This window comes from Bradyrhizobium sp. BRP23, from assembly GCF_020194135.1.
In the GTDB taxonomy this organism is placed as follows: Bacteria; Pseudomonadota; Alphaproteobacteria; order Rhizobiales; family Xanthobacteraceae; genus Bradyrhizobium; species Bradyrhizobium yuanmingense.
The window spans coordinates 1-56,627 of the sequence record NZ_JADYVW010000024.1; the positions used below are offsets into that span (position 1 = coordinate 1).

Genomic DNA, 56,627 nt, shown 5'->3' on the forward strand with positions numbered 1-56,627 from the left:
CTCCCCAACCCTCCCCCGCAAGCGGGAGAGGGAGCGCACCGCCTTCTGCGGCAAGATAACGGCCCCTACCTCCGCGCCGCCGGTGACGCCGGCGGCGTGGCCATCGCGGCGGCCGGCTCGGGCGGTGTCAGATGGCGGGGGACGATGATGGTCTGGCCCGGCGTCAGCTGCGCGTTCTCGGGCAGCGAGTTGCTCTGCGCGAGCGTCCACAGCGGCACGCGGTTTGCTGCTGCGATGCTCTCCATGGTGTCGCCGCGGCGCACCGGCACCCGCACGCCGCTGTCCCACAATTCGACCAGCGTGTCCGCCGGCACGAGATAGCGCAGCGGCACGGCATCGGCCTGCGTTTGCGGCGGAATGCGCGGCAGCTGCGTCACCATCTCGACGATCTGACGATGGATATCGTCGGACTTCTCGATGTTGATGTGGGTGACGCGCGCGTTCCGCTTGAGGTCATAGCTGGCGTAATGGCCGCGAAAGCCGGGAACAGCCACGACGTCGCCGCCGCCGAGCACGCTGTCGGACAGGAAGATGTTGATGAAGCGCTCGACGTTGAGGGGGACATCGCCGGTCGCTTGCGCGGGATCGATGGCGATGACGAGGCTGATCGGGATGTTCTCCTTGGCCGCCATCTCGGAGATGACGATCGAGCACAGCCCGCCCATGGAATGGCCCATCAGCACGATCGGCGCCGGCGATTCCTTATAGCTGGAGATGGCGCGATCGCCGATCCACCGGCAGATGGTGAATTCGTAGACGTTGGCCGAGAAGCCGGCCTTCGTTAGCTTCTCTTCGAGCCGATCCATGCCGGTCGAGAAGATCGGGCCCATGGCGCCGCGGAACAGGTAGATTTTTGGCGGCGGCAACGGCTCGAACGGCGGAGGCGGCGGCGGCGCGGCGGGGGCGGTCGCGTTGGTCTTGGACTTGGGGGGAGTAGCAGCGGCCATGCCACTGCTCAAGGCGAGCAGCACCACTGCTGCCAGCGCGAGGAGTCGCCTCGAATGAATCATCAGTCCAGCAGTCCCACCACGGGAGGCAGGGGCCTCCCCTGACCGGCTTAGTGACCATCGATTGGGTGGATTTTGGGGCACGGAACCGACCATCTCTCGTCCGGCGCCCTCTCCGGCTGCCGCGCCGCTGGACGTGGCTGCGACCGTCGGCCTCAGGCGGGCCTCTCCCGGGCTAAAGCGGCAGCAGCCGATTGAGCAATTCGAGCAGGGTGCGTTGCTCCGCCTCGGTGAGCGGGGCCAGCATCTTCCGGTTATAGAGCCCCGTCAGGCTTGCCCCGTCCTGAATGAGCTTGGCGCCCTTCGGCGTAAGCATCAACTCGACGGCGCGGCGGTCGGATTTCGAGCGGTTACGCTTGATGAAGCCGGACGATTCCAGCTCGTTCAGGATCTTGATCAGGTTCGGCAGGCGCAGGCGGAGCAGGCTGGCAAGGCTGCTGGGGGGAACGCCCGGATTGTCGCGAATGACGACGAAGATCGCGTAGGTCGCCGGCGTCAGGCCCAGTGCGGCGAACTCCTCGTAGAAGCCTTCGAAGAACTTCAGCTGCGCGAGCCGCAGCATGAAGCCGGGCGTGCGCTGCAGCGCGCGCAAGTCCAGTGACGTCTCCGACGGTTGAGGGGGCTTCGCTCCGGGTCTGACTGCTTTCGGGCTCATGATCCTGGATCCGGCGGCCACAAGTCGGCCGAATTGACACTCTCAAAAATAGCTATAAAATATAACTATTATAGAGCGGCACCAAGACCGCCCATGGGAGGGACACAATGAACAGCAAATTCCTGCATAAACTGTGCATGGTGGCCGCGGTGCTGACCGCCGCACCGGCCTTGGCCCAGGACGTCGTGAAGATCGGCATCCTGAACGATCAATCGGGGCCGTTCGCGAGCTATCAGGGCATCGGCTCGGTCGTCGCCGCCAAGATGGCCGTCGAGGACTATGGCGGAAAGGCCGCCGGCAAGCCGGTGGAAGTCGTTGCGGCGGACCATCAGAACAAGACGGACATCGGCATCGGCATCGCCCGGCGCTGGTACGAGAACGAGAGCGTCGATGCGATCTTCGACATTCCGAACTCGTCGATTGCGCTCGCCGTGGCCGGCATGAGCGCCGAGAAGAACAAGGTCTTCGTCGGCTCGGGCGCCGGCACGGTACTGCTGACCGGCGAGAAGTGCACGCCAAACACCGTGCACTGGACCTACGACACCTATTCCTACGGGCGCGGCCTCGGCAAGGCCATCGTGCAGCAGGGCGGCAAGAAATGGTTCTTCATCACCGCGGATTACGCGTTCGGCCATGATCTGGAAAAGCAGGCCGCGGAAGCCGTGAAAGCGTCCGGCGGTGAGGTGCTCGGCAGCGTGCGGCATCCGTTGGGCACGGCTGATTACGCCTCATTCCTGCTCCAGGCCCAGGCGTCGGGCGCGAGCGTCATCGCATTCGCCAATGCAGGGGACGATACCATCACCTCGATGAAGCAGGCCGCCGAGTTCGGGCTGACGAAGGATCACAAACTGGTCGGATTGATCCTCGGCATGAACGGCCTTCCCGCGCTTGGGCTCAAGTTTGCGCAGGGCGCGCAGATCATGAATCCGTTCTACTGGGATCTGACCGACGGCACGCGTGCTTTCGCGAAGCGCTTCGCCGAACGCATTCCCTCGAAGGCCTATCCGAACGACATGCAGGCCGGCGTCTATGCCTCGGTCATCCACTACCTCAAGGCGGTCGACAAGGCCGGCGGCGCCAAAGACGGCAAGGCCGTGGTCGCGACGATGAAGCAGATGCCGACCGACGATCAGTTGTTCGGCAAGGGCTACATCCGCAAGGACGGCCGCAAGATCCATCCGCTCTACCTGTTGCAGGTCAAGGCTCCCGAGGAATCGAATTCGTCCTGGGATCTGCTGAAGGTCGTTGCCACGATCAAGGGCGAGGACGCGTTCCGGTCCGAGAGTGACGGTCAGTGCCCGCTCGCAAAGCAATAGCGGTTCGGAGCTGACCATGAGCGGCATTGCATCCAGTCCGGTCGATCCGTTCGCGCCCGGCTTTCTGACGGATCCCTATCCCGCCTATGAGGCGCTGCGCGCAATCGGGCCGGTGTTCGAGGTGGAGCGCTACGACGTGTGGGCCATGGCCCGCTATGCCGAGGTCGAAGCGGCCCTGAAGGACTGGAAAACGTTCATCAGTGGCGAGGGCGTCGGGCTGAGCGGGATGAACCCGGCGCTGCCAAAGCCGCTGACCCTGCAGATCGATCCGCCCGACCACGACAAGGGCCGCCGCGTGCTCGGCCGCACGCTGTCTCCGGGCGTCGCAAGGAAGCTGCGCGAGACGTTCCAGCGCGAAGCAGAGAGGAAGGTCTCGGAGCTGATCGACAAAGGCACGTTCGATGCCGTGACCGATCTTGCGGAAGCCTATCCGATGAAGGTGTTTCCGGACGCGATCGGCATCCGCCCCGATGGGCGCGAGAAGCTGCTCGCCTGGAGCACGTTCGTATTCAACAGCTTCGGCCCGGAGAACGAGATCCTCGCGGCGTCGCGGAAGGATGGTCTCGCGGCGCAGAGCTGGATCATGGAATGTTGTGCGCGCGATGCGCTACGGCCCGACAGCCTCGGCATGATGATCTACCAGGCGGCCGATGAGGGCGAGATCACCGAGCACGAGGCGACGCATCTGGTGCGGCCGTTCCTCACGGCCGGGATCGACACCACCGTCAATAGCATCGGCAATACCCTGCTCGCGCTCGCCACCCATCCGGACGAATATCGCAAGCTGCACGAGAAACCAGAGCTGGCACGCAACGCCTTCGAGGAAGGTCTGCGCTACGATTCACCGGTGCAGACGTTCTTTCGTACCACCTCGCGCGATGCCGAGATCGGCGGCGGCATGATCCCGGCGCACCGCAAGGTGCTGCTGTTCATGGCCTCCGCCAATCGCGATCCCGCGCGCTGGGACAAGCCGGCCCGTTTCGACGTGGAGCGGGTTGCGACCGGCCATGTCGGCTTCGGCGCAGGCATACACGCCTGCGTCGGCCAGATGATCGCGCGTCTGGAGGGCGAACTGATCTTCGGCGAGCTCGCAAGGCGCGTGAAGACGATCGAGCTCACGGCGGAGCCGAAGCGCAGGCTCAACAATTCCCTGCGCGGGCTGGAGAGCATGCCGGTTCGCGTGACGCCAGCTTAGGCGGGCATCACGCTGCAGGATGCGCGACGGCTCAGTTCCGCGCCGGCGCCGTCGCCGCCGCCGCGCGCGCGGGCCGCGGTGCGCCGGGCTCGGCGACGGGAGCAGCCGGGGCGCGCGAGCGCATAATCGCAGCATTGATCTCGGCAATGACACGGCGCTGGATCGCCTCGTTCTTGTCGATCGAGACGTGGCCGACGCCACTGCCGCGGATGTCGACATTATCGAGCTTGCCGCGGAACCCGGCCGCGGCCCGCACCGGCTCGCCGGGGCCATCGCCGATATAGATGTTGATGTAGCGTTCCGCGCCGGTTGAGAGCTTGGTCTTGAACACGGAGTCGAGGCCGATCGCGAGCTTCACGGGCACGCCGAGCTGGTTGAGCTTGGCGATCATGTCGGGCAGCGCGGTCGCACCCGAGGAATGGCCGACCAGGATGATGGTCTTGAGCCGACCGGCCTTGTAGGCAGCCGCCGCTTCATCGGCGAGCGAGGACCAGGACACGAAATTGGCGACGGTCACCGGAACGCCCTGCGCCTGGAGCCGGGCGCCGATGGTGTCGAGGCCGAGCGAGAAGATGTTGAGCACGCCGCGGAGCAGATAGACATGCGTGGTCGCCGCCGCGGCCTGGCTCGGCGCGGCCTTGGCGGTGGTCGGGCTGATGGCAACAGCTGACAGCAGGAGCAGGCCCATCGCCCAAACACGGAGGGCGGACAATTGGCTGGCGCCGGCGGTGTGACGGCCGTTCGGTCTCATCGATCTTTTCCCTGGAGACAATACGCTTCGCGATTGGCCGGAATCGTAGCCACGGCGCGCTCGCAGACGCAACAAAGAGGCGCGTGAGCGCCAATCTTAGCAGCAAGCCGTGACCATCGCGCAACACTTGCCCGGAACATGCCACTAAAGCGCCTGTTTTGAGACCATTTTTCTCCGGGGAATTGCGGAGGGACAATGGCGTTCCTATTTCAGGGCTCCGCCGACCTGTCCTCCTGGATGGTCCGGCCCCCTCCCCAGCCTTTGCTCCTCAGCCTCGCGGCCATCATGTCTTCCATCATCTCCGTCGCCAATATGTCGAAGACCTATGGGTCCGGCTTCAAGGCGCTCAAGAACGTCAATCTCGACATCAAGCGCGGCGAGATTTTTGCGCTGCTCGGCCCCAACGGCGCCGGCAAGACCACGCTGATCTCGATCATTTGCGGCATCGCCAATCCGAGCGAAGGCCGCGTCCTGGTCGGCGGCGAGGACATCCAGACCTCCTACCGCAAGGCGCGCTCGCTGATCGGCCTCGTGCCGCAGGAATTGCACACCGACGCCTTCGAGAGCGTGTGGGCGACCGTGAGCTTCTCCCGCGGCCTGTTCGGCAAGCCGAAGAACCCCGATCACATCGAGAAGGTGCTGAAGGCCCTCTCGCTGTGGGACAAGAAGGACAACAAGATCATCACGCTCTCCGGCGGCATGAAGCGCCGCGTGATGATCGCCAAGGCATTGTCGCACGAGCCGCAGATCCTGTTCCTGGACGAGCCGACCGCCGGCGTCGACGTCGAGCTGCGCAAGGGCATGTGGGAGGTGGTACGCGGGCTTCAGCAATCCGGCGTCACCATCATCCTCACCACGCATTACATCGAGGAAGCCGAGGAGATGGCCGACCGCATCGGCGTCATCAACAAGGGCGAGATCGTGCTGGTCGAGGACAAGACCACCTTGATGCAGAAGCTGGGCAAGAAGCGGCTGACGCTGCATCTGCAGACAAAGGTGACGGCGTTGCCGGAAAGCCTCAGCCAATACGAGCTCGAGCTCTGCGACGGCGGCGCGACGCTGGTCTACGATTACGACACCCAGGGCGAGCGCACCGGCATCACCAGCCTGCTCGGCGATTTGCGCGCCGCCGGCATCCGCTTCAACGACCTCGACACGACGCAATCGTCGCTCGAGGACATCTTCGTCGACCTCGTGAGGACGTCATGAACCACCGCGCCATTCGCGCCATCTACCTGTTCGAAATGGCGCGCACCTGGCGGACACTGCTGCAAAGCATCGTCTCGCCGGTGGTCTCGACCTCGCTCTATTTCGTGGTGTTCGGCGCTGCGATCGGCTCGCGCATCAGCGAGGTCGAGGGCGTCAGCTACGGCACCTTCATCGTGCCGGGCCTGATCATGCTTTCGGTGCTGACGCAGAGCATCGCCAACGCCTCGTTCGGCATCTACTTCCCGAAATTCACCGGCACGATCTACGAAATCCTGTCGGCGCCGATCTCCTATTTCGAGATCGTGCTCGGCTATGTCGGCGCCGCCGCCACCAAGTCGATCATCCTGGGCCTGATCATCCTGGCGACAGCCGGCTTGTTCGTGCCGCTCCACATCCAGCATCCGGTCTGGATGTTGACCTTCCTGGTGCTGACGGCGGTGACGTTCAGCCTGTTCGGCTTCATCATCGGCATCTGGGCCGACGGGTTCGAGAAGCTGCAGATGATTCCGATGCTGGTGGTGACGCCGCTCACCTTCCTCGGCGGCAGCTTCTATTCCATCGACATGCTGCCGCCGACCTGGCGCACGGTCGCGCTGCTCAACCCGGTCGTCTATCTGATCTCCGGCTTCCGCTGGAGCTTTTACGAGATCGCCGACGTCAGCGTGTCCGTCAGCATCGGCATGACGTTGGCCTTCCTGGTGATCTGCCTGGTCGTGATCTGGTGGATTTTCCGAACCGGATACCGGCTCAAGAACTGACCACGCGGCGCTCGCGAAAATGTCAGCGCCGCCGGCCGGCGCGGCACAAAGCGGCCTTGCTTACGCCTGCCATCACGTTAACGATGGACAGGCTGGCCGCTGGAACCAACGCCGGGCTGCAGGCATAATGCACGCCGGGGGACGGAGAGCCGCGGCGCTAAGCATGAACAGGCCGGAGGCCAGAAGTCAGATGCGTTCGTTTTTTATTGCTTTCACGTCCCTGATGCTTATGAGCGCGGGCACGGCGCAAGCCAAGGTCGAGATCACCGTCGACAAGGACAATCAGCAGATGACCGTCGCCGTCGACGGGGTCGCGCGCTACCGCTGGCCGGTGTCGACCGGCCTCCCCTCGCGCGAGACGCCGAACGGCGCCTTCCGGGCCTTCCGCATGGAAGAGGATCACTACTCCAAGGAATTCGACGACGCGCCGATGCCGCACGCGATCTTCTTCACCAAGGTCGGGCACGCCATCCACGGCACGGACTCGGTCGGCCGGCTCGGCTCGCCGGCATCCCATGGCTGCGTGCGCCTGTCGCGCCAGAATGCCTCGACGCTCTATGCGCTGGTGCAGCAGCAGGGCGTGCTCAACACCACGGTGACGCTAACCGGCTCGGCCCAGGTGGCGCTGGCGCGCAATCCGCGCGGCCGCAACAACACTGCGGTGGCCCGCGCCCCGCAGCCGGCCGAAGACCAATACGCCACCACCGGCGCCCCCGTGGACCTGACCCCGCCGGCGCAGCCCGCGCGGCGCTACATGCCGCAGGACGACAATTACATCTACCCGGCCGACGGCAGCGACACCGGCGCGCGCTATCCGGCGCCGCGCTCGGCCACCCGCCCGCTCTACGACGCGCAGGTCTATCAGCAGCAGCCGCGGCCTTATTACGACCAGGGCTACGGCCAGCAGGGCTATTACTATCAGCCGCAGCCGCGGCAGGTTTATCAGCCGCGCGGCTACTACTATCAGAACTGACCCGGCGACCATCAACCGCCCTTGACCGTCGAGGCACCATGCCATCACGTGCCACGACAATCCCGGTGCTGCTCTCGCTGCTCACTGCCGGACAAGCCATGGGATCTGATTTGGCCTTCGACCTCGAGGCGCATCGCGGCGGGCGGGCGCTGCTGCCGGAAAACACCCTGCCCGCCTTCGCCCATTCGCTGACGATGGGCGTGGACACGCTGGAGCTCGACGTCGGCGTCACCGCCGACGGCGAAGTGATCGTCGCGCATGAGCGCGGGCTCAATCCCGATCTCGCACGGCGGCCCGATGGCGCCTACATCGCTCCGCCCGGCACGCCGTTCGTGAAATTGCGGCTCGACGAGATCAGGACCTATGACGTCGGCCAGATTCGGCCGGACAGTGCCTATGCGAAACAATTTCCGGGCCAGCGTGCCGTCCCGGGGACTCGCATTCCCACCTTGCGCGAGCTGTTCGCGCTGGTGCGCAAGTCCGGCAACAGGCAAGTGCGCTTCAACATCGAGACCAAGATCGATCCGAACCGTCCCGATGAAACGCTTGATCCGCAAGAATTCGTCGCGAAGCTGCTCGGGGTGATCGAGACCGAGGGAGTCTCCGATCGCGTCATGATCCAGTCGTTCGACTGGCGAACCTTGCGTCGCGTCCAGCAGCAGGCGCCGAACATCCCGACCGCGTACCTGACGATCCAGCGCAGCCTGGCTCCGACGGTAGCGCTCGACAAGGCGACAAACTGGACGGCGGGGTTCAACCCGGCCGATCACGCCGGCTCGCTGCCGCGCACGATCAAGGCTGCGGGCGGCGCGATCTGGTCGCCCTATTTCGGCGACGTGACCGCGCCTCTGGTCTCCGAGGCCCACGCGCTCGGACTGCGCGTCGTGGTGTGGACGGTGAACAGGCGCGAGGACATGACGCGCATGATCGAGCTCGGCGTCGACGGCATCATCTCGGACAGGCCGGATCTATTACGAGAGGTGGCCGGCGCTAAGGGAATTGCGCTGCCGGTGGGGACGCCCGTGGCGCCGTAGTTGCGATGCCTCGTAGCCCGGATGGAGCGCAGCGAAATCCGGGACAGTACCACGCCGGGAGCGCCCCCGGATTGCGCTTCGCTCCATCCGGGCTACGAAGAGAGCCCTACTCGCCGTCCTTCCAACGCCGATACAGCGCGCCCAGGATGTTCGAATAGTCATCGGTCCAGACCCGCACCCTGTCGTCGGCTTCGGTCTGTTCCCATTGCTTGGAGGACGCGAGCCTGCCGATGTCGGCCTCCTCGCGCGCGGAGATGACGACGTCGGTGGAGAAGATGTAGTCACCATCGCGCCCGGAATCCTCGTTGAAGACCCAGCTCTTGAGATCATTGGCGTCCGCGATACCGACGACGACGGTTTCGAGGTCCAGATGCCGGTTGGAGACGTGCATCACCACGGCACCGTGCGGCGCGAGCTTGTCCTTGTAGATCTTCATCGCCTCTTCGGTCGCAAGATGGATCGGGATCGCGTCGGACGAATAGGCGTCGACGATGACGAGATCATAGGCGCCGTCGGGCTCCTTGGCGAAGGTGAGGCGCGCATCGCCGATGACGGGCTTCATGTCGGGCATGCAGCTCGAGATGTAGCGGAAATTCCTCGGGTCGCGTGCCGCGTCGACCATGGACTGATCGATCTCGAAAAAGGTCCAGTCCTCCCCCCGCTCGGCGGCGCAGGCGAGCGTGCCGGAGCCGACGCCGATCGCGGCGACCTTCAGCGGCGCGCCCTTGCGCTCGCGGATCGCGCTGACGGCCTGACCGATGCCGCCGTCCTTGTGATAATAGGTGATCGGCTCGGGCCGGCCGGCAACAGGCGTGCCGTCATTGTTGCGGAAACGCTCGGCGCCATGAATGGTGGTGCCGTGCATCAGCACGTGGAAATAACCGCCCGGCGTCACCACGATCTTGTGCACGCCGAAGAAGCTGCGCACGGTCGTGACGCGGCCCTCGTCCGCGGGATAGACGCGGATCAACGCCAGCGCCAGCACGACGGTGGCAAAGATCTTCCAGCGCCCGGCATTGAGGATCAGCGCGAGCAGCGCGGCGAGCACGCCGACGGCGCCGGCGACCCAGACACGATGATCCTCGAACCAGGTCGAGAGGCCACCGGTCGTATATGACGGCGCGATGAGCGCCACCGCGAGCGCGGCGAGCGCCAGCCAGTACCATTTGACGATTGCGGCCAGCCGCTCATTCCCGGACGGACGGCACAGCGCGGCAAGCGCGATCAGGATCGGATATTCGGCGATCCACGAGAAGGTGAAGGGCGCAACGAGCCCCGCGAACAAGCCGCCGACCATGCCACCGAACGACAACGCGACATAGAAGCCGGTGAGATATTTGGCGGCAGGCCGCGTCCGCGCCAGCTCGCCGTGGCAGGCCATGGCGATGACGAAGAAGCAGAGTTGATGTCCGCCGAGGGTCAGCAGCAGGTTCTGCTCGCCGCCGAAAGCCAGCAGGACGACGACGCCCGCAATCGCGACCGGCTGGAGCATCAGCATCCATTTGTGCGGCAGCAGCGGCCGCGACTGGAACACGACGACCCAGGTCAAGAGGTAAAGCGACAGCGGCAGCACCCACAAAAGCGGCGCCGCCGCGACGTCGGTCGAGATGTGCGCGGTGACGGCGATGAGCAGGCCCGATGGCACGGCGGCGAGGAAGATCCAGCGCAGCCGCGTCACGAGGCCGGGCGCGGGTGCATTCACGTCCTCGGCCCGCGTGTCGGTCACCGCCAACTTCGGCGAACGCAACAACAGCACGCCGCAGGCGCCGATGAGGAGGATCAGCAGGCCATAGCCACCGGTCCAGAACCGGTTCTGCATCTGCAGCGTGAACATCGGCTCCAGCAGGAACGGATAGGACAACAGCGCGAGGAAGCTGCCGACATTGGAGGAGGCGTAGAGGAAATAGGGATCGTGCCCGGCCGGATGGCCGGTGCGGACGAACCAGGCCTGCAGCAGCGGATTGTTCGCGGCGAGCGCAAAGAACGGCAGCCCGATCGAGACCGCGAACAGGGCGAGCAGCCAGACTGCGTAGCCCGAAGCCGGCGGCTCGCCATAGGCGGAGGCGATGCCGAGCGGCAGCGTGGCGAAGGCGGCGAACAGCAGCACCAGATGTACCGCGACGGGGACGATCCGGTTCCGCGCCTGCATCAGCAGATGCGCATAGGCATAGCCGGCCAGCAGCAGCGACTGGAAGAACACCATGGCCACCGACCACACCGCCGGCGAGCCGCCGAGCCGCGGCAGCACCATCTTGGTGAACAGCGGCTGAACCGAGAACAGCAGCAGCGCGCTGACGAAGATCGCAGCGGTGTAGACCGTCAGCAGCAGCCGGTTGCGCGACGACGACGGCTGCTCCGTGGCGGCGGGTTGCACGATCGAATCCATGAATGCTCCGGCTCAAACCCCGGCGGGCGCCGGATCGCGCGCAATGGAGCACAAGGCGCCTGGACGGGCAATAAAGTGTGGCGTGATGTTGCAGCAAGGAATGCTTGATATAAGAGGGTCGTTCCGGGCGATGCAAAGCATCGAACCCGGAACCTCGAGATTCCGGGTTCTCGCTTCGCGAGCCCCGGAATGACAGTAGACCGGGCCTCGCATTCTTCATGACAGATACCGACGTCATCATCATCGGCGCGGGCCATAACGGCCTCACCTGCGCGACCTATCTGGCGATGGCGGGCCTGCGCGTGCGCGTGGTCGAACGGCGCAAGGTGGTCGGCGGTGCCGCGGTGACGGAGGAGTTTCACCCCGGCTTTCGCAATTCTGTCGCCGCCTATACCGTCAGCCTGCTCAATCCGCAGGTGATCCGTGACCTCAAGCTCGCCGAGCAGGGCCTGCGCATCGTCGAGCGGCGTGCGCAGAATTTTCTGCCCGCGCCGGACGGCAGCTATCTCCTCACCGGCGAGGGGCGAACGAAAGCCTCGGTGGCGCGGCTCAGCGCGCATGATGCGGAAGCGCTCGACGGCTTCGCGCGCGAGCTGGAAGGCATTGCCGACGTGCTCAGGCGGTTCGTGCTGCGCGCGCCGCCGAACCTGCTCGACAGCTTTGGCACCAACGCGGTCCGCGAGGCCGTGAACGCTTTGCAGAGCGCCAACATTCTGCGCGGCCTGACGCTGGAACAAAGCCGCAGCCTGCTCGATCTGTTCACGCGCTCGGCCGGCGAGATGCTGGACGAACGTTTCGAGCACGATCTAGTCAAGGCGCTGTTCGGCTTCGACGCCATCGTCGGCAACTATGCCAGCCCCTACGCCGCCGGCTCGGCCTATGTGATGCTGCATCATGCGTTCGGGGAGGTGAACGGCAAGAAGGGCGTGTGGGGCCACGCCATCGGCGGCATGGGCGCGATCACGCAGGCGATGGCGCGCGCGGCACGCGACCGTGGCGTCGTGATCGACACGGATGCCGGTGTGCGCGAGGTCATCGTCGAGCGCGACCGCGCCGTCGGAATCGTGCTGGAGAACGGCTCTGCGATCCGCGCGAAATATGTCGCGGCCAATGTCAATCCAAAGCTGCTCTACACGCGCCTGATCGCGGCCGATGCTCTGCCTGCGGACTTCCTCGCCCGCATGCGGCATTGGAAGAACGGCTCCGGCACCTTCCGGATGAATGTGGCGCTGGACCGCCTGCCCTCCTTCACGGCGCTCTCAGGCGAGGGCGATCACCTCACCTCCGGCATCATCCTGGCGCCGAGCCTCGGCTATATGGACCGTGCCTGGCTCGACGCGCGCGCCCAGGGCTGGAGCCGCGAGCCCGTGGTGGAGATGCTGATCCCCTCGACGCTCGACGACACGCTGGCCCCGGCCGGCAAGCATGTCGCGAGCCTGTTCTGTCAGCATGCCGCACCAGGGCTTCCCGATGGCAAGTCGTGGGACGACCATCGCGACGAGGTCGCCGATCTCATGATCGCGACGGTGGATAAATACGCCCCGGGCTTCGCGGCGAGCGTGCTCGGCCGTCAGATCCTGTCTCCGCTCGATCTCGAGCGGCAATTCGGGCTGCTCGGCGGCGACATCTTCCACGGCGCGCTGACGCTGAACCAGTTGTTCTCGGCGCGGCCGATGCTGGGCCACGCCGATTATCGCGGGCCGCTGAGAGGCCTCTACCATTGCGGATCTGGCGCCCATCCCGGCGGCGGCGTCACCGGCGCCCCCGGCCATAACGCCGCGCAGGCGATCCTGCGGGATCACCGCGCCCTGTTCGGGAGCCGTGGATAGGGCTGTGGATTGGCAGTGGACAGGCTGTCGAAAGGCCTGTGAGCGGCCAGAGGAGGCCTGGGCGATACGGCCAGGAGCGATCCTGGGGAAAGCCGGTGGGAAATCGGCGAGGCGATCAGGGGAAAAGTGGTGGATAAAGTCCGGACAAGCAGGCGGATAAGCTGTGAAGTCGGGCGGCAAAAACGACCTCGCCCGCCAGGGGAAACCCCTAGCAGGCGGTGATCAGGAACAGCCTTTGAAGAAAATAGCCCCCGCTGGAAAATGGCGGCGGAAATTACTTCAAGGAGGTGCTAATCGAAGTGAACTTCTCGTTCATGGTGGTGCCCAGGCCGTTCACCACGGTAATGATCGCCAGGGCGATACCCGCGGCGATCAGGCCGTATTCGATCGCGGTTGCACCGGACTCATCCGACCAGAACTTCTGAATCATGCGCTTCAAGACTCGCCTCCGTTTCAATTCAAAGCTGCGTGGACTTGCTTGTACATCCGAAAATATACGGGCCACACCCTGCAGGCGCGTTAATATGGGAACCTCAACTTGTCCGAAAACTGGGCAGCAAAAGTTCCAAAAATTGAACGCGACGGAACCCTGAATGCAGCCTTCCCCGACCCATCGCGCCAGCTTTTCGATTGGCAGCGAAGCCGACGCCAAGCGCGTCGTCGACGTGCTCACCGAGGTCTTTTTCGACGGCGATGCGGCGGTCGCCGCGTTCGAACGGCCTGACGGACGCTGGGACGTCACGTTGCATTTCGCCGCAGCGCCCGATCAGGCATGGCTGCGCGAACTCGTTGCAACTTCAGCAGGAAATGAGATCGCGGCGACGCTCGTCTTCGACACTGTCGAAGCCAAGGACTGGGTCAAAGCCAGCCTTGAAGATCTCGTCCCGGTGCCGGCCGGCCGCTTCGTCGTGCACGGCAGCCACGATCGCGACCGTGTGGCGCCGAACAAGCTTGCCATCGAGATCGAGGCGGCGCTCGCCTTCGGCACCGGTCACCATGGCACGACGCGCGGCTGTTTACTTCTGCTTGACCATGTCCTGAAGAGCTCCCGCCCAAGGAGCCTGCTCGATCTCGGCACCGGCACGGGCGTGCTGGCGATCGCGGCGGCGAAGGCGCTGCATCGCGCGGTGCTCGCTTCCGACATTGATCCGCCATCGGTCCGGGTGGCCGCCGAGAACGCCACGCTGAACGAAGTTGGCAACCATGTGCGGGTGATCCGCGCGACCGGCTTTGCCGCGCCAGATTTTGCGCGTGCAGGCCCGTTCGACCTGGTGCTCGCCAATATCCTTGCCAATCCGTTGCGGCAATTGGCGAGCCCGATGACGCGGCACCTTGCGCCTGGTGCCCGCGTCATCCTCTCCGGCCTCTTGACGCACCAGGCGCCCGCCGTGATCGCCGCCTACCGCGCCCGCGGCCTCGTGCCGGTGAAACATCTGCGCATCGAGGGGTGGAGCGGTCTGCTGCTGAGGAAGGTGGGATGAACTAACCGCGTCGCGACGGCGGTGCGCTCCCTCGCCGCGCTACTCGGCCGGCTTCACGTCGCGGCGTGACGCGCGCTTGCCCCGCAAGGCGCGCTTGGCGCGGCGCTCGGCGAAACGGTCGATCATCTGGCTGATGAGGCCGCGCGGCTTCTTTGTTACTGCCGCTGTCGGAGCGCGGCGCGCCGGCGGCGAAATCTTCTCAAAGGTGAACGCTGGCATTGTGTGTCCCCTCGCCGTTGAGATGAACCACCCGCTCGAATTTCCCTGTTATCCGGACGAAGCGCAACTGCCGCATCCTTTACTCCACTCGATTCGAATGGAACTATTTCAAGCACAGTCCATGCCAGATGCGACGCAAATGCGTCTACATTGCGGACTGATCTCCATGATCCTAAAGTGATCCACCATGTTCGAAGCGCACTTCCAGACATTCGAGGAGCCGGAGGCCGGCGTCGCGTTGGCGGCACGGCTGGCCGCACTTCGCGAAGAACTTGCCCGTCGCAAGTTGACCGGCTTCGTCGTGCCACGTGCCGACCAGCAGCAGAACGAATATGTGCCGCCATCGGAAGAGCGGCTCGCCTGGCTGACCGGCTTTACCGGCTCGGCGGGACTAGCAGTGGTTCTGCCGCAGGAGGCTGCGCTGTTCGTCGACGGCCGCTACACGCTGCAGGCGGCCAAGCAGGTCGATGCCAAGGCATGGGTAGTGGAATCGCTGATCGACCCGCCGCCGGAGAGCTGGGTGGCGGCGCATCTGAAAGCCGGCGACCGCCTCGGATTTGATCCGTGGCTGCACACTTTTTCGGCAGCAGAACGGCTGTCCGCCGCCTGCGCCAAGGCCGGGGCCGAGCTGGTTGCGGTCGACAGCAATCCGATCGACGCGATCTGGCAGGACCGGCCGCAGCCGCCGCTCGCCCCCGTCGCGGTGCACAGCCTTCAGCACGCCGGTATCACTGAAGCGGAGAAGCTGACCCAGATCAGGGCCGAGATCGCCAAGCTCGGCACCGATGCCTTGGTGCTGTCGGACAGCCACGCAGTGGCCTGGACCTTCAACATCCGCGGCGCCGACGTCGCCCATACGCCGCTGCCACTGTCCTACGCGCTGGTGCCGAAGGACGGCCGTCCCACCATCTTCATCGACCACCGCAAGCTCTCCAACCTCACACGCGACCATCTCGAGCAGTCCGCTGACGTGCGCGAACCGGACGCCATGGCGCCGACGCTGATGGCGCTGGCCAAGAGCGGTGCGGCCATTGCGCTCGACAATGCCACAGCGGCCGACGCACTCAGCCGCCTGATCAGCGGGGCCGGCGGCAAGCCGGTGCGCGGCAGCGATCCGGTTGCACTGCTCAAGGCGGTCAAGAACGCGACCGAGATCAAGGGCACCAAGACGGCTCATTTGCGCGACGCCGTGGCGCTGGCGCGCTTCCTCGCATGGATCGATCGCGAGGCGCCAAGCGGCAAGCTCACCGAGATCGACGCGGTCGAGGCGCTGGAAACCTTCCGCCGCGACACCGGCGCGCTCAGGGACGTCTCGTTCCCGACCATCTCCGGCACCGGCCCGAACGGCGCCATCGTGCATTACCGCGTCACCCGCAAGAGCAACCGGCGGATCGCGCCCGGCGATCTCCTGCTGATCGATTCCGGCGCGCAATATGAAGACGGCACCACCGACGTCACGCGCACCATGGCGGTCGGCGAGCCGACGGATGAGATGCGCGACCGCTTCACCCGCGTGCTGCGCGGCCACATCGCGATCGCGCGCGCCGTCTTTCCGGACGGCACCACGGGCGCGCAACTCGACACGCTGGCGCGGCAACATCTCTGGGCCGTCGGGCTCGATTTCGAGCACGGCACCGGCCACGGCGTCGGCAGCTATCTCTCGGTGCACGAAGGACCGGCGCGAATTTCGAAGCTCGGCACCACGCCGCTGAAGCGCGGCATGATCCTGTCGAACGAGCCCGGCTATTACAAGACCGATGGCTTCGGCATCCGCATCGAGAATCTCGAGCTGGTCGTCGCCGCCGACATCAAGGGTGCCGAGAAGCCGATGAACGCGTTCGAGACGCTGACCCTGGCGCCGATCGACCGCCGTCTGATCGATGTCGCGATGCTGAGCCGCGACGAGCTCGATTGGCTGAACGCGTACCATGCGCGCGTCAGGGACGACGTGCGGCCGGCGCTGGACGAGGCGACGAAGACCTGGCTCGATCAGGCCACGGCGGAGCTGAAGCTCTAACTCCGTCATAAGACTGCCTGCGTAGGGTGGGCAAAGCATCCGCTGCCGCTCGAAGAGCGGAGGCGGATGCGTGCCCACCATCCATCTCCGGGTGACGGCAGCAATGGTGGGCACGCCGCGCAAAGAGCGCGTCTTTGCCCACCCTACAGGCCCAGCGCCTTGACGCCTCGCGCATAGCCGTATGCCGAAATGAGCGTATTCGCTCGCAACGCGATGCGGCTAGTGTCCGGCGATGCACGGCATCATCAGCAAGCCGCCCGAAGCGGCCGGCAACCTCGCGACCTCGCGTCTGGTGTTGCTGCTGCTGGTGGTGATGACCGGGGTCGCACCGATCTCGCTCTACATCCTGGTTCCGGCGCTGCCGGTGCTGGCGACGGATTTCGGCAGCGACATCTCGATCGCGCAGATGACGGTGTCGCTCTACATGGTCGGCATCGCGCTGTCGCAGCTGATCATGGGGCCGCTGTCGGACCGGTTCGGGCGGCGTCCGGTGCTGCTCGGAGGACTTGCACTGATGGTGGCGGCCAGCGTCGCCTGCATTTTCGCCGAGACCCTGCCGCAATTGATCGCCGCACGCTTCTTCCAGGCGCTCGGCGGCGCATCCGGCATGGTGATCAGCCGGGCCATCATCCGCGACATCTACGAGCGCGACCGCGTCGCCTCGATGATCAGCCTCGTGGTCGCGGCGCTGATGATCGGGCAGATGGTCTCGCCGCTCACCGGCGGCCTGATCGAGACCGCGTTGGGATGGCGCGCGATCTTTTATGCCATCACCATCGCCGCCATCGTCGTTGCCGTCGGGATCGCCTTGGCGCTGCCTGAGACCCGCCGCAGCCGCGCCGCCGGCAGCGGCTTCCGCGGCGATATCGGCATGCTCATCCGCAACCGCGCCTTCGTCGGCTATGTGATGTGCCAAGTGCTGGCGTCCCAGATCATCTTCACCTTCGCCGGTGGCGGGCCCTACATCGTGGTGACGCAGATGGGCCGCAGCAGCGCCGAATACGGCGCCTGGTTCGCGACGACGGGCTTTGCGTTTCTGGTCGGCAACCTGCTCTGCGTGCGCTTTGCGCCGCGCCACTCACTGGAGAAGCTGATCTGGTTCGGGCTCGCCCTGCAGCTCTGCGGCAGCCTTGCGAACCTGCTCTGGAGCTTCGTCGGTTGGAACGAGGCGCCCGCCTGGCTGTTCGGCACCCATATGATCGTGATGGCCGGCAATGCCTTCGTGATGGCGAATTCCGCCGCCGGCGCCATCAGCATCCGTCCCGAAGCGGCCGGCACCGCCTCGGGCGCGATGGGCTTCCTGCAGCAAGGCATTGGCGCGCTGATGTCGCAGTTCGGCGCCTATCTCGGCGGCCACTCCGCAACGACGCTGCCGCTGACCTCCGCGGTCCTCGCGATCTCGATCCTTTGCGCCTGCGTGATGATGTTCGTCGTGCCCCGCCGCGAGGCGGTAGCGAGCGAGGCGCTGATCGGGCAGGCCGAGGAGGATGAGACGGGGATGATGTGAGGGGCGCCGAGTAGAGTCCCTCTGCGGAACGACTCTGGATTGCTTCGCGGAGCCTGTCATCGGGCCGCGCTTTGCGCGGACCCGGTGGCTCGCAATGACGACGCGGAGAGAGCAGTGCCAAAAATGAGAGGCGGGGCTGGGCCCCGCCTCTCTCAATTCAAGTCTGTGTTTCGGCTTACGCCTGGCTCGCGATCGCCTTGCCGAGCGCGGCCTGCGCCGCTGCAAGCCGCGCGATCGGCACGCGGTAGGGCGAGCAGGAGACGTAGTCGAGACCGATATGGTGGCAGAAGGCGACGGAGGCGGGATCGCCGCCGTGCTCGCCGCAGATGCCGACCTTGAGCGAAGTGCGGGTCTTGCGGCCGCGGGCGACGCCGATCTTGACCAGCTCGCCGACGCCTTCCTGATCGAGCGAGATGAAGGGATCGACCGTGAGGATGCCCTTCGCCACATAGGGACCGAGGAAGCTCGCCGCGTCGTCGCGGCTGATGCCGTAGGTCGTCTGCGTCAGGTCGTTGGTGCCGAACGAGAAGAACTCGGCCGACTGCGCGATCTCGCCCGCGAGCAGGCAGGCGCGCGGCAGCTCGATCATGGTGCCGACCTGATAGGCCAGCTTGGTGTTGGTCTCGCGCATCACGGCCTGTGCGGTGGCATCGATCCGTGCCTTGACCAGGTCGAGCTCGGCCTTGGTCGCGATCAGCGGCACCATCACCTCGAGGCCGACGGCCTTGCCGGTGCGCTTCTGCGCCTCGACCGCCGCCTCGAAGATCGCGCGGGCCTGCATCTCGGCGATCTCGGGATAGGCGATGGCGATGCGGCAGCCGCGGAAGCCGAGCATCGGGTTGAACTCCGAGAGCTCCCGGGCGCGGTCGGCGAGGCGCCGCGGGTCGGTGTTCATGGCGCGCGCCACTTCCTCGACCTCGGCATGGGTGTGCGGCAGGAATTCATGAAGGGGAGGATCCAGAAGCCGGATCGTGACGGGCAGGCCCTTCATGATCTCGAACAGCTCGACGAAGTCGGCGCGCTGCATCGGCAGCAGTTTTGCCAGCGCGGCGCGGCGCGACTGCTCGTCCTCGGAGAGGATCATCTCGCGCACCGTGCGGATGCGCGTCTCCTCGAAGAACATGTGCTCGGTGCGGCAGAGGCCGATCCCTTCCGCGCCGAACTTGATCGCCGTGCGCGCGTCGTCAGGCGTGTCGCCGTTGACCCGGACGCCGATCTTGCGGACCTGGTCGGCCCAGTTCATCAGCGTGCCGAACTCGCCGGACAGCTCCGGCTCGATCATCGGCATGCGGCCGGCGAGCACCTGGCCGAGCGAGCCGTCGATGGTGATGACATCACCGGTCTTGAAGGTGCGCGAGCCGATGCTCATGGTGCCGCGGCCGTAATCGACGCGGATGGTGCCGCAGCCGGAGACGCAGGGCTTGCCCATGCCGCGCGCGACCACCGCCGCGTGCGAGGTCATGCCGCCGCGCGTGGTCAGGATGCCTTCGGCGGCGTGCATGCCGTGGATGTCTTCCGGGCTGGTCTCGATGCGGACCAAAATCACCTTGCGTCCGTCGCCCTGAAGCTTGGCCGCCTCGTCCGAGGAGAACACGATCTCGCCGGAGGCCGCACCCGGCGAAGCCGGCAGGCCGGTTGCGATCACGTCGCGCTTGGCGTTGGGATCGATGGTCGGATGCAGGAGCTGGTCGAGCGAGGCCGGATCGATCCGCGTCACCGCTTCCTTCTTCGAGATCAGGCCCTCATTGGCGAGCTCGACCGCGATACGCAGCGCCGCCTTGGCGGTGCGCTTGCCGCCGCGGGTTTGGAGCATCCAGAGCTTACCCTGCTCGACGGTGAACTCCATGTCCTGCATGTCGCGGTAGTGCTTCTCGAGCAGCGTGTAGATCCGCGTCAGCTCCTTGAAGGCTTCCGGCATCGCCGCTTCCATCGACGCCTTGTCGGAGCCCGACTCCTTCCGCGCCTCCTCGGTGATGTCCTGCGGCGTGCGGATGCCCGCGACCACGTCCTCGCCTTGTGCGTTGATCAGGAACTCGCCGTAGAGCTTGCTCTCGCCGGTCGAGGGGTTGCGGGTGAAGGCAACGCCCGTGGCCGATGTCTCGCCCATGTTGCCGAACACCATGGCCTGCACGTTGACCGCGGTGCCCCAGGATTCCGGAATGTCGTGCAGCTTGCGGTAGGTCACCGCGCGCGCGTTCATCCAGGATGAGAACACCGCGCCGATCGCGCCCCAGAGCTGGTCGTGCGGATCCTGCGGGAATTCCTTGCCGGTCTCGCGCGCGACCGCGTCCTTGTACTTGCCGACCAGTTCGACCCAATCCTCAGCCGACAGATCGGTGTCGAGCGTGTAGCCCTGGCTGTCCTTGAAGGTGTCGAGGATCTCCTCGAAGTGATGATGCTCGAAGCCGAGCACCACGTCGGAATACATCGTGATGAAGCGGCGATAGCTGTCATAGGCGAAACGGCGGTCGCCCGACAGCTCGGCCAGCGCTTCCACGGTCTGGTCGTTGAGGCCGAGATTGAGCACGGTGTCCATCATGCCCGGCATCGAGGCGCGCGCGCCGGAGCGCACCGAGACGAGCAGCGGGTTCCTGGTGTCGCCGAACACCTTGCCGGTCAACTTGCCGACATAGTCGAGCGCCTTCTCAACCTGCGGCTTCAGTTCCTTCGGGTAGGTCTTGTCGTGCTCGTAGAAATAGGTGCAGACCGAGGTCGGGATGGTGAAGCCCGGAGGCACCGGCAGGCCGAGATTGGCCATCTCAGCGAGGTTGGCGCCCTTGCCGCCGAGCAGGTCGCGCATTTCCGTCCGGCCCTCGGCCTTGCCGTCACCGAACGTGTAGACCCATTTGCCGGCCTTCGCCGCTGCCGGCGCCGCCTTGGCAGGCACAACCTTCTTCGGCGCAGGCTTCGCGGCAACCTTCGGCGAAGCCGCCTTGGTCATTGCCTTTGCCACCGGCTTTGCAGTGGGTTTGGCGACCGGCTTCGGCGCGCTCTTGGCCAGCGCCTTGCGGGCCGCCGGCGCGGCCTTCGCCTTGGCGGAGGGCTTTGATTTCGCTGCAGTTTTAGAAGGCTTCGAGGCGGCTTTGGCCATAGCTTGCACACAACCTGCGAGAGGAATGGGAAATCGCGGGCCTTACACCACTTTGGGCGGGCCCGCGCAAGACGGACAGTTCCGAAAAGTGAACGCCTAGAAGCGGAGCCACTTCAGGAGCCCGAGCCCGATCGCGCCGTTGACGATGAGGAAGATCGCGACGATGAGGTTGAGAAGCCGCGGCATGATCAGGATGAGCACGCCCGCAATCAACGACAGGATCGGCGAAATGTGGGCGACGGTGATGTGCATGAACTATCTTTCTGTGAGGTGAGGCGAATCGCGCGCGGATCATAACCGGATGGGTTCCGGGAGTAGAGATGCGCAAGGGCTGCTGCGAGTTCCGGCCTCACGAAAACTGCCCGAAATTGCCGCGAATGCGGCATGCCTTTTGCCGGAACATTGGCTTGAGGCACGCATTGGCAACCGGTCGCGCCGCTCGCGCGCCCGCAGAATCACGTCGAAGGAGTTGTCCATGCGGAACAGGATTTTTGCTCTCGCAGCGCTCGCGGCCGCAACCGGCGCGCCCCTTGCGGCGCAGGCGCAAAGCGATGTCACGATTGGACGCGCGCCCGCCATGGTCGACGGCGCGCCGACGATTGCCGTCGAACAACGGCCAGCCTTCCGCGAATATGTCGTTGAACAACGTGTGCCGCCCTTCCGCATTCCGGATCGCGTGGTGGTCGGCACCACCTTACCCGAGGCAGGCGTCACTTATTATGACGTGCCGCAACGTTTCGGCGCCACGACCTATCGCTACACCGTCGTGAACGGCGAAACCGTGCTGGTCGAGCCGCGCTCGCGCCGCATCGTCGAGGTGCTGGACTAAAAACGCAGCCGCTCCATTCGATGTCCGGCGCGTCACATCAGGCTGGCGCGAGCAGTGTTAAATCGGACATCAGGCCCCGCCCGGTCCTCCCCCCGCCGGGCGGGGCTTCTTTGGGCAAGGCACATCAGCAGCCGTGATTCCGGGACACGCCGGAGGCGTGGGCTATGGTGCGCAATTGCGCACCTGAGAATCCATACTCACGATCGTGGTTATGGATTCCGGGCTCGCGCTACGCGCGCCCCGGAATGACAGCGGTGTTTGCCGCAAACCGCGCCTCAATCCTGGATCTTCGAGAAGTCCGCTACCGCGCGCGTGGCGCTGCGGATCTCGTTGAGGAGCTTCAGGCGGTTCTCGCGTACCTTGGGATCGTCGTCATTGACGCGCACCTTGTCGAAGAAGGCATCGACCGGCGGACGCAGCTTTGCCATCGCACTCATCGCGGCGGCGAAGTCTTCCTTGGCCACCGCAGCGCTGGCTTCCGCCTTCACCTCACCGATCGCCTTGGCCAGCGCCTTCTCCTCAGCGAGGCTGTAGAGCGCAGCATCCGGCGCGCCGTCGAAGCTGCGCTTGTCCTTCTTCTCCTCGATGCTGAGGATGTTGCTGGCGCGCTTGGTGCCGGCGAGCAGGTTCTTGCCGTCGTCAGAGTCGAGGAATTTTCCGAGCGCCTCGACGCGGCGGACGATCATCAGGAGATCGTCCTGGCCGCCGAGCGCGAACACGGCATCGACGAGATCGTGGCGCGCGCCCTGCTCGCGGAGTTGGACCTTGAGGCGATCGGCGAAGAAGGCGAGCAGATCGCTCGGAAGCTTCGAGGCATCGGCCGGCTTCACCGACAAGCCGGCGAGCGCTGATCCCGCCACCTTTATGAGCGACAGACGCAGCGCGTTCTCGGCGATCAGCCTGATCACGCCCAGCGCCGCACGACGCAGCGCATAGGGGTCCTTGCTGCCCGTCGGCTTCTCGTCGATCGCCCAGAACCCAACCAGGGTATCGATCTTGTCCGCGAGCGCCACCACGACGCTGACCGGATCGGTCGGAACGCGATCAGCAGGCCCTTGCGGCTTGTAGTGCTCCTCGCAGGCCCCGGCGACGGAGGCGTCTTCGCCCTGAGCCAGCGCATAGTATTTGCCCATCAGGCCCTGCACTTCCGGGAATTCGCCGACGACTTCCGTCAGCAGATCTGCCTTTGCCAGATGCGCCGCGCGCGTCGCCTTGGCGACATCGGCGCCGACCAGCGGCGCGATCTCGGCGGCCAGGCGCTCGATGCGCTTGATGCGTTCCGCCTGCGTCCCGAGCTTCTCGTGAAACACGATCTGATCGAACTTCGGCAGCCGGCCCTCGAGCTTGGTCTTGAGGTCGGTCTCGTAGAAGAACTTCGCATCCGACAGCCGCGCGCGGATCACGCGCTCGTTGCCGGCAATGATGGTTTTGCCACCGTCGGTCGCCTCGATATTGGCGACCAGGATGAACTTGCTCGCGAGCTTGCCCGTCTTGGGGTCGCGCACCACAAAACACTTCTGGTTGTTGCGGATGGTGGCGCGGATGACTTCGTCGGGCGTCTTCAAGAACTCCGGCTCGAACGAGCCCATCAGCACGACCGGCCATTCGACGAGGCCGGCGACCTCGTCGAGCAGATTCTGGTCCTCGACCAGCTCAAAACCTTGCGCGAAGGCCAGCTGCTTGGCGTCGGTGAGGATGGCGTCCTTGCGGCGCTCGGGGTCGAGCACGACTTTTGCTGCAAGAAGCTTAGCCTCGTAGTCCTCGAAGCGGCGCACGGAGATCGGCGCCGGCGCAAGGAAGCGATGACCGTAAGTGGTCTGGCCGCTCTCGATGCCGTCGACCTCGAATTTCACGACATCGGGCTCTTCGGTCTCGGGGCCGAAGGTCGCGGTGATCGCGTGCAGCGGACGCACCCAGTTCAGCGAGCCGGGCTTGCCCGAGCGCGCGCCCCAGCGCATCGATTTGGGCCAGGGGAAGGTGCGGATGATGACAGGCAGGATCTCGGCGAGCACGTCGATCGCGTCGCGGCCGGGCTTCTCGATCAAGCCGATGTAGAAATCACCCTTGGGGTCGCGCTGGATCTTGGCTTCGTCCAGTGACTTCAAACCGGTTGCCTTGAGGAAGCCCTGCACGGCCGCATCGGGCGCGCCGACTTTCGGGCCGCGGCGCTCGGTCTTCAGATCCGGCTGGCGCGCAGGGATGCCGTGCACGGTGAGCGCAAGGCGGCGCGGCGTCGCGAAGGCTTTTGCGCCCTCGTAGACCAGGCCCTCGGCAACCAGCTTGTCGGTGACCATGCGGCGCAGATCGTCCGCCGCCTTCGCCTGCATGCGCGCGGGAATTTCTTCGGAAAACAGTTCAAGCAAAAGATCGGGCATCAGGCCGCTCCGCCCGCTTCAGTGTGGATCCAGGCCTCGCCACACGCTTTTGCCAGCTCGCGCACGCGCAGAATGTAGCTCTGCCGCTCGGTCACGGAGATCACGCCGCGGGCATCGAGCAGGTTGAAGACGTGGCTCGCCTTGATGCACTGGTCATAGGCCGGCAGCGCCATCAGATGCTGTTTCCGGTTGCCGCCGTCGCGCCAGCCCGCGTCGAGATATTTTTTGCAGGCCGCTTCCGCCATCCTGAACTGCTCGAACAGCATCGCGGTGTCGGCATATTCGAAATTGTGCCGCGAATATTCCTGCTCGGCCTGCAGGAACACGTCGCCATAGGTGACCTTCTGGTCACCGTCGCGCCCATTGAAATTGAGGTCGTAGACGCGGTCGACGCCCTGCACATACATCGCGAGGCGCTCGAGGCCGTAGGTGAGCTCGCCCGCGACCGGCGCGCATTCGAAGCCGGCGACCTGCTGAAAGTAAGTGAACTGGCTGACTTCCATGCCGTCGCACCAGCACTCCCAACCGAGGCCCCAGGCGCCGAGCGTCGGACTCTCCCAATCGTCCTCGACGAAGCGGATGTCGTGCACGGCGGAATCGATGCCGATCGCGGCGAGCGACTTCAGGTACAGCTCCTGAAGGTTCGGCGGCGACGGCTTCATGATCACCTGGAACTGGTAATAGTGCTGCATCCGGTTCGGGTTCTCGCCGTAACGGCCGTCCTTGGGCCGGCGCGAGGGCTGCACATAGGCCGCGTTCCACGGCTTTGGCCCGAGCGCGCGCAGCGTGGTCGCCGGATGGAAGGTGCCCGCGCCCATTTCCATGTCGTAGGGCTGCAGGATCACGCAGCCCTGCTCGGCCCAGAACCGCTGGAGCGCGAGGATGAAGCCCTGGAACGAGCGTTCCGGGTGCATATGGGCGGGCAATGAGGCGTCCATCGTCAGATCGGGCTCTCGCGGGGGGTTTTGAATCGCGCGGGACCGTATCGACGGCGGGGATGGGAATCAAGGCGAAGGGGTTGGATTCGGGCGTCATTCCGGGGCGCCCGCAGGGCGAGCCCGGAATCCATTGCGCCGCTCACTCCGTGGTTCGGATGGATTCCGGGTTCTCGCTTCGCGAGCCCCCGGAATGACGAACGCGTGGAGGTGTGCCCTAACCCGGCCGGTAAGCTCCGGTCACGGGGTCACGCTTCAGCGTCTGGATATCCCCCATACGGGCGGCGTCGGCGACGCGCGACAGGCGCATCTCCTCAAGCTCCTGGTTGATCCGGATGGCGGTCTTGTAGGCCCAGCGGACCACGGCAAGCCCGCCCAGGACGCCCGCGAAAGCGACGAACGGCGGCATCGGTCGATCCTCGTCTCATGCTCAGCCCCCACACGCATTGTTGCGCAGATGGACCTGCGCCGCAATCGGCGCCGCCCGGGCGAAATGGCGCGGGAGCGCGAGACCTAGAACCCGAATTTCGCCCAAATCGCCCGCGTCTCGACCGCCGAGATCAGCTCGTCCGGCAGCCCGGCCATTGATTCCAAGGCCGAAAGCTGCCCCGCGCCGGGCGATTTCCGGCCCAAAAGGCCGGAGAGCAGCCCGGTCGGCTGCGCGATCACGGGGGTGAGAACCTTCTCACCATAACGGGCACGAAGAGTTGAGCGGAGATCGCCGATGCTGTCGGCGAGCCCCAGCGCGATCGCGCTGTCCCCTGCCCAGTATTCGCCCGTGAACAGCGTGTCGTCCGCTCCCTTCAGCCGGGCGCCGCGGCTTTCCTTGACCAGCGCGATGAAGATCTGGTGGATCTCGCGCTGGATCGCCTTCAGCCTCATGACGTCGTCCGGGTTTTCCGGAAGAAACGGGTCGAGCATCGCCTTGTGCTCGCCCGAGGTGTAGAGGCGCCGCTCGATGCCGAGCCGCCTGATCGCCTCCTGAAAACCGAAACTGCCGCCGACCACGCCGATCGAGCCGAGGATCGAGGAGGGATCGCAGATGATCTCGTCACCCGCGCAGGCGATCATGTAACCACCGGAGGCCGCAACGTCCTCGACGAACACGAGCACCGGCAGCTTCTTCTCCGCGGCGAGCTGCTTGATGCGCAAGTAGATCTGGCGCGATTGCACCGGCGAGCCGCCGGGCGAGTTGATCACCAGCGCCACGGCCTTGGCGTGCCGATAGGAAAACGCGCGCTCGAGCACCCGCGCGACGCCGGCAAGCGTCAGGCCCGGACGCAGCGGCGTCACCGCACCGATCACACCGGACAGCCGCACCACCGGCACGACCGCCGTGCCGGGACGAAAGCGCGCCGGCAGATATTGCATGAGCTTGTCGGCCAGGCCGGAACTCTCACGATCGTTCAATTGTTCGGCCATGGCCTTACCTCTGATTAACCATTTCTTATCACGCGAGTGTCATTGAAAGTGCCAGGAACGTGTTTTGCAGAATCCGCGTTGGGAAGCTGCAATAGGCAGCGGAAGGAAACGCCATGAAGATCTATCTGCTGTTGCTGCTGATCGGTGCGCTTTTCACGGCGCTTCACTTTACGTCGCCGCAAGAGCAGCAGACGGAATCGCTTCCGCAATAAGCCGTCACGGCCTCGCCAGCGGCAACGCCGCCCTCCCCTCCAGAATATCCTTCACCTCTTTCTTCGGCACGTTTGACTCCTCGTTGAGCATGAGGCCCGGCAGCAATTGCGTCGGTGCCCGGCCGCCTTTGACTGCGCGCACCAGCACCCGGATGGCAGGCTTTCCCGCTTCGCCATGAACCGGCAGGATCGCGAGGCTGCCGAAGCCGCGTGACAGCGCTGCCACGACGTCGCCAATTCCGTCCGCGCGCCAGATCAGGGTCAGCACGCCGCTCGATCGGAGAATGCGCCGGGCTGCATGCACCCACGCATGCAGCGTCTCCTCCCTCGCCACATGCGCGGTGTGGCGCGCCTGATCCGGCGAGCCGCGATGGCGTGCGGGGTCGTTGAAGGGCGGGTTCATCAATACGGCGTCGGAACCGTCGGGCAGAAGTCCGTTCGCTGCAAACGCCTGCGCGTCGGCGGTGACGTCGAGCACGATGACCTCGGCAGGAATCGCGTTCGCGGCGGCGTTGGCCCGCGCGAGCTGCGCCAGTTCCGGATCGATCTCGACCAGGCTGAGCCTGATCCCCGCGACGCGCCGCGCCAGCGCAAGGCCCGCCGTGCCGACGCCGGCGCCAAGCTCGACCACGCGGTCACCCGCCTTAGCGTCGGTCGCTGCTGCCAGCAGGATGGCGTCGTGCCCGGCGCGGTGGCCTGACCGCTTCTGCATCAAGCGCAACTGCCCGCCGAGAAACGCGTCCTCGGTAATATCCGCGGCCTCAATCATCGCCGCGCAGTTCGTGGCTGAGGCCTGCCTCGGTGAGGAGCGCCCTGGCTTCCTCGGCGTCGTCCTCATGAACCAGGATCCGCCGCGGCAGAATGCCGAGAGACCCCTCGATGATGCTCATGTTCTGGTCCAGCACCAGATGATGGATGTTGGCGCCGTCGAGCAGCGCGCCAATCGCCGACACCAGCACCATATCGTTGGTCCGAACCAGTTCACGCAAAACGGAGGTCTCCTGCCTGAAAGTGGCTAACGCGGCAAATGTCAATGGTTCCGCGGCCCTTGCCGCATCCGCCGCCAGTTTCTATTGTATTTCCATCAGAATAGCCCTTCCGGGGCAAATATTGGAGACCGGCGTGGCCGTCATCGTACCTTTCGAAACCCCCGGCGCGTCGATCGAAGAGCTGGTTGCCCTTGTCGCTCCCGATATGGAGCGCGTCAATGCCACGATCCTGTCGCGGACGGGCTCCGACGTGACCATGATCCCTGAAGTGGCCAACCACTTGATCTCCTCGGGCGGCAAGCGCCTGCGCCCGATGCTGACGCTCGCCATGGCCAACCTCGCCGGCTACACCGGTGACGGCCACATCAAGTTAGCTGCCAGCGTCGAGTTCATGCACACCGCCACCCTGCTCCACGACGACGTGGTCGACGAGAGCGAGATGCGCCGCGGCAAGCTGTCGGCGCGCATGCTCTGGGGCAACGAGGCAAGCGTGCTGGTCGGCGACTTCCTGCTCGGCCAGGCCTTCCGCATGATGGTCGAGGTCGGCTCGCTGCGCGCGCTCGACATCCTCTCCGCGGCGGCCGCCACCATCGCCGAGGGCGAGGTGATGCAGCTCGCCGCCGCCAAGAACACCGCGACCACCGAGGACGAATATCTCGCCGTGATCCGCGGCAAGACCGCCGAATTGTTCGCCGCCGCCTGCGAGGTCGGCCCCGTGATCGCGAACCGCCCGAAGGCGGAGCAGACTGCCTGCCGCTCGGTCGGCATGAATCTCGGCATCGCCTTCCAGCTCGTCGACGACGTGCTCGATTATGGCGGCAAGAGCGCCAAGCTCGGCAAGAACACCGGCGACGATTTCCGCGAAGGCAAGATCACGCTGCCCGTCGTGCTCGCCTTCCGCCGCGGCAACGACACCGAGCGCGCCTTCTGGATCCGGGCGCTCGAGCGCGGCGAGATCGGCGATTCCGATCTCGATCACGCCATCGGCCTGATGAACAAGCACCGCGCGCTCGAGGACACGCTGATCCGCGCCCAGCACTACGGCGCCATGGCCGTGGATGCGCTGGCGCTGTTCCCGCCCTCGCCGATGAAGAGCGCGCTGGAGCAGGTCGTGGCGTTCTGCTTGGCAAGATCGCATTAGGCGACTGACGCTCACGCTTTGCGCGCTCCCTGCACCCGTCATTGCGAGCGTAGCGAAGCAATCCAGAATCCCGCCGCGGAAACAGTCTGGATTGCCTCGCTGCGTTCGCAATGACGGAGTACGCCGCGACGGCACCGCTTGCTCTCGTGTCCCGGACGCGCTGCAGCGTGAAACGCTGCTGCGCAGAGCCGGGACCCATGCGACATCCGCAATCATGATCAATATGGGTCCCGGCTCTGCAGCGCACCGCTAGGGGGCGCGGCGCTGCGTCCGGGGCACGAGAGCGCGCTTCATCTCACCAGCAGAATCCAGCCTCACTCGCTCCACATGGCTCCCCGCGCTGTCACTTGCATTTTGCAAGTTACTGACCTACCTTGCCCGCCATGCAGCCCAAATCCCCTTCGATCCTGGAATGCCCGGTCGGCCGCGCGGTGGAGACGGTCGGCGAATGGTGGAGCATCCTGATTCTGCGCGATGCATTTCAGGGTGCGACGAAGTTCGACGAGTTCTCGCAAGGCCTCGGCATTGCGCCGAACATCCTGTCGCGGCGGCTGGCGCATCTGACCGAAAGCGGCATGTTCGTGCGTCGCCGCTATCAGGAGCGCCCGCCGCGCTACGAATATGTGCTGACGGACAAGGCGCGGGATTTCTTCCCCGTGATCGCTACGCTGCTCGCCTGGGGCAACAAGCATCTGGCGCCGAAAGGCGAATCCATCCTGCTGGCGAACCGGAGCGACATCCGCCCGCTCGAGCCGATTGTGGTCGATGCCGCCGACAAGCGCCCGATCACGCTCGCCAATGCGGTCGTCGTCGCAGGTCCCCGCGCCAGCCGCGGCATGCGCGCACGGCTTGCTTCGCTCAAGGCCATGAACCCGGCCGTCGCGCCGGCTGGAGACTGACATGCGTCGTATCGTCGTGACGGGAATGGGCGCGGTGTCGCCGCTTGGCTGCGGCGTCGAATTGACGTGGCGGCGGCTGCTCGCCGGGCAAAGCGGGCTGCGCCCGTTGCCGGAATGGGCAGAGGCGCTGCCGGCGCGCATTGCAGGCCTCGTGCCCGATAAGACCGATGATGCCGAAGGCGGTTTTGATCCGGCGCAGGCTGCCGCGCCCAAGGATCAGCGCAAGATGGACCGCTTCATCCTGTTCGCGCTGCTCGCGACGGCAGAAGCCGTCGCGCAAGCCAAATGGACACCGCAGGATGCTGGCGCGCTCGAGCGCACCGCGACGATCATCGCCTCTGGCGTCGGCGGCTTTCCCGCCATGGCGGAGGCGGTGCGCATCACCGCGCAACGCGGCGCGCGCCGGCTGTCGCCGTTCACGATCCCCTCGTTCCTCGCCAATCTTGCCGCCGGCCACGTCTCGATCAAGTACGGCTACAAGGGCGCGCTGGGCACGCCTGTCACGGCCTGCGCGGCCGGCGTGCAGGCGATCGGCGATGCAGCGCGCATGATCCGATCAGGCGAAGCTGACGTTGCGATCTGCGGCGGCGCGGAAGCCTGCATCGACATCGTCAGCCTCGGCGGCTTTGCGGCGGCGCGCGCCCTGTCGAGCGGCTTCAACGAGGAGCCCCCGCGCGCCTCGCGCCCGTTCGACCGCAACCGCGACGGCTTTGTCATGGGCGAAGGCGCCGGCATCCTGGTGATCGAGGCGCTGGAGCATGCGCAGGCGCGCGGCGCGACGCCGATCGCCGAGATCGTCGGCTACGGCACGACTGCGGACGCCTATCACATGACATCAGGACCGCCGGATGGAGACGGTGCCCGCCGCGCCATGGAGATCGCGCTCCGGCAGGCCAAGCTTGCGCCCGCGGATGTGCAGCACCTGAACGCGCATGCGACCTCGACACCGGCCGGCGACGAAAGCGAGCTCGGCGCCATCGGCGCGCTGTTCGGCCGCAACCGCGGTATTGCCGTGAGCGCGACCAAATCGGCCACGGGTCACCTGCTCGGCGCCGCCGGCGGGCTGGAAGCGGTTTTCACCGTGCTCGCGTTGCGCGACCAGATCGCGCCGCCCACGCTCAATCTCGAAAACCCCGATGCGGGCGCTGAAGGCATCGATATTGTCGCAGGTAGCGCGCGGCCGATGCCGATGCAGCATGCCATCTCCAACGGGTTCGGCTTCGGCGGGGTCAATGCCAGCGTGATCCTGCGCCGGCTGGGATAAGCGAGAGGCCTTGCAATCGCCACCCGCTCCGCTACGAAAACGGCATGATCGAAACGAATTTCTGGCTGTTCCTGGCCGCAGCTCTCCTCATTGCCGCCGTTCCCGGCCCTGGCATTTTCTACGTCGCGGCGCGAACCTTGTCGGAGGGGCGTGGCAGCGGCTTCGCCTCGACCGCGGGCACGGCGCTGGGCGGACTGGTTCATGTGGTCGCGGGCAGCCTCGGCATCTCCGCCATCATCCTGGCCAGCGCGGAGCTGTTTGCCGCCGTGAAGTTCGTCGGCGCGCTCTATCTGGTCTGGCTCGGCATCAAGACGTTTCGCAGCGCCGGCAACAACCTGTCGCTCGGGAGCGAGCCGATCGGCGACAAGCGCGCGTTTCGCGACGGCGTGCTGGTCGAAGCGCTCAATCCGAAGACCGCGGCCTTCTTCCTCGCCTTCATTCCACAGTTTCTCGATCCGTCGGACTCGAACCCGACGCTGCAATTCATTCTGCTGGGTGCGATCTCCGTGGCCCTGAACACGCTCGCCGATGTCGTGGTGGTGCTGATGGCCTCCGCGACGCGCGCGCAGCTGACCGGACGGCCGCTTCTGATGCGTCGCCTCACGCAGGGCTCCGGCGTCTTCATCGCGGGCCTCGGCCTCTCGCTCGCCCTGGCGCGGCGGCCGGCCAATGGCTAGCGCCCCGCAAAGCCGCTTCTATGAATCGCACGGCCTGCGGCTGCACTACGCCGACTGGGGCAACGAGGGTGCACCGGTCGCCATCCTGGTGCACGGCGGCCGCGATCATTGCCGCAGCTGGGATCACATCGCGCGCTCGCTGCAACCGCATTTTCGCGTCGTTGCGCCCGATCTCCGTGGTCACGGCGATTCCGACTGGACGAAAGGCGGCAGCTACGCGCTGACAGAATACGTGTACGATCTCGCGCAGCTGGTTCGCACCTTAGCCACGTCTCAGGTCACCCTGATCGGCCATTCGATGGGCGGCATGGTGAGCCTGATTTTTTCGGGCGCATTCCCCGAACAGGTCACGAGGCTCGTCGTCCTCGACGGCGTGACCATGTTGCCGGACACACCGAAGCCGCCGGCGCATGAGCGCATCGGCAGATGGGTTGGCCAGCTCGACAAGCTCCACGACCGCACCCCGCGCCGCTATCCGAGCCTCGAGGACGCGGCCGCGCAGATGGTGCTTCACAACAAGCGCCTGTCACGGGACCTCGCGCTGCATCTCGCCAGGCATGGCGCGCGGCAGAACGAGGACGGCAGCTACAGCTGGAAATTCGATCCCTATCAGCGCGCCTCCGCGCCACATCGGCTCTGGCCCGACGATCACATCGAGCTGTGGTCGCGGATCACGTGCCCGACGCTGCTGCTCAATGCCGGCGAAAGCTTTCTAGCGGGCGCTCGCTCCGCCGGCCTGGAGCGATACTTCCAGAATGGGCGCGTTAAGACTGTCGCCGGAGCGGGACACTGGCTGCAGCACGACAAGCCGCAGGAGGTGTTGGGTGAGATCCGGCGGTTTCTCGAGCTCAACGAGGACGAAGGCTAGCTCAACGTGCCCGCATGCACCCACCAGCCGGGGTGATCGCGCCGGATCGTTTCGGCCGCGGCATGTGCCTCCTCAGATGCGCCGTAGATCGCAAAGCACGTCGCGCCCGAGCCGGACATGCGGGCGAGCTTGACGCCGGCGGAATCGCGCAAGGCGTCCAGCACCTCGCCGATCACAGGCTCGATCCGCAGCGCGGGCGCTTCGAGATCGTTGGCGACGGTCTCGAGAACCTCGACCCAATCGGAAATCGAGGCGCCTTCGCCGGGCCAGGCCGGTGCGCGGATGACGTCGGTGACGCCGACCAGGAGCTCGCCGTTGCGCAGGCCCAGCGCCTGGAACACGTCCTTGGTGGCAACAGGCATGCGCGGATTGACCATGACGCAAGGCATGCTCGGCAGCGCGAGCGGCAGCAGCTGCTCGCCGACGCCGGTCATGTCGCAGGCGCGCGAGAGGAGGCACACCGGCACGTCGGCGCCGGTTGCGAGCGCGACCTTCTGAATGCGGGGATCATCGAGCGACAGATCGTTGAGACGCGCCAAGAGCCGCAGCGCGGCCGCGGCATCCGCCGAGCCGCCGCCGATGCCGGCTGCAACGGGGAGCACCTTGTCGAGCGCGAAGGCGCCCAGCTGCAGGCCAGGGATCGCCTCGGCAAGGAGCTTGGCGGCCTTGAGCACGAGATTGTCGGCTGTGTCGCCGCAGGCGGCAGCCAGCGGCCCAGTCGTGGTGAGCTTCAGCTCCCCGCCCGGCTCCAAAGTGAGCCGGTCGGCGCAGTCGGCAAACGCGACCACGCTTTCGAGATCATGATAACCATCGGCACGACGGCCGACGACGCGAAGGCTCAAATTGACCTTCGCCCGTCCCTCTTCAATCAACGCCGACATTGGCGATCAGCCCCCAAGACTCACTTGTTTGCGCATGATCTGATCGGAAAACCGCTCCACACTTTTCCGGATCATGCGCCTAGCTTAGCCGCCCTTGCCGTCGTCCTTCTTCTTTTCGGCCTGCGCCGCAGAAGAGTTCGAATTGTCGTCGGGAAGGCCGTTGGCGATCTTGGCCTCGATCTTCGGCAGCTCTTCCGGCTCGGGCTTGAGATCGCGCGCATGCGACCACTGGAATTTTGCCTCCAGCGTGCGGCCGACGCGCCAATAGGCGTCGCCGAGGTGGTCGTTGATGGTCGGATCCTCGGGCTTGAGATCGATCGCGCGTTCGAGGTTCTTCACTGCCTCCTCGAAATTGCCGATGCGGTAATAGGCCCAGCCGAGGGAATCGACGATGTAGCCGTCGTCGGGACGCTGCTCGACGGCCCGCTTGATCATCTTCATGCCTTCGTCGAGATTCACGCCCTGGTCGATCCAGGAATAGCCGAGATAGTTGAGGACGTGCGGCTGATCGGGCTGCAGCTCCAGCGCCTTCTTCATGTCGGCCTCGGCCTTGGCCCATTGCTTGGAGCGCTCCTGGCAGATGCCGCGATAATAGTACCAGACGCTGTTGGCCTTGTCGTTGCCGGGCGGCAGCACCTCGATGCCTCGTGAATAGGTCGCGCCGCAATCGCCGAACCGCTTGCGGCCGCGCTCGATGTTGCCGAGCGCCATGATGGCTTCGAGGTCCTTGGGATCCTCCGAGGTGACGCCCTTGAGGATCTTAATCGCCTCGTCGGTGCGGTCGGCGGAATCGAGATCGATGGCGAGCTGAATCTGCGCGTTGCGCTTGAGCGGCGAGTTGGCGGGGACGCGCTCGTAGACCTTGATCGCCATCTTCGGCCGCTTGACTGATTCGTAGAGATCGGCGAGCGACAGCAGTGCCAGCGGATGCGTCGGCTGCAGGTAGAGCGAGAGCTGGAGATAGACCAGCGCCAGATCCTCGCCACCGCGGCGGGTCAGCGTCGCGCCGATGCCGTAGAGCGCTTCGGCGGCGCCGGCCTGCGCGGAATCGACCAGCGGCGGCATCTTCTTGCCGGCCTTGGTCTCGCGCAGGCCTTCCTGGATCAGCGGATGGCGTGCCAGCTTCTTGTCAAAGGCCTGGTAGATATTGGTCGCCGCGGCGGAATCCTTGTTGCGCGACAGCCAGCGCGCATAGGCCTCGGTCACGCGCAGCATGGAATCGTCGAGCTTGTAGGCGCGCTCGAAGCGCGTGCCGGCGTCCTTCTCCTTGCCGGAGAGCTCCAGGATCATGCCGGTGTGGAGATCCTTGAACAGCGGATACCATTCCGGACCTGTCAGCTTGTCGATGGTGGCGACACCACCTTTGGCATCGCCCGCACCATAGGCGGCCCAGCCCGACAGCAGCGTGGCGACGAGATCGGTGATCGGACCACGGATCGACTGGTTGATGTTGGTCTGCGCCGCGACGTACTTCTTCAGCTTGAGATCGTGCACGCCGACGACGAGACGGGCGACGCGGTTGGTCTTGTCGATGGTGAGGATGCGCTCGGCGAGCTTGACCGCCTCCTCGATGTCGCCGTCGGCGACCGACGAGATGAAGGCACGGTCGAGCAGCTCGTTGTTCTTGGGATCGGTGCGGAGCGCCGAACGGTAGAATGCGGCGGCCGAGGTCGCGTCGCGCTCAACGCTAGCATGGCGGGCGGCGAGATAGCTGCCGGCGCCGGTGAGCGACTTCAGATCGTTTCGCGTCGGAAATTGCGCCGCCGTGTTTTCCGGATGATCCGGCGTCTGCGCCAGGACCGCGCCGGGGACCGTCGCGATCGCGGTGCCCATGAGGGCGATGGCGGCAGCAGTCCAGCGGTTGAAACGATTTGAAAACATCAGGGCTCGCCTTGAGTTGGGTGGTGCCTGGGTTTGCAGCAGAAGACCGTATCGCAAGCGAACGCGGCCGGTGACATCCGGGCCCGGAACCGTCAGGCCGACAATGCCGCTTTTGGCGCTTCGCCGCAAGGATTCGGACCCGGGAAGATCCCCTCCGCACGCCCAAACCGGCCCATTGAAACCGCGCCAGCGCCCCAAGACGCCGCCACTATGGCCTTATCGTGGCCGCGGCGGGTCGCCGCAGCCCCGTCCTCACGGGAACGTGCGCCTGGTCACCTGCGATGTCCTCACATCGCCTCGTAGTTCGGGCCGCCGCCGCCCTCCGGGGGAACCCAGGTGATGTTGCCGTTGGGATCCTTCACGTCGCAGGTCTTGCAGTGGACGCAGTTCTGGGCGTTGATCTGGAAGCGCGGGCCGGAGCCCTCCTCGATCCATTCATAGACGCCAGCCGGGCAATAGCGGTTCGAGGGGCCGGCATAGACGTCGTGCTCGGACGTCTTCTGGAGGTTCATGTCCGTGACCTTCAGATGGATCGGCTGGTCCTCCTCGTGATTGGTGTTGGACAAAAACACCGAGGACAGCTTGTCGAACGTGATCTTGCCGTCGGGCTTCGGGTAGTTCCTGGGCGCGTGGCTCTTGGCCGAATCGAGCGTGGCGCGGTCGGGCTTGACGTGCGACTGCGTGCCAAACAGTGAGGCGCCGAACAGCGTATTGCACCACATGTCGAAGCCGCCCAGCGCGACGCCGAGCACGGTGCCGAACTTCGACCACAATGGCTTGACGTTGCGGACCAGGAACAGGTCCTTGCCGACCGATGAGGAACGCCAGGCGTTCTCGTATTCGACGAGCTCGTCATTGGCGCGGTCGGCGGCGAGCGCGGCCGCAACATGTTCGGCAGCCAGCATGCCGGTGCCCATCGCATTGTGCACGCCCTTGATGCGCGGCACGTTGACGAAGCCGGCCGCGCAGCCGATCAGCGCGCCGCCGGGGAAGCTCAGCTTCGGCACCGACTGATAGCCGCCCTCGGTGATCGCGCGCGCGCCGTAGGCGAGCCGCTTGGCGCCGTCGAAGGTGCCGCGGATCGAGGGATGGGTCTTGAAGCGCTGGAATTCGTCGAATGGGGACAGATAGGGATCGTCGTAGTTCAGATGCACGACGAAGCCGACGGCGACGAGATTGTCGTCGTAGTGATAAAGGAACGAGCCGCCACCGGTCTTGAGGTCAAGCGGCCAGCCGAATGAATGCTGGATCAAGCCCTTCTGGTGCTTGGCGGGATCGATCTGCCAGACCTCCTTGAGGCCGATGCCGAACTTCGGCGGCTCGCTCTTGGCGTCGAGCGCGAACTTGTTGATGAGCTGCTTGGTCAGGCTGCCGCGGGCGCCTTCGGCGAACAGCGTGTACTTGCCGAGCAATTCCATGCCGCGGGTGAAGGAATCCTTCGGCTTGCCGTCGCGGCCGATGCCCATGTCGCCGGTGGCGATGCCCTTGACCTTGCCCTCCTCGTCATAGAGCACCTCGGCCGCCGCAAAGCCCGGATAGATCTCGACGCCGAGCGCCTCGGCCTTGCGCGCCAGCCAGCGGCAGACATTGCCGAGCGAGCCGATGTAGCAGTGATGATTGTTCATCAGCGGCGGCATCATGAAATTCGGCAGCTTGATCGCGCCGCCGCCGGTCATCCAGTAGAAGCGGTCGTCCTTGACCTGCGTCTTCAGCGGGCAGTCGGCATCCTCGCGCCAGTCCGGGATCAGCTTGTCGAGGCCCGCGGGATCGATCACGGCGCCCGAGAGGATGTGCGCACCAACCTCGGAGCCCTTCTCCACCACGACGACGTTGAGCTCGGCGTTGAGCTGCTTGAGCCGGATCGCGGCCGACAGACCCGACGGGCCGGCGCCGACGATGACGACGTCGAATTCCATGGATTCGCGCGGGGGAAGTTCTTCGGTGCTCATCTGATCTCAGCCCTTGAGACGGTCCTTGGTCGTTTGCGCCCTCTTGTTTCCGATTTTTCCGGGTAGGACAACCTCGGAATCGCGTTCCGCGGGATGCAAGGCCGCCCAAACGGGACCACCCCCGGTTCTGGTACGCCAGAACCGGGAGGTCCCGATCATTTCTTAACGCGTTTTCTTCACGCGAACCGGTGTCCACCTCGCTTGAAAACGCTATGCTATAAAAGTCATTCTTTCCCATGATCCCCGAACCCGCACCCACCGTCCGAGAGCTGCTCGCCTTCTATCTGGAGGCCGGTGTCGACTGCGCGCTCGCGGAGGAACCGATAGACCGCCTGGCGGAAATCGATGCGCCGCCACCCAGCCCGCGCGCGGCCCCGCCAGCCGAAGCGCCGCGGCCGGTCGCCGCGCCCGCGGTCATGCGCGGCGAAGCCGCGCCTGCACCGGACGTCGCCATCGCCTCGGCACGCGAGGCTGCACGCACCGCGCCGACCCTGGAGGCGCTGCGCGAGCTGATGCAGAATTTCGAGGGCTGCGCGTTGAAGCACACCGCGACGCGGCTGGTGTTTGCCGATGGCAACCCGCAGGCGCGCATCATGTTCGTCGGCGAGGCGCCGGGCCGCGACGAGGACATCGAGGGACTGCCTTTCGTCGGGCGCAGCGGCAAGCTGCTCGATCTGATGATCGGAGCCATCGGCCTCAACCGCACCACCGCCTACATCGCCAACGTCATTCCCTGGCGGCCGCCCGGCAACCGCACGCCGACGCCGCAGGAGACGCAAATCTGCCTGCCCTTCATCCAGCGCCAGATCGAGCTGGTGAACCCCGACGTGCTGGTGACGCTCGGCAATCCTTCGACGCAGACGCTGCTGTCGACGCGCGAAGGCATCATGCGCACGCGCGGGCGCTGGTTCGACTACGACACCGGCCAGCGCGTGATCCGCGCGCTGCCGACGTTTCACCCGGCCTATCTCTTGCGCTCGCCGGCCTACAAGCGGCTGGCCTGGCAGGATCTGCGGGCGATTGCGAAGGCGCTGGCGCAGGGCGCCGTGTAACGACGCCCACGCCGTCATTCCGGGGCTCGCGAAGCGAGAGCCCGGAATCCATCGAGCGGCAGAGTTGGTGGATGAATGGATTCCGAGCTCGCGGCTTCGCCGCGCCCCGGAATGACACCGACCTACGTCCCCTTCGGCCGCACGATGGCCCAGCCGATGCGCAACAGCTGCTGGCGGCCGGTCACCAGCCATTCGAAGGCGCGCGGGACTTCCGGCACGATGCCGGGAAAGCGCTTGAGGATCTCCGGCGGCGGCGTGCCCGCGGTATCGGAGGCGCGCCAGACCACGACGCCGCCGGTCTCGCTGAACTTGGTCTGGCTCATCCACGGCGTCCGCGCGGGGGCGGCGTCGATGAACAAATGCGGCCGGCCGGAATGCAGCGCGATCAGGCTAGCGAGCTGGGTCTCGCCGGCGACGGCGCGCAGGCGATGGTTGGTGCGGCGGGCGAAGCTCTCGTCGAAGAAGTCCGAGATCGCGCGCGCCGGCATCGAGGTCGCAATTTCGCTAGTGCCCGTCCAGGGCAGGAACAGGACGGCAAGCACCACGCCGGCGGCGGGCGCGGCAACGGCGGCGGCCCAGACGATGCGCAGCATGCGCGCGCGGCGCATCGCGATGAGATCGCCGGCCGCGACGACCACGGCGAGCCCCGTCATGATCAGCACGACGCCGGGGCCGCCGACGACGGAATCGAGCCCCAGCAGGCCGGAGATCAGCACTGCGCCGAGCGGCAGAGCGAACGCGAAGAAATAGACGAAGTTGCGCGCGAGCGGCTCGACCGGCGGGCGGTAGATGATCGGCGGCTCCTCGCCCTTGCCGGCGAACATTCCGGTGTTGAGAAAGGTCAGCGCCGGGATCGCCGCCGCCCCGAGCACGAGGCCGCCGAGCAGCCAGACCGCATGCAGCGCGCGGTCGTTGAGCTCGGCGACTGGCGGCAAGGCCGGCAGCGCCAGCGTCTCGGCCCGCATCAGAAAGACCGCATAGGGCAGCGCCAGCACGGCGACGACGATTAGCGCGAACAGCGGATCGAGCCCGCGCAGCGTCCGGCGGCCGCCGCCGGTCGTAACCGCGAAGACAACGATCAGCAGCAGCAGGAAGATCGCGGCGGGCGTCGTCAGCAGCAGGAGGCCGGCTTCGATCGACCAGGCGAACCAGGCATTACCGCGGCGCTGGCCGATGATCTGCCAGGAGTGCAGCAGCAAGAGCGCCCAGAGCGGCCGTGCCAGGATCAGCGGACCGAAGTCCAGCGCGGACGAGGAGAAGGCCAGCACCGTCATGGTCAGGAGCACGGCGAGCACCGCCTGCTGCGAGCCGACCACGGCACGGGAGAGATGATAGAGCGCGATGAAGGTCGCGATCTCGCAGAGCTGGGCGAGCACATAGACGCCGAGCATGTGGCCGCCGGCGGCGCGATAGGCGATGTCGGCGAGCCAGATGGCAAGCGGCGGGCCGAGATCGGTGCCGACCTGGTATTCCCTGCCGAAGGCCAGAAGGGTCGCGAGAGTGCCGGGCGGGCTGCGGTAGAACACCAGCGCCACGAACAGCCACATCGCAGCCTGCAGCAGCACCGCAATCCAAACGATCAGCCGCGGCCGGGCGCGAATGAGCTCGATGACCAGGGAGGTAAACCGCATGCAACGTCCGAAGGTGCAGCCAACCCGTCCAGCCGGCCCTATTCGCTCACGTCTGTTTTGATAAAGGGCGTCACGGGTTGTGGCAACCGCCGCAGTTCGTCATGCCCGGGCTTGTCCCGGGCATCCACGTTCTTCGTGCCGCTGGTAAGACGTGGGTGGCCGGGTCAAGCCCGGCCATGACGGATGGGAAAGCTGTAGGAGGATCGCTAGAGATTTACGGAAGCGTCGATCTCGACTCTCGCCTCCACCTCGACCTCAGTCACCGAGAACAGGTCGTGCACCGGCTCGACGGTCCAGGGCATGTGCTTGGCGCGGGCGGCGGCGACGGGAGCGAAGAAGCTGCGGTGGTGGATGGAAGGGCCGAGGCGATCAAGCGCGTCGAGATGCTCTGGCACGGCGTAGCCCTTGTGCTGCTCGAAGCCGTAGCCCGGGCAGTCCTGCGCCAGCGCGCACATCAGCCGGTCCCGGGTGACCTTGGCGACGATGGAGGCCGCGGCGATCGACAGCACGATACCGTCGCCGCCGATCACGGCCTCGCAGTCGCATGCGGTGTCGAGCCGGTCGCGGCCGTCGACGAAGACGTGCCTGGGCGCCTCGGGCAGGGCCACCACGGCGCGCTTCAGCGCCCACAGCGAGGCGCGCAGGATGTTGTCGCGGTCGATTCGCGCCGGCGAGGCGACGGCGACCGAGACCTGCGCGGTGGCGCAGATCTTGTCGAACAGCTTTTCGCGCTCCTCGGCGGTCAGGCGCTTGGAATCGTCGATGCCGCGGGGAATCCGGTCGGGATCGAGAATCACCGCGGCGGCCACCACGGGGCCTGCGAGCGGGCCGCGGCCAGCCTCGTCGCAGCCCGCGACCGGCCAGACGCCGCGCTTGATCAGCACGCGCTCGCGGCGGAAGCTGGGGGCAGCAACGGCAATGATGCCTTTCCTACCGGCAGGAACCTTCGCAGCATCGGCCGCAGATATCTTTGCCCCCTTGGCGGGCACAGCCTTCGGCGGGGCCTTTTTCTTCGGCGCGGCTTTGGCTGGGGTCTTGGCGGAGGGGTCCCGAATCATGGCCGGGATCGTGCGCCAGGGGGCTTCGCCAGCGCAACCGGGAACCCAGGATATTCCCGTTATTCAGGCCAGCCGCCCTACTCCGCCAGATGCACCCGCCGGTCCTCGCCCACCTCGATGCCGGGTGCGACCACGACTTCCCAGACATGTGCATCGGGATCGGCAAAATAGCCGCAATAGCCGCCGTAATCGGTCGCGTGCGCCGCCTTCAGCAAGGTGGCCCCCTTCTCGACGGCGAATGCCAGCACCTCGTCGACCTCCTCGCGGGTCACGCAATTCCAGGCAAGCGTCATGCCGCGAAAGGTCGTGGGCCTCGGCTGGTCCTCCAAGGACGCGTCCGCCGCGAGCCGATCCCAGTGATAAAGCGCTAGCACCGGACCGCCGGTGTCGTAGAACGCAACCGCCTCGCCGGTCTCCTTCAGCCGGCGCGAGAAACCGAGCGCGTCGTAGAAGGCGATGCTGGCGCGGATGTCGTTCACACCGAGCGTGATGACGGTCAGCCGCGGCACCGGCACGGTGAGTTCCTTGAGCATGCGACACCTCTTGCACGTGTCCGCTCAAAACAGGCTGAGCTGATCACCGTTCCGCTTCGGCCGCGCAAAGTGATCAATGGTCAGCTTGGAGCGCCGCTTGTTGAGGCCGAGTCGCTCGCAGGCGATCTCGAAGCGGCGGCCGATGGTCCAGGCCATCGGTCCGGTGCCCTTCATCCGCTCGCCCCATTTGGCGTCGTAGTCGCGCCCGCCGCGCATGTCTCGGATCAGGGTGAAGACGTGGCGATAGCGGTCCGGATAGTTCGCCATCAGCCATTCGCGGAAGAGATCGCGCACCTCCAGCGGCAGCCGCAGCAGCACATAGGCGGCTTCCTTGACCCCGGCATGGGCGGCGGCATCGAGGATGCGCTCGATCTCGGAATCGTTCAGTGCGGGGATCACGGGCGCGACCATTACCGTGGTGGGAATGCCGGCGTCCGAGAGCTGCTTCAGCGCCTCCAGCCGTTTCGGCGGCGTCGCGGCCCGCGGCTCCATGGTGCGCGCCAGCTTCGGATCGAGCGAGGTGACCGAGATCGCGACCTTGGTGAGGTTGCGCTTGGCCATCCGCTGGAGAATGTCGATGTCGCGCAGCACCAGCGCCGACTTGGTGACGATGCCGACGGGATGCCCTGCGCGCTCCAGCACTTCCAAAATGCCGCGCATGATTTTGCGCTCGCGCTCGATCGGCTGGTAGGGATCGGTGTTGGTGCCGATCGCGATCATCCGCGGCTCGTAGCCGGGAGCCGCAAGCTCCTTCTCGAGCAGCGAAGGCGCCTCGGGCTTCACGAACAGTTTTGACTCGAAGTCGAGCCCCGGCGACAGGCCGAGATAGGCGTGGGTCGGCCGCGCGAAGCAATAGACGCAGCCGTGCTCGCAGCCGCGATAGGGATTGATCGAGCGGTCGAAACCGATGTCGGGGGAATCGTTGCGGGTGATCACCTTGCGCGAGGTGTCGACGGCGACACTCGTCTTGAACGGCGGCAGCTCGTCCAGGCTCTGCCAGCCGTCGTCGAAAGCGACCCGCGCCTCGGCCTCGTAACGGCCGCTGGCGTTGGACTGCGCGCCCCGCCCTCGCCGTCGCGCGCGGTCGATGGCGACGCCAAGCTCGGGGAAATCTGAAGGCGCACCCGCCGGCTCGGAGGGCGCCGTGACCGGCGGGTGCTTGAGAGCATGAGAGGATGCTGGACTCATGCAGCCAAGATAGCACGACATAGGAACAAATCAAGAACACAAACCAAAAACGTGAAAACAACCCCATGCACAGTAGAGCTGCCCAAACTTCGCGCGCCTGCCTTTGACCTCACGCAACACGGCCGTCACGACCATCCCGTTTCATGCCCGACGGATCGATCGCCCCGGAACCGGGTTGGTGACGATCGCGAAGTGAAGGTCGGCAGGAACATGACAATCCAACAAAAAACGGCCGAAGCGAGCAGCGACCTCGATCTGCTCGATCGCTATTGGCGCGCCGCCAACTACCTCTCGGTCGGGCAAATCTACCTGCTCGACAATCCGCTGCTGCGCGAGCCGCTGCGGCCCGAGCACATCAAGCCGCGTCTGCTCGGACATTGGGGCACGACGCCGGGGCTGAACTTCATCTATGCCCATCTCAACCGCGTCATCCGGGCGCTCGATGTCAGCGTGATCTATGTCTGCGGTCCCGGCCATGGAGGTCCGGGCATGGTCGCCAACACTTATCTCGAAGGCAGCTACAGCGAGATCTATCCCGATATTGCGCGCGATGCGGACGGATTGCGCAAGCTGTTCAGGCAGTTCTCCTTCCCCGGCGGCATCCCGAGCCACGCGGCGCCGGAAACGCCGGGCTCGATCCACGAGGGCGGCGAGCTCGGCTATGCGCTGGTGCACGCCTATGGCGCCGCATTCGACAACCCGGATTTGATTGTCGCCTGCGTGGTCGGCGACGGCGAGGCCGAGACCGGCCCGCTCGCTGCGTCCTGGCACTCCAACAAGTTCCTGAACCCCGCCCATGACGGCGCAGTGCTGCCGATCCTGCATCTCAACGGCTACAAGATCGCGGGCCCCACCGTGCTCGGGCGGATGCAGGACGCGGAGATCCGCGACCTCTTCCGCGGGTTCGGCCATGAGCCGCTGTTCGTCAGCGGCGACGATCCCAAATTGATGCACCAGGCCATGGCCGATGCGCTCGACGTTGCATTCGCCAGCATCCGCTCGATCCAGCAGCATGCCCGCGACGGCCGCACAAGCGTCGAGCGGCCGCGCTGGCCGATGATCGTGCTGCGCAGCCCCAAGGGCTGGACCGGCCCGAAGGAGGTCGACGGCAAGAAGGTGGAGGGCTTCTGGCGCGCGCATCAGGTACCAGTCGCAGGCTGCCGCGAGAACCCGGAGCATCTCAAGGTGCTCGAAGACTGGATGCGCAGTTACGAGCCGGAAAAGCTGTTCGATGGCAACGGCGCGCTCGTTGCCGAGCTTCAGGCGCTTGCGCCCGAAGGCGTCAGGCGCATGGGCGCCAATCCGCATGCCAATGGCGGCGTGCTGAAGAAGGAGCTGAAGCTGCCCGACTTCCGCAGCTTCGCGATCGAGGTGACGCAGCCCGGCGAAGTCGTTGCGGAAGCGACGCGCGAGCTCGGCAAATTCCTGCGCGATGTCATCCGCCTCAACGCGAAGGAGCGCAACTTCCGCATCATGGGCCCGGACGAGACGGCATCGAACCGGCTCGACGCCGTGTTCGAAGCCACCGAACGCGTCTGGATGGAGCCCACCGAGCCTTACGACGTGCACCTCGCCCAGGACGGCCGCGTCATGGAGGTGCTGAGCGAGCATCTCTGCCAGGGCTGGCTGGAGGGCTATCTGCTCACCGGACGGCACGGCTTCTTCTCCTGCTACGAGGCCTTCATCCACATCGTGGATTCCATGTTCAACCAGCACGCCAAATGGCTGAAGGTGACGCGGGAGCTGCCGTGGCGGCGTCCGATCGCCTCGCTCAATTATCTGCTGACCTCGCATGTCTGGCGCCAGGACCATAACGGCTTCAGCCATCAGGACCCCGGTTTCGTCGATCTCGTCGCCAACAAGAAGGCCGACATCGTCCGCATCTACTTCCCGCCGGATGCCAACACGCTGCTCTGGATCGCCGACCACTGCCTGCGCACCTATAACCGCATCAACGTAATCGTCGCCGGCAAGCAGCCGGCGCCGCAATGGCTGTCGATGCAGGACGCGGCGACGCATTGCGATGCCGGCATCGGCATCTGGACCTGGGCGGGCACGGAGGACGGAAAGGGCGAGCCCGACGTCGTCATGGCCTGCGCCGGCGACGTGCCGACGCTGGAGACGCTCGCTGCCGTCGACCTCCTACGCAAGGCGCTGCCGGACTTGAAGATCCGCGTCGTCAACGTCGTCGACCTCATGACGCTGCAGCCGAGGGAGCAGCATCCGCACGGCCTGTCCGACCGCGACTTCGACAGCCTGTTCACGCGCGACAAGCCTGTGATCTTTGCCTATCACGGCTATCCCTATCTCATTCACCGGCTGACCTATAATCGCACCAACCATGCCGGCATGCATGTGCGCGGCTTTGCCGAGGAGGGCACCACGACGACGCCCTTCGACATGGTCGTGCTCAACGAACTCGACCGCTACCACCTCGCGATCGAGGCGATCGAACGCGTGCCGGGACTGGCGACCAAGGCCGCTCAGGTGAAGCAGCAATTCCGCGACAGACTGATCGAACACTCCCGTTATGTCCGCGAGCACGGTGAAGACATGCCTGAGATTCGTGACTGGGTCTGGCAAAACAGCGCCGGCGGCAACACGCCGGCCGAGGCCGGCGATTAGCGATGTCGGACACGGTCCTCGTCCTCAACTCGGGATCGTCGAGCATCAAGTTCGGCCTGTTCGATGTCGCGGCGGCCGAGCCCGCCCTGCTCTGCAAGGGCCTGCTGGACGAGCACGAGGCCAAACCCCGGCTGGTGGTGAAGGGCCCCAGGGGCGAAGACCTGTTCGAGACAAGCAAGCAGGCGCCGGCGGCAGCCGGCGGCCATCTGTTCGCGGACGTACTCACCTTCATCGAGGACCGGTTCGGTGGACGCAGCCTGCGGGCCATCGGCCATCGCATCGTCCACGGCGGGCCGGATTATTCAGGCCCGGAGGTCCTGACAGACGACATCATTGCGAAACTGGAGGCCTTGACGCCGCTGGCGCCGCTGCACCAGCCGCGCTGCCTCGCGCCGGCGCGAACGCTCGCGGCGATCCGGCCCGAGCTGACGCAGATCGCGTGCTTCGACACCGCCTTCCACCACGGCCTCGCGCCGCCGGCGAGCCGCTTCGCCATTCCCCGGCGATTCGAGGCGCGTGGCGTCAGGCGGTACGGCTTTCACGGCCTCTCGTTCGAATATGTCGCGGGACGCCTGGCCGAGATCGCGCCGGAGCTCGTGGCCAAGCGCACTGTCATCGCGCATCTCGGCAATGGCGCCAGCCTCTGCGCCCTGCGCGATGGCCACAGCATCGACACCACGATGGGGCTGACGCCGCTCGACGGCCTCGTGATGGGCACGCGCTGCGGTGCGATCGATCCGGGCGTGCTGCTCTATCTGCAACAGCACGAGAACATGTCGGTCGAGAATGTCCAGCACCTGCTCTATCACGAGTCAGGCCTGTTCGGCGTCTCAGGGATATCCGCCGACATGCGCACGCTGCTGGCGAGCCGCGAGGCCGCGGCGCGTGAAGCCGTGGATATCTTCACCTTCCGTGCGGCGCAGCAGGTCGCGATGATGGCGGCCACGCTCGGCGGCCTGGACTGCCTGATCTTCACCGGCGGCATCGGCGAGCATGCCAAGGAGATCCGCGGCGCGATCGGCGAGCGTCTCTCCTGGATGGGCGTGCGCATCGACGCCGCACGCAACGATGCCGCGCGCGAGCGCATCAACGGCAGCGGCAGCATGGTCGAGGTCTTCGTCATTCCCACCAACGAAGAGATGATGATCGCGCGCCATTGCGCGGCTCTGATCTAGGGCGTTATCCCGTTGCGAAAACACCCTCTCCGCAAGCGGAAGAGGGAGTGCACTTACGTTATAGCAATCAAACCTGATCTCATCATGCTTAGTGACCGCGGCCGGTCAGGAGCTGAAAAGTCCCCATCGCGACCTCGATCAGGATCAGCACCACGACGGCGATCTCCAGGCGGAGCGAGCGCTGGGTGTCGATGATATCGGTCAGCGCGTTGGCGGTCTCCGACACCGCGGCGAGCTTGCGCTCGAGCGTGTCGAGGCGCTCCTTCAGTTCGTATTCGTCCTCCAGGCGCGAATAGAGCCGGTCGAGCTCGGGCTTCTCCCAGAGCACGTCGGGCTTCTCGGCGACGGCGACGCGGCCGGCGACCCGCTGCTGCACCAGCAGCGCGTTGCCGATCAATTGCAGGATACCCTTGCGCCGTTGCGGCGTGCGACCGCGCTCGGCGAGCTCCCGTGCAAACGGCTCGATGACGTCGAAGACCGCGGCGACGCGCCGCTCGTCGCGCGCCAGCGACGTGCTCTTGGCGAGTGCGTCCGCAACCAGCAGCAGCCGGTCGTCGGAGAACTTGGCGAGGCAGATCGGCCCGCCCGGCTGGATCGTCTCGCCGGCTTCCTCGTTGCAGAGCTGCGCCTGCGCGATCTCCTCCTCGTAGGGGCTGAACTCTCCGGTCACGCGCGATCTCAGGTTGTCGACGAGGACCTTCTCCTCCGACGGCAACAGCCCGATCAGCACGACGACGCCGTAGCGAAAGATCACGGCAAGGCCGGCATGAACGCGGAAGGCGGCCGGCGTCGAGGACACCAGCGTGCCGATCTCGAGGCCAGACGCGTTGATGCGGTCGCCCAGCATCAGCGCCCGGATCCGCAAGGTCGGCGCGGCCTCCTGCTTCGGCGATGTTGGCGCGGTGCCAACGGCGAGGTGATCGGCGTTCATGCAAAGTCTCTCCCGGGCAGCGAAACGTCGCCACGAAGCATTCGGGGTTAATACCGTCAGGATCGGCTTGTGCCGAAACATTCGGCAATATTACCAGCCGCGCCTGGCACATCTGGCCGCGATGAACTCGCGGCAGTTTACCATCGCACGCCGAAGCCCCTTCCGAAAGTTGCACTCGGCAGCGCGACGGGTTTATGACAACATCATGCAACGCTACGCTTCTCCCGAAGTGCGGAAACTGAAGCCTCAATCATGCTGAGCGTCATCATTCCGACCGAAGGTGTCGAGCAGACGGCGGTCGCAACCCTGGCCGCGCTGGTGCCCGGCGCCACAGCCGGCGTAATCCGGGAAGTGCTTCTGGTCGACGGCACGCGCAACGGCGTTATCGAGCGCGTTGCCGACGTCGCGGGCTGCCGTTTCATCGGCTTCGAAGGGCATTCGCAAGGCGCTGCGCTCGCCGCCGGCGCGCTCCAGGCCCGATCGCCCTGGCTGATGTTCCTGCCTGCCGGCGCTGTGCTGGAAACCGGCTGGATCGAGGAAACCACCCAGTTCATCCAGGCCGTCGCCACCAGCGGCCGGGATCGTGCCGCGGTGTTCCGCTATGCCCGCTCGCCCTACGCAAATACCGCAGTGCGCGACGTCCTCTGGGCGGTGGCGCGCAGGCTCGTCGGTCCGCTCGGCGATCAAGGGCTGCTGATCGCGCGCGATCATTACGACCGGATCGGCGGATACCCGCCCCACGCCCGGCATTCCGAGGCGCGGCTGCTCCGGCGGCTCGGCCGGTCGTCCCGGACCATGCTGCGCAGCCGGATTGTCATGGTCGGCTGAAGCGCCGAGATACTTGCCAACGTCAATCAATTAATTGACAATGGCAAATATCGAGGTGATCCCATGCTATCGAAAGCTTTGCCGTCAAGCGCCGTGGCCGAACAGGCTGCCGGCGACCACGTCGCAGCGGTTCGCGCCTTCAACCGCTTCTACACCCGCAAGCTCGGTGTGCTCGACCAGCACCTCGGCAAGAGTCCATTCTCGCTCAGCGAGGCGCGGGTGCTCTACGAGCTCGCCCATCGCGACGACCTTGCCGCAAAAGAGATCGGACACGAGCTCGGTCTCGATCCCGGCTATCTCAGCCGCATCGTCCAGAGCTTCGACGAGAAGGGGCTGATCACGCGAAAGCCGCTGCCCGCGGACCGCAGGCAGTACCAGCTCAGCCTGACCGCCAAAGGCCGGCAGGCTTTCGCCAAGCTGAACCTGAACTCGCAAAACGAGGTCGCCGCGATGCTGGCTCAGCTTTCGCCTGGCGATGCGACCCGGCTCACGCAGGCGATGGCCACGATCGAGGCCGTGCTGGAGCAACGCCGAAGCCCGCCCGCTTCTTTCATGCTGCGCAGCCATCGCGTCGGCGACATGGGCTGGGTGATCTCCCGCCAGGGCGCCGCCTATGCTGCGGACTACAATTGGGACATCAGTTACGAGGCGCTGGTCGCCGAGATCTGCGCACAGTTCATCAGGAATTACGACGCCGCGCGCGAGCACTGCTGGATCGCGGAGGCCGGTGGCGAGCCGGTCGGCTCGGTGTTCCTGGTCAAGGCCACGGACGATATCGCCAAACTGCGCCTGTTGCAGGTGGAGAAGAAAGCACGGGGCCTCGGCGTCGGCCGCGCCCTCGTCGAGCAATGCATCCAGGGCGCCCGCGAGCGCGGCTACGGCAAGATGACGCTGTGGACGCAGAGCATTTTGGTGGCTGCGCGCGGGATTTATCAAAGCGCGGGATTCAAGCTGGTCGCGACGGAGCCGCATCACAGCTTCGGTGCCGACCTGGTCGGCGAGACGTGGGAGCTGGATCTCTGATCTCGCAGCGAGCGAGGGCGCGTTGCTGCGCCCTCTCCCCTTGCGGGAGAGAGCATGTCAACTGGCAAATGCAAGCTCGCTTGGGTGAGGGGTATGTCTCCACAAGCATTGGTGCGCGCGGAGAGAACCCCTCATCCGGCGCTTCGCGCCACCTTCTCCCACAAGGGGTGAAGGGAAGAAAAGCAAGAACTCACACCGTCGCGCCCTGCGCTTTCGGCCGGCGCAGATGCTCGTCCAGCCGCGGCATGATCTCGACGAAATTGCAGGGGCGCGTGCGGTAGTCGAGCTGAGCCGCCAGGATGCCGTCCCAGCCGTCGCGGCAGGCGCCGGGCGAGCCCGGCAGGCAGAAGATGTAGGTCGCGCCCGCCACGCCGGCGGTGGCGCGACTCTGGATCGTCGACGCCCCGATCTTGGCGTGGCTCAGCATGTGGAAGGCGATCGAGAAGCCGTCCATGCGCTTCTCGAACAGCGGCTCGATCGCGTCGGGCGTGACGTCGCGCCCGGTAAAGCCGGTGCCGCCGGTGGTGATGACGACGTCGATGCCGCTATCGGCGATCCAGCGGCGGATCACGGCGCGGATCGCCTCGACATCATCGGTGACGATCTCGCGCGCGGCGAGATGATGACCCGCAGCGGTGAGACGATCGGCGAGGGTCTGACCGGACTTGTCGTCCGCAAGCGCGCGCGTGTCGGACACCGTGAGCACCGCAATGTTGAGCGGGATGAATTGTTTGGATTCGTCGATGGAGGCCATTCTTCACCCTCGCTCGTCGTTCCGGGGCTGACGCGTTACAACGCCCCCGCACCGAACGTGTTGCAGGCCTGGACCGTGCCCTGCTGGTACCCGATCATGAACCATTGCTTGCGCTGCGCCGCCGAGCCGTGGGTGAAGGAGTCGGGTACCACACGGCCGGTGGCCTGGCGTTGCAGCGTGTCGTCGCCGATCGCGCTTGCCGTGGTCAGCGCGGCCTCGATGTCGCCGGGCTCGAGGAAGTTCGGACGCTTCTTCGCCTCACGGTTGACCCAGACGCCGGACAGACAATCGGCCTGCAACTCCACCTTGACCTGGAGCGCATTGGCCTCGGCCTTCGAGCCGACCTGCTGCTGCAGCCGCGTCACGCGCGGAATGATGCCGAGCAGGTTCTGGATGTGATGGCCGACCTCGTGCGCGATGATGTAGGCGGTGGTGAAATTGCACGCCGACTTGCCGGAGCAGCCGCGAAAGCGGGTCTCGACCTCGCGGAAGAAGGCGGTGTCGAGGAAGATGGTCCGATCGGGCGGACAATAGAACGGCCCCATGGCCGACTGCGCCATGCCGCAGCGGCCGCCATTGGTGGCGTTGCGGAACAGCACGATCTTCGGACCGGTGTACGACTGGCCGTTGGCCTGGAAGATCTCGCTCCAGCGATCGTCGAGCTCGCCGAGGATGCCGGAGATCATGCTGCCCATCTCGTCGGTCGGCGCGCCGCGCTTGCCGGAGGAGGCCTGACGATCGGTCTGATAGGTCGGCGCATGGCCGCCGCCGGAGAGGATCTCGGCGCCGCCGATCAGGATGCGGGGATCGATGCCGAAGGCGTAGCCGACCAGGCCGAGGATGATGATGGTGCCGATGCCAAGCCCGCCACCGCCCATCGGCAGGCCGAACCCGCCGCCTCCGCCTCCGCCAAAGCCACCACCTTCGTCGCGACGATCCTCGATGTCGTCGCTGCGGCGGAAGTCATCGTAGCGCATGGCGGCCTTTCCTCTGGGGTCCCTGATCTAAGTTTCGACGGCGCACAGAAACGCGAAAGCTCAACGCGCCACATACGTAAAATTTCCGTTGCTTTTATCAATATCGTGGCCGGCAAAAATTGCCTAGTGCGACAGCCTGTCGATGCCAGCAAATTTTTCCGAGGGCCGAGCAGTTTTTTCCGAGAGAAATTTACAGCCTTTTTCCCGCCACGATCGATCCCGCGAGCCGCGCAATCGCGAAATACACTGTAAAACAAGGCGAATGCGCGCAACAATTTGTGCGCGAACGATCATGCGGGGAGTGCTTACGAAAGCGGCGGGTTAAGTCGATTTTTACTTTGCCCCTTCAATGTAACGGGCAGTCGGTTGTTTGGTCCCGCGTCGCCGACAGCGTCGCCTGAGTCAGAGTTCTTGAGTCATGGTAGAGTCGCGTCGCGGGGCGTCTGCAAGGGCGCCCCGCACAAATTTTGAGTCCCCTTCGCATCGCATCATCGTCGGTGATTGCGTCGCCGAGATGTCGAAGCTGCAGGCAGGCAGCGTCGACCTGGTGTTCGCCGATCCGCCCTACAATCTGCAGCTCAAGGGCGACCTCAAGCGCCCCGACGAATCCCATGTCGATGCCGTCAACGACGACTGGGACAAGTTCGATTCGTTTGCCGCCTACGACGACTTCACCCGCGCCTGGCTGCTCGCCGCACGCCGCGCCATGAAGCCGTCGGCGACTATCTGGGTGATCGGCTCCTATCACAACATCTTCCGCGTCGGCGCCATCATGCAGGACCTCGGCTTCTGGCTGCTGAACGACATCGTCTGGCGCAAGACCAATCCGATGCCGAATTTCCGCGGCCGCCGCTTCACCAACGCGCACGAAACCATGATCTGGGCCGCGCGTGACGAAAAAGCCAAGGGCTACACGTTCAACTACGAGGCGCTGAAAGCGGCCAACGAGGACGTGCAGGCGCGGTCCGACTGGCTGATCCCGCTCTGCACCGGCGAGGAGCGCCTCAAGGGCGCCGACGGCAAGAAAGTGCATCCGACGCAGAAGCCGGAAGGCCTGCTGGCGCGCGTGCTGCTGTCCTCGTCCAAGCCCGGCGATCTCGTCATCGACCCGTTCAACGGCACCGGCACCACCGGCGCGGTCGCCAAGCGCCTCGGCCGCTCCTATGTCGGCTTCGAGCGCGACAAGACCTACGCCAAGGCGGCCGAGGCGCGCATTGCCAAGGTCGAGCCGTTGCCGGAAGAGAGCCTTGCCCCGTTCATGACCGCGCGCGAGGCGCCGCGCGTTGCGTTCTCCGAGCTGATCGAGCGCGGCATGATCATGCCCGGCACCAAGCTGTTCGACGCCAAGAAGAAGCTGGGCGCATTGGTGCGCGCCGACGGCGCCATCATGCTTGGCGACAAGGTCGGCTCGATCCACCGCATCGGCGCGGTGGCGCAAGGCGCGCAGGCCTGCAACGGCTGGACCTTCTGGCACGTCGAGACCAAGAAGGGCCTCAAGCTGATCGACGAGCTCCGCGCCGAGATCCGCGCGGGAATGGCGGCGGAGTAGTTTCCTCTCCTAAGTCATTCCGGGGCGCGCGCAAAGCGCGCGAGCCCGGAATCCATCCAACAGCGTCCCATGCCGCCCAATGGATTCCGGGCTCGCGCTTCGCGCGCCCCGGAATGACGTCCGCGTGAGTTGAAAGCCGCGCCAACCAGGACTAGACTCGCCCCCATCAGCCTCCGTCCTGACCGGCCTGCTCCCATGCGACGACAGTCCGAGACATTGCTGCTGGTGCCGCTGCTGCCGATCTTCCTGATCGGCATGTTTCCGATGTTCCTGATCGCGCTGCTCGGATTCTTCGGCCTGGCGCTGTTCGGTGTGCTCGTGATCTGCGTCGGGCTCGCCAGCAGCAACGAGGCGCACGACAATTTCAACCACGACGTCATCGTTCACGGCTATGCGCGCGGGTCGGAGCGCGCGGCGCGGGCCTCGGACATGCATCTCGCCGCGCGGCTCGGCCTGCGGCTGGAAGCCGTGGGCGCGGCCATGGTCGTTGCGGCGGCAATCGGCCTCTGTTACGCCGCCTGATCTGCGTACCGCGCAGACACCGCCCGGCAAACTCGCCGGTTGCTCTCTCGGGCGAGGTTCAGGCAAGACAGGCTCGCCCAACGAGGCCGCGGCCGCGCGCGGCAATATAGACACCGGGGAGATGCTTGATGCTCAAGTTCTATTTCAATGGATCACCGAACCCGACCAAGGTCGCGCTCTATCTCGAAGAATCCGGCCTGCCGTTCGAGCCGGTGAAGATCGACACCCGCAAAGGCGAGCAATTCACGCCGGAATTCCTCAAGATCAATCCGAACGGCAAGGTGCCGGCGATCGACGATGGCGGCACCATCGTGTTCGATTCGAACGCCATCCTGCTCTATCTCGCCGAGAAGACCGGCAAATTCCTCCCCTCCAACCGCGCCGAGCTCTTGTCCTGGCTGATGTTCGTCGCGAGCGGCGTCGGGCCGTTTTCGGGTCAGGCCGTGCACTTCAAGCATTTTGCGCCGAAGGACCAGAACCACGACTACGCCAACAACCGCTATCAGTACGAGACCGACCGCCACTACAAGATCCTCGACGCTCACCTGAAGGACCGCCGCTACATGGTCGGCGACAGCTATTCGATCGTCGACATGGCGCTGTGGGGCTGGGCGCGGATGGTGCCGTTCAAGCTCGGCGACGACGCCTTTGCGCGATACCCGAACGTGAAGCGGCTGGTCGACGAGATCTCGGCGCGCCCGGCGGCGGCGCGTGCCATCGCCCTGAAGGACAAGTTCACCTTCAAGGCCGAGATGGACGACGAAGCGCGAGCCAACATGTTCAAGCACATGACGACCAAGGTGGCTTGATCGCGCCGCTGTTCGAGGCCACGCGCATGCGCGTGGCCTCTTGCTTTCAAGACGTCAGGCAGCGTGGACCGAGCTCAGGAACTTGGCGACTTCCTGCTTCAACCGATTGCTGTCGGCCGACAGCGAGCGCGCCGCCGACAACACCTGCGAGGAGGCCGAGCCGGTCTCGGAGGCGCCGCGCTGCACGTCGCCGATGTTGGACGAGACGAGCTGGGTGCCCTGGGCCGCCTGCTGGACGTTGCGGGAGATCTCCTGCGTCGCCGCGCCCTGCTGCTCCACGGCCGCGGCGACCGTCGAGGCGATCTCCGACAGCCGCTCGATGGTGCCGCTGATCTCCCGGATCGAGCCGACCGACTCCTCGGTCGCGGCCTGGATGCCGGAGACCTGCTGGGCGATCTCGCCGGTGGCCCTTGCCGTCTGCTCGGCGAGCGCCTTGACCTCGGTAGCGACCACGGCAAAGCCGCGGCCGGCTTCGCCCGCGCGCGCCGCCTCGATCGTGGCGTTCAGCGCCAAGAGGTTGGTCTGGCCGGCAATGGTGCTGATCAGCTCGACCACGTCGCCGATCCGCGCGGCGGCCTTGGAGAGCGCGCCGACGCGCTCGTTGGTCCGGCTCGCCTGACCGACAGCCTCGGTGGCGATGCGGGCGGATTCCTGCACCTGGCGGGCGATCTCGGAGACCGAGGAGGAGAGCTCCTCGGTCGCAGAGGCGACCGCCTGCACATTGGCCGAGGCCTCCTGCGAAGCGCTGGCGACCTCCGTCGAGAGGTCCTGGGCGCGCGCGGCAGTCGTCGTCAACGTGCCGGCGGAGGCTTCGAGCTCGCCCGATGCCGACGACACCGTGTTGACGATCTCGCCGACGGCCTGCTCGAACTGATCGGCGAGCCTGGCCATGTCTTTCCTGCGGTTCTCGGCCTGCCGCGCCTCGAGTTCGGCCTGCTCGGCGCGCATGCTCTCGGTCTCGATCATGTTGTCCTTGAAGACCTGGATCGCCTTGGCCATGTCGCCGATCTCGTCGACCCTGCCGCGGCCGGGAATCTCGACCTCGAGATTGCCGCCGGCAAGCCGCCCCATCGCCTGCGTCATCGAGGTCAGCGGACCGACGATGCTGCGGGCGATGAGGAAGGCGACGATGCCTCCGAACAGGATGGCGAGGCCGCCGGCGATCTCCTGCACGGTCGTCGTTCCCGCGATCACGGCCTCGGCGGTGGTGCGCGATGCCTGGTAGTCCTCCTTCAGCGTCGTTTCCGCCACCTTGAGCTTGCCGATGCTGTCGACGATGAGGGGCGCGAGGCTCTTGTGGTAGATCTCGTCCGCTTTAAGCATCGCTGCGGAGGTCGTCTCGAACGCCGTCTTGTAGGTTTCAAGCGAGGTCTTCACCGGCGCCAGCGTGGCGCGCAACGCCGCCGCCTGCGGGCTCTTTTCGAGTGCCCCGAGCCGTTGTAATGCCCTGTCGATGCTCGCCCTGAAGGTCGCAGGGCCCTGCGCATCGCGAAGGGCCAGAAAACGCCAATTTACGATCCTCACGAGCAGGATTCGGGATTCGAGATCGGCGACGAGGGAAGCGGTATCTTCATCGACGGCGGCGCGCGCCACGTCGACGAGCTTGTTCGTCTTGGTGGCAAGGTCCTCGCCACTCGGCAGCAGCGTCGCCTTGCCCGTTCTCGTCTCGTTGACGGCGTCGCCGAGATTGTCACGCAGGCGTCGCATTTTCGCGATCTCGTCGATCAGGCCGTTGTAGAGCGCGCGCCGCTCCTCGGAGAGCGCCCCCTGAGCGCCGACCCGGAGCAGCTCGCTCGCCGCGGTCTCGCGCTCTTGCGCTTCCTTCATTGCGGACTCGTTGCCGTCGTAGACGTAGCGCAAATTGGCCCGCTGAATCGCCTGCAGATGGGCCGATATTTCCAGCACCCGCGCCGTGCTGTCCGAGAGGGCGGATTGTCTTGCGACCTGATCCTGCACGTCCCGCAAATTCCAGACGGCAACCACCGCCATCACGAGACCGACCGCCACCAGGGCCATGAAGCCTGCGTACAGGCGCCCCCTGATCCGCAAACGAAATTTCGGCATTCCCACTGTCCACCCAGATGCATGTGAATTCGAGGGGCCGAACGACTCCGGCGATCGTCACGGCCACTCCGACAGCCGCACGCCGCGCCCCTGGCGGCCTACGCTGCACCGCGACACAATGGGGGACACTTCTTAATTGAACCTTCAAATTCCTCGCG

49 protein-coding genes are annotated in these 56,627 nt (G+C 65.6%); 24 read left to right on the plus strand and 25 right to left on the minus strand.

Going from position 1 to position 56,627, the window contains the following annotated elements:
• Nucleotides 1-65: 65 nt before the first annotated feature.
• Complete coding sequence (locus I6F24_RS35165) at nt 66-1,010, minus strand: LysM peptidoglycan-binding domain-containing protein (protein WP_036006428.1); 945 nt, start codon at nt 1,008-1,010, stop codon at nt 66-68.
• Between the two features lie 172 nt (nt 1,011-1,182).
• Nucleotides 1,183-1,662, minus strand: a complete 480-nt coding sequence (locus tag I6F24_RS35170; protein WP_225127783.1) for a MarR family transcriptional regulator — start codon at nt 1,660-1,662, stop codon at nt 1,183-1,185.
• A gap of 107 nt (nt 1,663-1,769) precedes the next feature.
• Here I6F24_RS35170 and I6F24_RS35175 point away from each other — a divergent pair, with 107 nt between their 5' ends.
• Nucleotides 1,770-2,978, plus strand: a complete 1,209-nt coding sequence (locus I6F24_RS35175; RefSeq protein WP_050995928.1) for an ABC transporter substrate-binding protein — start codon at nt 1,770-1,772, stop codon at nt 2,976-2,978.
• Nucleotides 2,979-2,994: 16 nt separating this feature from the next.
• Nucleotides 2,995-4,173 (plus strand): cytochrome P450, encoded by a 1,179-nt coding sequence (locus tag I6F24_RS35180; RefSeq protein WP_225150277.1) that lies wholly within the window; start codon nt 2,995-2,997, stop codon nt 4,171-4,173.
• A 31-nt stretch (nt 4,174-4,204) separates the two neighbouring features.
• Here I6F24_RS35180 and I6F24_RS35185 read toward each other — a convergent pair whose 3' ends face one another.
• The gene (locus tag I6F24_RS35185; protein ID WP_225150275.1) at nt 4,205-4,924 is read right to left on the minus strand and encodes a hypothetical protein; all 720 of its coding nucleotides are present in this window, start codon (nt 4,922-4,924) and stop codon (nt 4,205-4,207) included.
• 285 nt (nt 4,925-5,209) lie between these two features.
• Between I6F24_RS35185 and I6F24_RS35190 the strand changes: the two genes are divergently transcribed.
• The 4 genes from I6F24_RS35190 to I6F24_RS35205 all read left to right on the plus strand — a co-directional run bounded on the left by I6F24_RS35190 (nt 5,210) and on the right by I6F24_RS35205 (nt 8,898).
• Nucleotides 5,210-6,133, plus strand: coding sequence for an ABC transporter ATP-binding protein (locus I6F24_RS35190; protein WP_225150688.1), 924 nt, complete (start codon nt 5,210-5,212; stop codon nt 6,131-6,133).
• On the plus strand, nt 6,130-6,891 hold the full coding sequence (locus I6F24_RS35195) for an ABC transporter permease (RefSeq protein ID WP_126255290.1): 762 nt from the start codon (nt 6,130-6,132) through the stop codon (nt 6,889-6,891). The genes I6F24_RS35190 and I6F24_RS35195 overlap by 4 nt, the downstream gene beginning before the upstream one ends.
• 163 nt (nt 6,892-7,054) lie before the next feature.
• Nucleotides 7,055-7,864, plus strand: coding sequence for a L,D-transpeptidase (locus tag I6F24_RS35200; protein WP_225143104.1), 810 nt, complete (start codon nt 7,055-7,057; stop codon nt 7,862-7,864).
• A gap of 38 nt (nt 7,865-7,902) precedes the next feature.
• Nucleotides 7,903-8,898, plus strand: coding sequence for a glycerophosphodiester phosphodiesterase (locus I6F24_RS35205; protein WP_225150273.1), 996 nt, complete (start codon nt 7,903-7,905; stop codon nt 8,896-8,898).
• A gap of 106 nt (nt 8,899-9,004) precedes the next feature.
• On the opposite strand, the gene I6F24_RS35210 is transcribed toward I6F24_RS35205, so the two are convergent.
• Nucleotides 9,005-11,284, minus strand: coding sequence for a fused MFS/spermidine synthase (locus I6F24_RS35210; protein WP_225150271.1), 2,280 nt, complete (start codon nt 11,282-11,284; stop codon nt 9,005-9,007).
• 218 nt (nt 11,285-11,502) lie between these two features.
• Here I6F24_RS35210 and I6F24_RS35215 point away from each other — a divergent pair, with 218 nt between their 5' ends.
• Nucleotides 11,503-13,113: an NAD(P)/FAD-dependent oxidoreductase gene (locus tag I6F24_RS35215; protein WP_225150269.1), complete on the plus strand. Its 1,611-nt coding sequence runs from the start codon at nt 11,503-11,505 to the stop codon at nt 13,111-13,113.
• 274 nt (nt 13,114-13,387) lie between these two features.
• Here the strand turns inward: I6F24_RS35215 and I6F24_RS35220 are convergent, their stop codons facing one another.
• Nucleotides 13,388-13,552 carry a Flp family type IVb pilin gene (locus I6F24_RS35220; RefSeq protein ID WP_036006397.1) on the minus strand — a complete coding sequence of 55 codons (165 nt, stop codon included), beginning with the start codon at nt 13,550-13,552 and terminating at the stop codon, nt 13,388-13,390.
• Between the two features lie 154 nt (nt 13,553-13,706).
• On the opposite strand from I6F24_RS35220, the gene I6F24_RS35225 reads away from it, so the two are divergent.
• Nucleotides 13,707-14,594 carry a 50S ribosomal protein L11 methyltransferase gene (locus I6F24_RS35225; protein ID WP_225150267.1) on the plus strand — a complete coding sequence of 296 codons (888 nt, stop codon included), beginning with the start codon at nt 13,707-13,709 and terminating at the stop codon, nt 14,592-14,594.
• A 39-nt stretch (nt 14,595-14,633) separates the two neighbouring features.
• On the opposite strand, the gene I6F24_RS35230 is transcribed toward I6F24_RS35225, so the two are convergent.
• Complete coding sequence (locus tag I6F24_RS35230; protein ID WP_036024908.1) at nt 14,634-14,813, minus strand: hypothetical protein; 180 nt, start codon at nt 14,811-14,813, stop codon at nt 14,634-14,636.
• A 187-nt stretch (nt 14,814-15,000) separates the two neighbouring features.
• Between I6F24_RS35230 and I6F24_RS35235 the strand changes: the two genes are divergently transcribed.
• Entirely contained in the window at nt 15,001-16,830 is a 1,830-nt protein-coding gene (locus tag I6F24_RS35235) for an aminopeptidase P family protein (protein ID WP_225150265.1), read from the plus strand.
• 232 nt (nt 16,831-17,062) lie between these two features.
• The gene (locus tag I6F24_RS35240) at nt 17,063-18,337 is read left to right on the plus strand and encodes a multidrug effflux MFS transporter (RefSeq protein WP_036024906.1); all 1,275 of its coding nucleotides are present in this window, start codon (nt 17,063-17,065) and stop codon (nt 18,335-18,337) included.
• Nucleotides 18,338-18,512: 175 nt separating this feature from the next.
• On the opposite strand, the gene ppdK is transcribed toward I6F24_RS35240, so the two are convergent.
• Together ppdK and I6F24_RS35250 are read right to left on the minus strand one after the other, a co-directional pair.
• Entirely contained in the window at nt 18,513-21,428 is a 2,916-nt protein-coding gene (gene ppdK / locus I6F24_RS35245) for a pyruvate, phosphate dikinase (protein WP_036024905.1), read from the minus strand.
• Between the two features lie 96 nt (nt 21,429-21,524).
• Nucleotides 21,525-21,680 (minus strand): DUF3096 domain-containing protein, encoded by a 156-nt coding sequence (locus I6F24_RS35250; RefSeq protein ID WP_008562090.1) that lies wholly within the window; start codon nt 21,678-21,680, stop codon nt 21,525-21,527.
• Nucleotides 21,681-21,903: 223 nt separating this feature from the next.
• Between I6F24_RS35250 and I6F24_RS35255 the strand changes: the two genes are divergently transcribed.
• Nucleotides 21,904-22,257 carry a DUF1236 domain-containing protein gene (locus I6F24_RS35255; RefSeq protein ID WP_036006381.1) on the plus strand — a complete coding sequence of 118 codons (354 nt, stop codon included), beginning with the start codon at nt 21,904-21,906 and terminating at the stop codon, nt 22,255-22,257.
• 275 nt (nt 22,258-22,532) lie between these two features.
• On the opposite strand, the gene glyS is transcribed toward I6F24_RS35255, so the two are convergent.
• From glyS to I6F24_RS35285, 6 genes are all read right to left on the minus strand, one after another.
• Nucleotides 22,533-24,632, minus strand: a complete 2,100-nt coding sequence (gene glyS / locus I6F24_RS35260) for a glycine--tRNA ligase subunit beta (protein ID WP_225150263.1) — start codon at nt 24,630-24,632, stop codon at nt 22,533-22,535.
• Complete coding sequence (locus I6F24_RS35265) at nt 24,632-25,570, minus strand: glycine--tRNA ligase subunit alpha (protein ID WP_225150261.1); 939 nt, start codon at nt 25,568-25,570, stop codon at nt 24,632-24,634. The genes glyS and I6F24_RS35265 overlap by 1 nt, the downstream gene beginning before the upstream one ends.
• Before the next feature lie 214 nt (nt 25,571-25,784).
• On the minus strand, nt 25,785-25,976 hold the full coding sequence (locus I6F24_RS35270; protein WP_225150259.1) for a hypothetical protein: 192 nt from the start codon (nt 25,974-25,976) through the stop codon (nt 25,785-25,787).
• A gap of 104 nt (nt 25,977-26,080) precedes the next feature.
• A complete protein-coding gene (locus tag I6F24_RS35275) occupies nt 26,081-26,989 on the minus strand; it encodes a S49 family peptidase (RefSeq protein ID WP_057026307.1) in 909 nt (302 codons plus the stop codon).
• Between the two features lie 216 nt (nt 26,990-27,205).
• Nucleotides 27,206-27,970, minus strand: coding sequence for a methyltransferase (locus I6F24_RS35280; protein WP_036006371.1), 765 nt, complete (start codon nt 27,968-27,970; stop codon nt 27,206-27,208).
• On the minus strand, nt 27,963-28,190 hold the full coding sequence (locus I6F24_RS35285; RefSeq protein WP_008562067.1) for a DUF2007 domain-containing protein: 228 nt from the start codon (nt 28,188-28,190) through the stop codon (nt 27,963-27,965). The genes I6F24_RS35280 and I6F24_RS35285 overlap by 8 nt, the downstream gene beginning before the upstream one ends.
• Nucleotides 28,191-28,323: 133 nt before the next feature.
• Here I6F24_RS35285 and I6F24_RS35290 point away from each other — a divergent pair, with 133 nt between their 5' ends.
• The 5 genes from I6F24_RS35290 (at nt 28,324) to I6F24_RS35310 (ending at nt 33,039) form a co-directional block, all read left to right on the plus strand.
• Complete coding sequence (locus I6F24_RS35290) at nt 28,324-29,331, plus strand: polyprenyl synthetase family protein (RefSeq protein ID WP_036006386.1); 1,008 nt, start codon at nt 28,324-28,326, stop codon at nt 29,329-29,331.
• A gap of 383 nt (nt 29,332-29,714) precedes the next feature.
• Nucleotides 29,715-30,230, plus strand: a complete 516-nt coding sequence (locus tag I6F24_RS35295) for a helix-turn-helix domain-containing protein (RefSeq protein ID WP_225150257.1) — start codon at nt 29,715-29,717, stop codon at nt 30,228-30,230.
• 1 nt (nt 30,231) lies between these two features.
• Nucleotides 30,232-31,494, plus strand: coding sequence for a beta-ketoacyl-ACP synthase II (gene fabF, locus I6F24_RS35300; RefSeq protein ID WP_225150246.1), 1,263 nt, complete (start codon nt 30,232-30,234; stop codon nt 31,492-31,494).
• 44 nt (nt 31,495-31,538) lie between these two features.
• Nucleotides 31,539-32,171, plus strand: coding sequence for a LysE family translocator (locus I6F24_RS35305; protein ID WP_057026303.1), 633 nt, complete (start codon nt 31,539-31,541; stop codon nt 32,169-32,171).
• Nucleotides 32,164-33,039, plus strand: coding sequence for an alpha/beta hydrolase (locus I6F24_RS35310; protein WP_225150244.1), 876 nt, complete (start codon nt 32,164-32,166; stop codon nt 33,037-33,039). Before I6F24_RS35305 ends, I6F24_RS35310 begins: the two co-directional genes overlap by 8 nt.
• On the opposite strand, the gene I6F24_RS35315 is transcribed toward I6F24_RS35310, so the two are convergent.
• The 3 genes from I6F24_RS35315 to I6F24_RS35325 all read right to left on the minus strand — a co-directional run bounded on the left by I6F24_RS35315 (nt 33,036) and on the right by I6F24_RS35325 (nt 37,750).
• Nucleotides 33,036-33,920: a 4-(cytidine 5'-diphospho)-2-C-methyl-D-erythritol kinase gene (locus I6F24_RS35315; protein WP_225136609.1), complete on the minus strand. Its 885-nt coding sequence runs from the start codon at nt 33,918-33,920 to the stop codon at nt 33,036-33,038. The two genes, I6F24_RS35310 and I6F24_RS35315, sit on opposite strands and share 4 nt — an antisense overlap.
• A gap of 84 nt (nt 33,921-34,004) precedes the next feature.
• The gene (locus tag I6F24_RS35320) at nt 34,005-35,801 is read right to left on the minus strand and encodes a tetratricopeptide repeat protein (RefSeq protein WP_036024894.1); all 1,797 of its coding nucleotides are present in this window, start codon (nt 35,799-35,801) and stop codon (nt 34,005-34,007) included.
• A 287-nt stretch (nt 35,802-36,088) separates the two neighbouring features.
• Complete coding sequence (locus I6F24_RS35325) at nt 36,089-37,750, minus strand: electron transfer flavoprotein-ubiquinone oxidoreductase (protein WP_036024892.1); 1,662 nt, start codon at nt 37,748-37,750, stop codon at nt 36,089-36,091.
• Between the two features lie 236 nt (nt 37,751-37,986).
• On the opposite strand from I6F24_RS35325, the gene I6F24_RS35330 reads away from it, so the two are divergent.
• Complete coding sequence (locus I6F24_RS35330; protein ID WP_225141528.1) at nt 37,987-38,802, plus strand: uracil-DNA glycosylase; 816 nt, start codon at nt 37,987-37,989, stop codon at nt 38,800-38,802.
• A 122-nt stretch (nt 38,803-38,924) separates the two neighbouring features.
• Here I6F24_RS35330 and I6F24_RS35335 read toward each other — a convergent pair whose 3' ends face one another.
• The 4 genes from I6F24_RS35335 to I6F24_RS35350 all read right to left on the minus strand — a co-directional run bounded on the left by I6F24_RS35335 (nt 38,925) and on the right by I6F24_RS35350 (nt 43,212).
• The gene (locus I6F24_RS35335) at nt 38,925-40,433 is read right to left on the minus strand and encodes a glycosyltransferase family 39 protein (protein WP_225150242.1); all 1,509 of its coding nucleotides are present in this window, start codon (nt 40,431-40,433) and stop codon (nt 38,925-38,927) included.
• Nucleotides 40,434-40,639: 206 nt separating this feature from the next.
• Entirely contained in the window at nt 40,640-41,491 is an 852-nt protein-coding gene (locus I6F24_RS35340; RefSeq protein WP_225150240.1) for a ribonuclease HII, read from the minus strand.
• Between the two features lie 77 nt (nt 41,492-41,568).
• Nucleotides 41,569-42,024: a VOC family protein gene (locus tag I6F24_RS35345; RefSeq protein ID WP_036024884.1), complete on the minus strand. Its 456-nt coding sequence runs from the start codon at nt 42,022-42,024 to the stop codon at nt 41,569-41,571.
• A 24-nt stretch (nt 42,025-42,048) separates the two neighbouring features.
• Nucleotides 42,049-43,212: a PA0069 family radical SAM protein gene (locus I6F24_RS35350; RefSeq protein WP_225150238.1), complete on the minus strand. Its 1,164-nt coding sequence runs from the start codon at nt 43,210-43,212 to the stop codon at nt 42,049-42,051.
• A gap of 210 nt (nt 43,213-43,422) precedes the next feature.
• Here I6F24_RS35350 and I6F24_RS35355 point away from each other — a divergent pair, with 210 nt between their 5' ends.
• Both I6F24_RS35355 and I6F24_RS35360 read left to right on the plus strand, forming a co-directional pair.
• Complete coding sequence (locus I6F24_RS35355; RefSeq protein WP_225150236.1) at nt 43,423-45,837, plus strand: phosphoketolase family protein; 2,415 nt, start codon at nt 43,423-43,425, stop codon at nt 45,835-45,837.
• A 2-nt stretch (nt 45,838-45,839) separates the two neighbouring features.
• Nucleotides 45,840-47,012 carry an acetate/propionate family kinase gene (locus I6F24_RS35360; RefSeq protein ID WP_225150235.1) on the plus strand — a complete coding sequence of 391 codons (1,173 nt, stop codon included), beginning with the start codon at nt 45,840-45,842 and terminating at the stop codon, nt 47,010-47,012.
• Nucleotides 47,013-47,100: 88 nt separating this feature from the next.
• On the opposite strand, the gene I6F24_RS35365 is transcribed toward I6F24_RS35360, so the two are convergent.
• A complete protein-coding gene (locus tag I6F24_RS35365; RefSeq protein WP_036024879.1) occupies nt 47,101-47,943 on the minus strand; it encodes an RMD1 family protein in 843 nt (280 codons plus the stop codon).
• A gap of 252 nt (nt 47,944-48,195) precedes the next feature.
• Between I6F24_RS35365 and I6F24_RS35370 the strand changes: the two genes are divergently transcribed.
• Together I6F24_RS35370 and I6F24_RS35375 are read left to right on the plus strand one after the other, a co-directional pair.
• A complete protein-coding gene (locus tag I6F24_RS35370; protein WP_128263049.1) occupies nt 48,196-48,771 on the plus strand; it encodes a glycosyl transferase in 576 nt (191 codons plus the stop codon).
• Between the two features lie 63 nt (nt 48,772-48,834).
• Complete coding sequence (locus I6F24_RS35375; RefSeq protein ID WP_225150233.1) at nt 48,835-49,794, plus strand: helix-turn-helix domain-containing GNAT family N-acetyltransferase; 960 nt, start codon at nt 48,835-48,837, stop codon at nt 49,792-49,794.
• A gap of 190 nt (nt 49,795-49,984) precedes the next feature.
• On the opposite strand, the gene moaB is transcribed toward I6F24_RS35375, so the two are convergent.
• The gene (gene moaB, locus I6F24_RS35380; RefSeq protein ID WP_225150231.1) at nt 49,985-50,548 is read right to left on the minus strand and encodes a molybdenum cofactor biosynthesis protein B; all 564 of its coding nucleotides are present in this window, start codon (nt 50,546-50,548) and stop codon (nt 49,985-49,987) included.
• 35 nt (nt 50,549-50,583) lie between these two features.
• Nucleotides 50,584-51,525 (minus strand): neutral zinc metallopeptidase, encoded by a 942-nt coding sequence (locus I6F24_RS35385; RefSeq protein WP_036006315.1) that lies wholly within the window; start codon nt 51,523-51,525, stop codon nt 50,584-50,586.
• Between the two features lie 418 nt (nt 51,526-51,943).
• Here I6F24_RS35385 and I6F24_RS35390 point away from each other — a divergent pair, with 418 nt between their 5' ends.
• From I6F24_RS35390 to I6F24_RS35400, 3 genes are all read left to right on the plus strand, one after another.
• A complete protein-coding gene (locus I6F24_RS35390; RefSeq protein WP_036006312.1) occupies nt 51,944-53,074 on the plus strand; it encodes a site-specific DNA-methyltransferase in 1,131 nt (376 codons plus the stop codon).
• Between the two features lie 195 nt (nt 53,075-53,269).
• Nucleotides 53,270-53,596 (plus strand): hypothetical protein, encoded by a 327-nt coding sequence (locus I6F24_RS35395; RefSeq protein WP_036006310.1) that lies wholly within the window; start codon nt 53,270-53,272, stop codon nt 53,594-53,596.
• Between the two features lie 128 nt (nt 53,597-53,724).
• On the plus strand, nt 53,725-54,405 hold the full coding sequence (locus I6F24_RS35400; protein WP_225150229.1) for a glutathione S-transferase family protein: 681 nt from the start codon (nt 53,725-53,727) through the stop codon (nt 54,403-54,405).
• Nucleotides 54,406-54,459: 54 nt separating this feature from the next.
• On the opposite strand, the gene I6F24_RS35405 is transcribed toward I6F24_RS35400, so the two are convergent.
• Nucleotides 54,460-56,469 carry a methyl-accepting chemotaxis protein gene (locus tag I6F24_RS35405; RefSeq protein ID WP_225150227.1) on the minus strand — a complete coding sequence of 670 codons (2,010 nt, stop codon included), beginning with the start codon at nt 56,467-56,469 and terminating at the stop codon, nt 54,460-54,462.
• Nucleotides 56,470-56,627: the final 158 nt, after the last annotated feature.

Excerpts from the sequence above, each read along its gene's own strand:
- I6F24_RS35165 (WP_036006428.1), bottom strand. The coding sequence starts at position 1,010 with ATGATTCATTCGAGGCGACTCCTCGCGCTGGCAGCAGTGGTGCTGCTC.
- I6F24_RS35170 (WP_225127783.1), bottom strand. The coding sequence starts at position 1,662 with ATGAGCCCGAAAGCAGTCAGACCCGGAGCGAAGCCCCCTCAACCGTCG.
- I6F24_RS35175 (WP_050995928.1), top strand. The coding sequence starts at position 1,770 with ATGAACAGCAAATTCCTGCATAAACTGTGCATGGTGGCCGCGGTGCTG.
- I6F24_RS35180 (WP_225150277.1), top strand. The coding sequence starts at position 2,995 with ATGAGCGGCATTGCATCCAGTCCGGTCGATCCGTTCGCGCCCGGCTTT.
- I6F24_RS35185 (WP_225150275.1), bottom strand. The coding sequence starts at position 4,924 with ATGAGACCGAACGGCCGTCACACCGCCGGCGCCAGCCAATTGTCCGCC.
- I6F24_RS35190 (WP_225150688.1), top strand. The coding sequence starts at position 5,210 with ATGTCTTCCATCATCTCCGTCGCCAATATGTCGAAGACCTATGGGTCC.
- I6F24_RS35195 (WP_126255290.1), top strand. The coding sequence starts at position 6,130 with ATGAACCACCGCGCCATTCGCGCCATCTACCTGTTCGAAATGGCGCGC.
- I6F24_RS35200 (WP_225143104.1), top strand. The coding sequence starts at position 7,055 with ATGAACAGGCCGGAGGCCAGAAGTCAGATGCGTTCGTTTTTTATTGCT.
- I6F24_RS35205 (WP_225150273.1), top strand. The coding sequence starts at position 7,903 with ATGCCATCACGTGCCACGACAATCCCGGTGCTGCTCTCGCTGCTCACT.
- I6F24_RS35210 (WP_225150271.1), bottom strand. The coding sequence starts at position 11,284 with ATGGATTCGATCGTGCAACCCGCCGCCACGGAGCAGCCGTCGTCGTCG.
- I6F24_RS35215 (WP_225150269.1), top strand. The coding sequence starts at position 11,503 with ATGACAGATACCGACGTCATCATCATCGGCGCGGGCCATAACGGCCTC.
- I6F24_RS35225 (WP_225150267.1), top strand. The coding sequence starts at position 13,707 with ATGCAGCCTTCCCCGACCCATCGCGCCAGCTTTTCGATTGGCAGCGAA.
- I6F24_RS35230 (WP_036024908.1), bottom strand. The coding sequence starts at position 14,813 with ATGCCAGCGTTCACCTTTGAGAAGATTTCGCCGCCGGCGCGCCGCGCT.
- I6F24_RS35235 (WP_225150265.1), top strand. The coding sequence starts at position 15,001 with ATGTTCGAAGCGCACTTCCAGACATTCGAGGAGCCGGAGGCCGGCGTC.
- I6F24_RS35240 (WP_036024906.1), top strand. The coding sequence starts at position 17,063 with ATGCACGGCATCATCAGCAAGCCGCCCGAAGCGGCCGGCAACCTCGCG.
- ppdK (WP_036024905.1), bottom strand. The coding sequence starts at position 21,428 with ATGGCCAAAGCCGCCTCGAAGCCTTCTAAAACTGCAGCGAAATCAAAG.
- I6F24_RS35250 (WP_008562090.1), bottom strand. The coding sequence starts at position 21,680 with ATGCACATCACCGTCGCCCACATTTCGCCGATCCTGTCGTTGATTGCG.
- I6F24_RS35255 (WP_036006381.1), top strand. The coding sequence starts at position 21,904 with ATGCGGAACAGGATTTTTGCTCTCGCAGCGCTCGCGGCCGCAACCGGC.
- glyS (WP_225150263.1), bottom strand. The coding sequence starts at position 24,632 with ATGCCCGATCTTTTGCTTGAACTGTTTTCCGAAGAAATTCCCGCGCGC.
- I6F24_RS35265 (WP_225150261.1), bottom strand. The coding sequence starts at position 25,570 with ATGGACGCCTCATTGCCCGCCCATATGCACCCGGAACGCTCGTTCCAG.
- I6F24_RS35270 (WP_225150259.1), bottom strand. The coding sequence starts at position 25,976 with ATGCCGCCGTTCGTCGCTTTCGCGGGCGTCCTGGGCGGGCTTGCCGTG.
- I6F24_RS35275 (WP_057026307.1), bottom strand. The coding sequence starts at position 26,989 with ATGGCCGAACAATTGAACGATCGTGAGAGTTCCGGCCTGGCCGACAAG.
- I6F24_RS35280 (WP_036006371.1), bottom strand. The coding sequence starts at position 27,970 with ATGATTGAGGCCGCGGATATTACCGAGGACGCGTTTCTCGGCGGGCAG.
- I6F24_RS35295 (WP_225150257.1), top strand. The coding sequence starts at position 29,715 with ATGCAGCCCAAATCCCCTTCGATCCTGGAATGCCCGGTCGGCCGCGCG.
- fabF (WP_225150246.1), top strand. The coding sequence starts at position 30,232 with ATGCGTCGTATCGTCGTGACGGGAATGGGCGCGGTGTCGCCGCTTGGC.
- I6F24_RS35305 (WP_057026303.1), top strand. The coding sequence starts at position 31,539 with ATGATCGAAACGAATTTCTGGCTGTTCCTGGCCGCAGCTCTCCTCATT.
- I6F24_RS35310 (WP_225150244.1), top strand. The coding sequence starts at position 32,164 with ATGGCTAGCGCCCCGCAAAGCCGCTTCTATGAATCGCACGGCCTGCGG.
- I6F24_RS35315 (WP_225136609.1), bottom strand. The coding sequence starts at position 33,920 with ATGTCGGCGTTGATTGAAGAGGGACGGGCGAAGGTCAATTTGAGCCTT.
- I6F24_RS35320 (WP_036024894.1), bottom strand. The coding sequence starts at position 35,801 with ATGTTTTCAAATCGTTTCAACCGCTGGACTGCTGCCGCCATCGCCCTC.
- I6F24_RS35325 (WP_036024892.1), bottom strand. The coding sequence starts at position 37,750 with ATGAGCACCGAAGAACTTCCCCCGCGCGAATCCATGGAATTCGACGTC.
- I6F24_RS35330 (WP_225141528.1), top strand. The coding sequence starts at position 37,987 with ATGATCCCCGAACCCGCACCCACCGTCCGAGAGCTGCTCGCCTTCTAT.
- I6F24_RS35335 (WP_225150242.1), bottom strand. The coding sequence starts at position 40,433 with ATGCGGTTTACCTCCCTGGTCATCGAGCTCATTCGCGCCCGGCCGCGG.
- I6F24_RS35340 (WP_225150240.1), bottom strand. The coding sequence starts at position 41,491 with ATGATTCGGGACCCCTCCGCCAAGACCCCAGCCAAAGCCGCGCCGAAG.
- I6F24_RS35345 (WP_036024884.1), bottom strand. The coding sequence starts at position 42,024 with ATGCTCAAGGAACTCACCGTGCCGGTGCCGCGGCTGACCGTCATCACG.
- I6F24_RS35350 (WP_225150238.1), bottom strand. The coding sequence starts at position 43,212 with ATGAGTCCAGCATCCTCTCATGCTCTCAAGCACCCGCCGGTCACGGCG.
- I6F24_RS35355 (WP_225150236.1), top strand. The coding sequence starts at position 43,423 with ATGACAATCCAACAAAAAACGGCCGAAGCGAGCAGCGACCTCGATCTG.
- I6F24_RS35360 (WP_225150235.1), top strand. The coding sequence starts at position 45,840 with ATGTCGGACACGGTCCTCGTCCTCAACTCGGGATCGTCGAGCATCAAG.
- I6F24_RS35365 (WP_036024879.1), bottom strand. The coding sequence starts at position 47,943 with ATGAACGCCGATCACCTCGCCGTTGGCACCGCGCCAACATCGCCGAAG.
- I6F24_RS35370 (WP_128263049.1), top strand. The coding sequence starts at position 48,196 with ATGCTGAGCGTCATCATTCCGACCGAAGGTGTCGAGCAGACGGCGGTC.
- I6F24_RS35375 (WP_225150233.1), top strand. The coding sequence starts at position 48,835 with ATGCTATCGAAAGCTTTGCCGTCAAGCGCCGTGGCCGAACAGGCTGCC.
- moaB (WP_225150231.1), bottom strand. The coding sequence starts at position 50,548 with ATGGCCTCCATCGACGAATCCAAACAATTCATCCCGCTCAACATTGCG.
- I6F24_RS35385 (WP_036006315.1), bottom strand. The coding sequence starts at position 51,525 with ATGCGCTACGATGACTTCCGCCGCAGCGACGACATCGAGGATCGTCGC.
- I6F24_RS35390 (WP_036006312.1), top strand. The coding sequence starts at position 51,944 with ATGGTAGAGTCGCGTCGCGGGGCGTCTGCAAGGGCGCCCCGCACAAAT.
- I6F24_RS35395 (WP_036006310.1), top strand. The coding sequence starts at position 53,270 with ATGCGACGACAGTCCGAGACATTGCTGCTGGTGCCGCTGCTGCCGATC.
- I6F24_RS35400 (WP_225150229.1), top strand. The coding sequence starts at position 53,725 with ATGCTCAAGTTCTATTTCAATGGATCACCGAACCCGACCAAGGTCGCG.
- I6F24_RS35405 (WP_225150227.1), bottom strand. The coding sequence starts at position 56,469 with ATGCCGAAATTTCGTTTGCGGATCAGGGGGCGCCTGTACGCAGGCTTC.